Source organism: Streptomyces flavochromogenes, assembly GCF_000717595.1.
Taxonomy (GTDB): Bacteria; Actinomycetota; Actinomycetes; order Streptomycetales; family Streptomycetaceae; genus Streptomyces; species Streptomyces flavochromogenes.
Genome location: NZ_JNZO01000006.1, coordinates 225296 through 281536, shown reverse-complemented (window position 1 = coordinate 281536; position 56241 = coordinate 225296). Strand labels below are relative to the sequence as shown.

Below are 56241 nucleotides of genomic sequence, written 5' to 3'. Positions count from 1 at the left end.
CGTTACCCCATGATCACCGTTCGTGGTGCCGACGTGCGCGTCGGCGCCCGGCTCCTGCTGTCCGGCGTCTCCTTCCACGTCGCGCCCGGCGACCGGATCGGCCTCGTCGGCCGCAACGGCGCCGGCAAGACCACCCTCCTCGACACCCTCGCCGGGCTGCGCGCGCCCGCCGCCGGCACCGTCACCCGTACCGGCTCCGTCGGGCATCTCGCCCAGGACTCGCGGGCCGCCGACCCCACCGCGACCGTCACCGACCGGATCCTCTCCGCCCGTGGCCTCGACCTGGCCGTCCGGCGGCTCGCGGAGGCCGCCCGCCGGCTCGGAGAGGCACTCGACGCGCGGACGCTCGCCGCGTACGACCGCGCCGAGTCCGCCTTCGAGGCGGGCGGCGGCTATGCGGCCGAGGCGGAGGCCGCCCGGGTCGCCGCCGGACTCGGCCTGCCCGCCGAGGTCATGGACCGGCCCGTCGGCCGGCTGTCCGGCGGCCAGAAGCGCCGGGTCGAGCTGGCCAGGATCCTCTTCGCCGGTCACGGCAGGGAGGACACACTCCTGCTCGACGAACCGACCAACCATCTGGACGCCGACTCGATCGGCTGGCTGCGCGGCCACCTCGCCGCCCACCGGGGCGGCCTGGTGCTGATCAGCCATGACGTACGGCTCCTCGCCGACACCGTCAACCGGGTCTTCCACCTCGACCCGGGGCGCGCCGCGCTCGACGTCCACAACACCGGCTGGGAGGTGTACCTCGCCCAGCGGGAGGCCGAGGAGCGGCGGCGGGTGCGCGAGCGCGCCAACGCCGAGCGCAAGGCGGCGGCGCTGCACGCGCAGGCGGACCGCATGAAGTCCCGGGTGGCGACGGCGACGACGGCCCGCAGTATGGCGCGCCGGGCCGACCGGATGCTCGCCGGGCTCGACCCGGCACGGCAGGCCGAACGGGTCGCCCGCATCCGGCTCCCCGAGCCCGCGCCCTGCGGCCGGATGCCGCTGGGCGCGGTCGCGCTCACCAAGGCCTACGGGGTGCGCCCGGTGCTCGACGGGGTGGACCTCGCCGTGGACCGGGGCAGCCGGCTCGTCATCCTCGGCCTCAACGGGGCCGGGAAGACGACCCTGTTGCGGATCCTCGCCGGTCGAGAGACCCCCGACGCCGGGAGGGTCGTGCGCGGGCACGGGCTGCGGCTCGGCTACTTCGCCCAGGAGCACGACACGCTCGATCCGGGCCGTACGGTCCGGGAGAACCTCGCCGACGCGGCTCCGCGGCTGACGGACGGTGAGGTACGGGCGGTCCTGGGCGCGTTCCTGTTCCGGGGCGACGACGCGGACAAGCCGGCCGGGGTGCTCTCCGGCGGCGAGAAGACCCGTCTCGCGCTTGCCGCACTCGTCCACTCGGGGGCGAACGTCCTGCTCCTCGACGAGCCCACGAACAACCTGGACCCCGCCTCCCGCGACGAGGTCCTGGCCGCCGTGGGCACGTACCCGGGCGCGATCGTGATGGTCACGCACGACGAGGAGGCACTCGACGCCCTGCGCCCCGAACGGGTCCTGCTGCTGCCGGACGCGGACGAGGACCTGTGGAGCGAGGAGTACCGGGAGCTGGTGGGTCGGGCCTGACGGCAGGCGGGCGGTCTGCCCGACGGGAGGGCGGGCCGTGCCGGGGTTCACCCGGTGAGGCGTCGCCTAGTCTGACGACATGATCATCGATGCGCGGACCCACGTACGGGTCGCCCGCCCTTCGCGGGATCTGGCCGCCGCCGAGCGGTTCTACGTCGACGGGCTCGGTCTCCAGGTGCAGTGGCGGACCACCGGGCGGGTGCCCGGGAAGCACGACCTGCTCATGGTCGGCCCCAAGGGCGGCGGCTGGCACTTCGAGCTGACCCGTGATCCCGAGCACCCCGTGGAGCCGGCCCCGACGGTCGAGGATCTGTTCGTGGTCTATCTCGGGGCGCCCGTCGAGGAGGAACAGGTGGAGCGGCTGCTCGCCGCCGGCGGCAGGCGGGTGGCCGCGCACAACCCGTACTGGGACGAGTACGGCGTGACCGTCGAGGATCCCGACGGCTATCAGCTCGTCCTGTGCTCGCGCACCTGGGGCGCATGACGAAGGGGCGCGGCCGGAAGGCCGCGCCCCGGTGGCGGGTTCCGTCGGGGGCCGGGCCTTCCGGCCCTGCCCCGGCGGTCGCTCCCTAGGCCTGTCGCACCGCGCGCAGGACGACGAACTTGGAGTCGCTCGCGACCAGTTCACTGTTGCCGAAGATCCGGCGGAGGGTGACGTGGTAGCCGAGGTGACGGTTGCCGATGACCCACAGTTCGCCGCCCGGCCGCAGCGCGCGCCGCGCGTCGGTGAACATCCGGCGAGCCGTGCGGTCGGTGGTGGCCTGGTGGGTGTGGAACGGCGGGTTGTTGAGGACGAGGTCCACCGAGCCGTCGGGCACGTCGGCGAGTCCGTCGCCGACGAGGAACTCGGCCTTGCGCCCGTCGCCCACGTGCGTACGGAAGTTCTCCTCCGCCGAGGCGACCGCCTGGTACGACTCGTCGGTGAAGATCAGTTCCGCGTCGGGTTCGTGCAGCGCGATGGCGAGGCCGACCACGCCGTTGCCGCAGCCGAGGTCGGCGACGCGGACCCGGCCGATGCCGCCGGGCAGGTTCGCGAGGAGGAAGCGGGTGCCGATGTCGAGGCGGTCGGCGCAGAAGACCCCGGCCTGGTTGGTGACGGTCAGACCCGGCAGCCCGGGCGCGGGGGTGTCGGCCGGGAGGTCGTAGCGGTGCGGCCAGGGGTTCGGGCGCGGGGTGACGGCCGGGTCGGGCGTGGTGTGGATCAGCCGCGCCTTCTTCACCGCGAGCGAGGTACGGGTGGTCCCGAGGATCCGCTCGAAGAGCCGCAGCGTGGAGGTGTGGATCTCCTTGACCATGCCCGTGCCGACGACCACGGTGCCCTCGTGCACGGCGGGTGCGAGCCGGTGCAGCTGGTCCTCCAGGAGCGCGAGGCTCTTGGGGACGCGGACGAGGAGGACGTCGATCCGCTCGGGCGGCGGGTCCTGGGTGGTGAGGAGCCGGACGGCGTCCGGGGCGGCACCGGCGCGCGCGAGGTTGGCCCGCGTGGCCTGCCGGCCGAGGTACGAGTCGGAGATCTGGACGAGCTCCCCGGGACCGGCGGCCTGGAGTGCGGTGACGAGGGCTCCCCAGCGGTCGCCGAGGACGGCGACGGTGCCGGACAGATCGGTGCCGTCCTCGGCCAGTCGGCCCAGGAGGTACTCGTCGGACGCGTCCCAGGCGCGCAGCTGATCGCGCGGGTCCTCGGGATAGCGGGTCAGCGTGAAGGCGCCCCATGACGTGGTCAAACGGTTCATCGTGCTCTCAGGCTAGCCGGTCGCGGGCGGACTCTCCCCCCGCCACGTGCGCATCGGTGGCTCCGAGGAGCCGGACCCGTTCGGTCGATGCCGGTCGGCGCCGGGCCGCGCCCCTCGGCGCGGGCCGGGGCCCGCTCAGCGCAGGGCCGCGTCGAGCTGGAGGTGCCAGAGGCCGGGGCGGCCGGTGAGGGTGACGGTGGAGAGGGGGCGGACGTCGACGTTCCAGTACGTGGCGGGGGGTGCCTTCAGGGCGTACACGAGGGCGGCCCGTACGACGGAGGGTTCGGCGACGGCGACGATCTCGCCGTCCTCGGCCGGGCGGGTGTCGAGCCAGTTCCCTATCCGGGTGATGAAGGCGAGGAGGGGTTCGCCGCCGTGCGGGGCGGTACGGGCGTCGGTGAGCCAGGCGTCGACGGCGGCCGGTTCGAGGGCGGCGACCTCGGCGAGGGTCAGGCCGCGCCAGCGGCCCATGTCGCAGTCGCGGAGCGCCGGCTGGGCGAGGGGGGCGAAGCCGAGGGCGGTTCCGGTGGCGCGGCTGCGCGGGGTCGGGGAGCAGTAGCGCAGTTCGGCCGCGCCGAGCGGGATGAGCGCGGGCGCGGCCTGCTGCACCTCGTACCAGCCGGCCTCGTCGAGCGGCCGGTCGTCGTCGAAGCGTTCGGCGAGCAGGGAGGAGCTGCGTGCCGCCGTGACGAGCGTCACCCGAAGACCCATGGGCGCGATCGTGAGGCCGAAGGCTCCGCAGGTCAAGGGGTCATTCCCCGGGGCCGGAGGGGCTCCGGTTCACTGCTGCCCGAGAGCCATCCACTTGTCCGGATTCTGGAGTGGCGTGAAACCGACCTTCTCGTACACACCGTGCGCGTCGGCCGTGGCGAGCATGATGCGGCGCAGTCCGTACGGCGCGAGGTGGTCGCGGACGGCGGCGACGAGCGCCGTGCCGAGGCCGGTGCCGCGGGCCGGGCGGTCGACGTAGACGTCGCAGAGCCAGGCGAAGGTGGCGTAGTCGGTGACGACGCGCGCGTAGGCGGCCATCTCGCCGGTCTCCCGGTCGTAGGCACCGAGGTTGAGCGAGCCCGCGATGGCCCGGTCCTGCTTCTCCCGAGGTCGGCCGTGGGCCCAGTAGGCGTCCGTGGACAGCCAGTGGTGCACCCGGGCCGCGTCGATCCGCGTCGGGTCGGCTGAGATCTCGTACGCCCCGTGCATGACGGGGGTGTCCGTGGCGGCGCTGTCGCTCATGGCCGAAGCGTTCCAGTGACACCGGGGCTTGTCAGGTGAATTTGCCCGGGCCGGGGGGCGCCGGGGTCGCGCGTGCGACCGCCGGCTCCCCCGCGCGGCCCGCCGCCGGTGCTCAGGCGGCGAGCTCGTCGACCGCGGCCCGCAGGCGGCGCACGCCCTCCACGATCTCCGTGGGGCCCGCGACACCCGCGAAACTCAGCCGGATGTGCCCGGCGGGGGGCTCGGCGCAGAAGTACGGGCGGCCCGGGGCCACGGCGACTCCGGCCCGCAGGGCGGCGGCGACCAGGGCCGTCTCCGGAACGTCGTCGGGGAGCCGCAGCCAGAGGTGGTGGCCGCCGTACGGAACGTGCGGCAGGGCGAACGCGGGCAGCTGGTGGGCGAGGGCACCGCTCAGCAGGCCCCGCCGGCCCTTGAGCTCCTGGGCGACGGCCCGCAGATGGCGGTGCCAGGAGGGCGAGCCGACGAGTTCGAGCGCGGCCTCCTGGAACGGCCGGGGGACGAAGAAGCTGTCGACGACCTGGATGGCGCGGAGGCGTTCCAGGACGGGGCCGCGGGCGGCGAGGGCGCCGACCCGCAGGCTCGGCGAGGTGACCTTGGTGAGGGAGCAGACATGGACGACGACACCGTCGGGATCCTCGGCGGCGAGCGGTGCGGGGAGCGGGGGCGCGTCCTCGTGGACGAGCCGGCGGGCGAAGTCGTCCTCGACGACGAAGGCTCCGGCGGCGCGGGCGATACGCAGCACCTTGCGGCGCCGCTCGGGGCCGAGCACCGCCCCGGTGGGGTTCTGGAAGAGCGGCTGGCAGACGAAGACACGGGCGCCGGTGGCGCGGAAGGCCCGTTCGAGGAGTTCGGGGCGGACCCCTTCGGCATCGGCGGGCACGGGAACGGGGCGCAGTCCGGCCGCGCGGGCGACGGCGAGCATGCCCGGGTAGGTCGGCGACTCGACGAGGACGGGGGTACCGGGCGGGGCGAGGGCGCGCAGGGCGGTGGTGATGGCGGACTGGCCGCCGGCGGTGATCAGGAGGTCGGCGGCGGTGACGCTGCCGCCGATCTCGCGGGCGAACCACTCGCGCAGCTCGGGCAGGCCGTCGGTGGGCGGCCTGCCCCAGGCTCCGGGACGGCGTCCGGCGCGGGCGAGGGCGGCGGCGAGGGCCCGCTCCGGCTGGAGGGAGGGGTGGAGGTAGCCGCCGTTGAACTCGACCACTCCGGGAGGCGGGGCGGCCAGGGTGACGAGGACGCCCGAGGCGTCGACGGCACGGGGGACGAGCTCGGTGGCGGTGTCGGCACTGAGGGCGACCTCCTGCCACGAGGTGTCGCCGGTGTCGGGGGTGGCGGCACGCGGCTCGGCACGGAAGGCGCCGGCGCCGGGGCGGGTGACGACGAGCCCCTCGGCGGCGAGCTGCGCGAGGGCGCGGGTGACGGTCACCGGGGAGACCCGATAGCGCTCCACGAGGGCGCGACTCGACGGCAGCTTTCCACCAGGTGAGTAGCGGTTCAGCTCCTCCCTCAAGGAATGTGCCAGTTCCGCGACACTGCTACGCTCACTCATGAGAGCAAAGAATAGCGCTACTGCCGCCCCGACGATAGCGGTCACCGGTGCGGACCGCACCGGCGGCACCGTCAGCGCGGGAAGCACGGTCAGCGCGGGAAGCGTCGGCGGCGCGGGAAGCCCCGGCGCCCCGGTGGCGGCGGACCTCGCCACCGCCACGAGCGGGCGCCTCACCGACCCTCTCCCCCGCGGCACCGTGCTCGCCGCCCTCGGCGTGCTCTCCTTCTCGCTCACGTTCCCGTCGACCGTCTGGGGCCTGGAGAGCTTCGGCCCCTGGTCGCTCGTGGCGGTGCGCTCCACGCTCGCCGCCCTCATCGCGGGCGCGTTCCTCCTCGCCGGCCGGGTGCCGCTGCCGGAACGGCGCCACTGGGCGGGCCTCGCCGTGGTCGCCGGCGGAGTCGTCATCGGCTTCCCGCTCCTGACGACCCTGGCCCTGCGGACCTCCACCACCTCGCACGCCGCCGTCGTCGTCGGCCTGCTGCCGCTCACCACGGCCGCCTTCGCCGCACTGCGGACCAAGCGCCGGCCGTCGCGTACCTTCTGGTTCGCCGCGGTGGCGGGCGCGGTCGTGGTGCTCGCCTTCACGGTCCAGCAGAGCGGCGGGGCCGTGTCGCAGGGCGACCTGTACCTGTTCGGCGCGCTCCTCGTGTGCGCGGCCGGTTACACCGAGGGCGGCCGTCTCGCGCGGCTCATGCCGGGCTGGCACGTCATCGGCTGGGCCCTGATCCTCTGCCTGCCGCTGATGGCCGTCGGCTCGGCCGTGGCGCTGTCCGTGGAGCCGGTCCGTCTCAACGCCCACGGAGTCATCGGCCTGGTCTGGGTCGCGGCCGGGTCCACCTTCTTCGGCCTGTACGTCTGGTACCGGGGCATGGCGTCGATCGGCATCCCCAAGGCGAGCCAGCTGCAGCTCGCCCAGCCGCTCCTCACCCTGGTCTGGTCGGTCGTGCTGCTCGGCGAGACCCTGCCGCTCGCCGCCCCGCTCGCGGCGGTCGCGGTGCTCGTCTGCATCGCGGTGACCCAGCGGGCGAGGAGCTGACGCCGGCCGCCGGCCGACGGAACGCGGGCGACAGTACGGGACCGACGGGACGGCGGTCGGCGCGGCGGATCGGGGCGATCCGGGACACAATGGCAGACATAAGCCCCGAACAGCACGAGCCCGGTCGCGAGGAGGTCACCCCGATGCAGGCGAACGTGGGCGACAAACTGTTGGTGCACGGCCGGACCGTCGGTCACCACGACCGTACGGCCCAGGTCCTTCAGGTACTGGGGGAGAACGGCACGCCCCCGTACCGCGTCAGGTTCGACGACGACGGTCACGAGGCCCTGATGTCTCCCGGCCCCGACACCGTCGTACGCCATCGCCCCGAGGCAGGCGCGAGCTGACCCCTCCGGGTCAGCCCCCTCCCGGCGCCCGGACCCTGGTCGGGTAGTGATCCGCCACCACGGTGGCCATCGCCCCGATCGGGTCCTTCGCGACGTCCAGAGCGGCGAAGAAGCAGTGGCCGCCGACCGCCGGACATGCGGCGGCCAGTTCCAGGTGCCGTGACAGTTCCCCGGGGTCCTGCCAGGCGGCGGGCTGGGCGGGGTCACCCGCCTTGTAGAGCGCCTCGCCGATGTAGAGGCCGACGCCGGTGCCCCGTACCACCTCGTCCCACCAGGGCAACAGCGTGGCGTAGTCGGCGGCGGGCAGACCGACGTGCCAGTACAGCTGAGGTACGACGTAGTCGATCCAGCCCTCCCGGATCCACTTCCGGGTGTCGGCGTAGAGGTCGTCGTAGGTGGCGACGCCTGCCCGGGTGTCCGAGCCCTCCGGATCCTCGGCGATGTTCCGCCAGACCCCGAAGGGGCTGACGCCGAAGGCCACGTGCGGCTTGACGGCCTTGATCCGGACCGCCATCTCGGAGACCAGCAGATCGGTGTTGTTCCGGCGCCAGGACGCCCTGTCGGGGAAGTCGGCGCCGTACCGCGCGTACGTCTCGTCGTCGGCGAACTCCTCCCCGGCCACCGGGTACGGATAGAAGTAGTCGTCCCAGTGGACGGCGTCGATGTCGTAGCGCCGCACAGCGTCCAGCATCGCGTCCTGGGTGAACCGCCGGACCTCGGGCAGCCCGGGGTCGTAGTAGAGCTTCCCGCCGTACGGCAGCACCCACTCGGGGTGGAGCCGGGCCGGATGGCCGGCGACGAGCCGGGTCGGGTCCGTGTGATTCGCCACGCGGTACGGGTTGAACCAGGCGTGGAGTTCGAGCCCCCGCGCATGGGCCTCCTCGACGGCCGTGCCCAGCGGGTCCCAGCCGGGGTCGCGGCCCTGCGTCCCGGTGAGGAACTCCGTCCACGGTTCGTACGGTGAGGGCCAGAGCGCGTCGGCGGCCGGCCTGACCTGGAGGACCACCGCGTTGAGCCGGCACTCGACGGCGGTGTCCAGGTGGGCGAGAAGCTCGGCCCGCTGGGCATCGGCGGTCAGACCGGTACGGGAGGGCCAGTCGCGGTTGAGGACCGTGGCGATCCACACACCCCGGAACCCGGACCGGGCGGCCGGGCTCGCGGGCTCCTCCGGCGCGGTTCCGGCAGCCGTCCCGGCACCCGCCCGCAGCCCCGTGCCCTCACCCGTTCCCGCTTCCGCGCCCGCCACCGCCCCCGCACCCGTCACGGCCAGCGCCGCCCTGGCGGCCGCCCCCGCCACGAAGCCTCTTCTGCCGATAGGCCGCACTTGTACCCCTCTTGTGTCGGATACGTCACACCTACCCGGACAGCATGCCCGCCCCGGACGATCGATCATCGGTTAATGAGCGGTAACGTCGTGGGGTCGAGGCGGACGCACCGGAATCACACGGGCCCCCGCCGCCAGAGAAGAGCGAAAGGCACGAGGTGACGGACTCCATGGCCGACATTGAGCGCGTCGGAGTGGTGGGCTGCGGCCAGATGGGCGCGGGCATCGCAGAGGTGTGTGCCCGGAGCGGCCTTGAGGTGAAGGTCGCCGAGACCACCGGCGAGGCGCTGGAGATCGGCCGCACACGGCTCTACAACTCGCTGTCGAAGGCCGCCGAACGCGGCAAGATCAGCGAGGAGGAGCGGGACGCGACGCTCGCCCGCCTCAGCTTCACCACCGACCTGGGCGAGTTCGCCGACCGCGACCTCGTCATCGAGGCGGTCGTGGAGAACGAGCAGGTCAAGACCGAGATCTTCCAGGTCCTCGACCAGGTGATGACCCGGCCGGACGCCATCCTGGCCTCGAACACCTCCTCGATCCCGCTGGTGAAGCTGGCCGTGGCGACCTCCCGCCCCGACCAGGTCATCGGCATCCACTTCTTCAACCCGGCCCCGGTGCAGAAGCTCGTCGAGCTGATCCCGGCCCTCACCACCTCCGAGGGCACGATCAGCCGGGCCCAGGCCTTCGCGGAGAAGACCCTCGGCAAGCACGCGATCCGCGCGCAGGACCGCTCCGGCTTCGTGGTCAACGCGCTGCTCGTGCCGTACCTGCTCTCCGCGATCCGGATGTTCGAGTCGGGCATCGCGAGCCGCGACGACATCGACAACGGCATGGAGTTCGGCTGCGCCCACCCGATGGGCCCGCTGAAGCTCTCGGACCTGATCGGTCTCGACACGATCGCGTCCATCGCCGACTCGATGTACGCCGAGTTCAAGGAGCCGCTGTACGCCGCTCCCCCGCTGCTCCAGCGCATGGTGGACGCGGGCCGGCTCGGCCGGAAGACGGGCTCGGGCTTCTACCCGTACGCCTGATCTCCCCAGGACACCGGACGGCCCGTACACACGCACAGGTACGGGCCGTCCGGCCTTGCGCGGGTTCCTCGGCCCGACCGCGCCGGCTCAGGCAGGTCGGGCCGGGGCGCATCGGCCCGGCCGCCTCAGCCCAGGCGCAGGTGGTGGAGCATCAGCAGCCCCGCGGCCATGTTCGCGGCCGGGATCTCGCCCCGGGCGATCATGTCGGGGACCTGTTTCAGCGGCACCCAGGCCCGCCGTGAGGACTCGAAGGCGTCCTCGGGCGGTCCGGTGTAGGTGGCCGTCTCCGCCCAGTAGAGGTGGTGGCGGGCGTCGGTGAGGCCGTTGGACGGCTCGACGGTGAGGAGATGGCGCAGCGGCCCCGGCCGCCAGCCGGTCTCCTCCTCCATCTCGCGAGCGGCGGCGGCTTCGATCTCCTCGCCGTCCTCGACGACTCCGGCGGCCAGTTCCCAGCCCCAGCTGTCGGTGATGAAACGATGGCGCCAGAGCATCAGGACTTCGTCGGCCTCGTTGACGGCCGTCGCGACGGCGACCGGGCGAAGCCGGATCAGATAGTGGTCGAGGTGGCGGCCGTCCGGGAGTTCGACGTCCGCGAGGTTCACCTGGAACCAGCGATTCTCATAGACAGAGCGTTCGCTCAGTTTCGTCCACTGCACGTTCTTGCCACCTTCCGACTGGTCGGTGCTTGTTTGGTGGCAATATCGCAGCAGTTAGCGGCTCACAGGGGAACGCGCAGCGCCCCGTCAATGAGCGCCGCCGCCTCCCGGGCATCGCCTCCGCCGCTGGCCAGGAGGTGCTCCCGCACCTGCCGCAGCCGGTCGCGCAGCCGCCGCGACTCCATCCCCCGCGCCCGCTCGGTCATCTCGACGGCCGTCCGCGCCGCCGCGTCGGCCTCCCCCTGGCGCAGCTCGATCTGACACAGCATGGCGAGCCGGTGCACCCGGCCCCGGTCGTGCGACGGCACCCCGACGGCCATCGACGCGTGCTCATGGGCCGCCGTGAGATCACCCAGACTGAGCAGGGCCTCGGCGACCTGGACGTTGACGAGCCCCGGCTGGACATAGCCCGTCTCGGCCGGCTCGTCCCCCGGACTGATCCGATCGGCCGCGGCCTCGGCCCGCCGGATGCAGGCCAGCGCGGCTGCCCCGTCGCCCAGATGCGCGTACGCCTTCGCCTGCATCGCCGTCAGATCGGCGGCGAGCGCCGGGGTGATCTGCCGCCCCGCCGTCCGCAGCGCCGCCTCAGCGAACGCCACCGCCTGCCGGTACTCCCCCATGAACAACGACTGGTTGACGAGGAGCGCGATCACATAGGCGCCGAGCCCCCGGTCCCCGCTCGCCTTCGCGAGCCGCAGCGCCTGGTGGAAGTAGCGCTGGGCGAGACCGTGCGCGTCGGCGTCGTACGCGCAGATGCCGGCCACCGCCACGAGTCCACCGGTGGCGCGGTGCAGTCGCCGACCGAGGGCGTCGCTGTACGAGCCCCGCAGCAGCGGCGCCGTCTCGGCGGTGAGGAAGCCGACGATCCGGGCGCGGGTCGCGATGCCCCCGGTTCTGCGGTACATCTGCTCGTAGTGGGAACGGGCCGCGCTCAGCACCGTGATGTCGGCGGGTGAGACCGACGTCCGGCCGATCCGGGAGACGTCCACGTCCTCCGGCGGGTTCTCCCACTCCCACACGGGCATCACGGCCGGTGTGCCGGTCACGGCGGGTGCGGCGACCACGTGTGGTCGCTGCTGCTCGTCGGACCGCCACAGCGCGGCCGCGCGCTCCACGAACCCGGAGAGCGGTGAACCGACCGCGAGCACGGGCCCGTCGGGCACGCCGAAGCCGATGTCGTCCAGGGTCACCTGCCGGTGCAGCCGGGCGGCGAGCACCTCGCAGATCAGGTCCGGCACCTGGCCGCGCGGCCGCTGGCCCTTCAACCAGCGTGCCACAGCGGTGTGTTCGTAGCGCAGGGTGAGGCCCCTGGCCCGGCCTGCCCGGTTCACATGGGCAGCGAGGCCGGCGTTCGAGACGCCCGCTTCGTCGAGAAGGGCGTCGAGCAAGGTGTTGGGCTGCATGACCGCTCCGGTCGCTCCGGTCCGCTCAGGCCGCTCGGCCGGAGCGCGGTGAACTCAGCGTAGCGGTGGCCGAATTCGTACGGACCGAACCACTGCGGAGAACCTCTTCGAGTCACCCCTCCTTCACGACTACGGGAGGATTTCGCACGGGGTGTGAATGAAGTACTCGTTCTTCCGGTGCGCGTACTCTGCCGCGCTCGTCCCCGTACCGCTTGACTGTGCTTCTCGCCGCAAGGCGATGACCGGGCCGCCGGCTCCCCCCTCAAACAGTGCGGCCGCCCGGTCCGTGTCGCCCGCTCCGCTGATCTGCCCGACACTCCGTGGCGGGGCGGGCGACACCGGTCCCGGCCCCCTCCTCTCAACAGTGGGAGGAGGGGGCGGGCCGGGGGCGGCGCAGCCCGGGTTCGGCGGGCTGCGCCGGCACCCGGACCCGGTCGTTGCGTACGACGAGCAGGGCGACGTCGTCGGTGAGCCGCCCGCCCGTGTGATGCAGCAGGGCGGTGTGGACCTCGCGGACGAGCGCCTCGGGCGCCACGCCGCACATCCCGGCGAGCACGGTGTCGAGCGCGAAGAACCGGCCCCGATGGTCACGGGCCTCCTCGGCGCCGTCGGTGTACAGGACGAGCGTCTCGCCGGGCCTCAACCGGGCCGCGGTGTACGGCGCGAGGGCGGCCGGCAGCGGCAGGACCCCGAGCGGGGGCAGCGGGTCGCCGACGGGAAGCCGCTCCACCGTGCGCCCGAGGCGATACGGGCCGGGGTGGCCGCAGTTGAGCACGGAGAGCCGTCCGTCGGACCGGACCTCCAGGAGCAGCAGGGTCACGAACTCCTCCGCCGCCGGATGCTCGGGCGCCGTCCCGGTCCGCGCCGGGTGCTCGTCCCGGGCCCGCTCCCGAAGATGCCGCTCCAGGGCCCGCTCAAGCCGCCGCAGCACCCCGCCGAGCTCGGCCTCGTCATGCGCGGCCTCACGAAAGCTCCCGAGCACGGCGACCACGGCGCCCAGTGCCGCGAGACCATGACCCCGTACGTCCCCGATGACGATCCGCACCCCGTACGGGGTGGCCACCGCCTCGTACAGATCCCCGCCGACGCACGCGCCCCGGGAGGCGGACAACTGCCCTGCGGCAAGGGCGAGTCCGTCGAGACGGGCGGGCGGCGGACGCAGCAGCACCTGTTGGGTGGCGACGGCGACGGCCCGCACCAGCGCCAGCTCCCGGGCGAGCCCGCGCCGCAGCCCGAGCACGAGCCCGATGCCGACGGTCAGGAAGACGACACTGGTGGCGATCCTCATCGGCAGCCCGGGCTGCCGGGCCAGCGGGCAGCCGAACTTCCACGCCACGGCCACCGCACCCCATGCGGTGGGAAGAGCGAGCGGGGCCAGCCGGCGGAGCCGGGAGCCATCGGAGACCAACGACCTCGTACGGATCATGCACGGCCCTTCCCGAGCCCCGACAGCGCCCGAAGGCCCTGCGGCCCACAGGTCCGCCCCTGCGGCCGCGTCGATTCTGCCGACCGCACGGCCCACCGGGGAACACCCCCCGACGATCTCACCCGAAGGAGTGAGCACCCACGGCGCGCCGTCCTCCGCCAGGCCTCCGCCACGCACACGCCTGAACGAACACCGAATCCACGTACGACACTTCGGAGACCGCACACGCCGGAGGGCCGCACCGGGGAATCCCGGGGCGGCCCTCCTCGTGGTCCGGTGCTACGGCGCTCAGGCGCCGCGCAGCACCGCGCCCGTGCGTTCGGACGCCAGGGCGACCGCCGCGTCGCGGGCCGCGGTGGCCTCTTCGACCGTGAGCGTGCGGTCCGGGGCGCGGAACTTCAGCGCGTACGCCAGGGACTTGGTGCCCTCGCCGAGCTGGTCGCCGGTGTAGACGTCGAACAGCCGGATGGACTCCAGGAGTTCACCCGCGCCCTCGGTGAGGGCGGCCTCGACCTCGGCGGCCGGGACGCCGCCCGCGACGACCAGGGCGACGTCCTGGGTGGCGACCGGGAAGGAGGAGATCCGAGGAGCCTTCACCGGGCCCTCGTTCGCCTTCTCCAGGCGGTCCAGGTCGATCTCCATCGCGCAGGTGCGGGCCGGCAGGCCGAAGGCCTTGACCACGCGCGGGTGGAGCTCGCCGGCGTGGCCGACGAGGACCTTCTCGCCGTCCACCTCGACGTGGAAGGCGGCGCAGCGGCCCGGGTGCCACGGGGCGTGCTGGTCGGCGCTGATGATCAGCTCGACCCCCGCCTCGGCGGCCACGGTCCGGCCGGCCTCGACCGCGTCCGCCCAGTCGGACGGACGGCCCTTGCCCCACCAGCCGGCCTGCTCGCGCGCACCGGCGAGGACGACGGCGGCGCGGCGCGGCTGCGCGGGCAGCACGGCGTTGACCGAGGCGATCTCCTCGTCGGTGGGACGGCGGTCGACGGGCAGCCGGACGGCGACGCCCGGCTGTCCCTCCGGCCGGAAGACCAGACCGGTCTCGAAGAGCGCCAGGTCGTGGCTGCCGCGGCTGTCGTTCCGGCGCAGCGCGCCGAGCAGGCCCGGCAGCAGCGTCGTACGGAGCGCGGGCTCCTCGTCCGAGAGCGGGTTGACCAGCTTCACGAGCCGACGCCGGGCGTCGTCCGCGTCGAGGCCGAGGTTGTCGAGGGCCTGCTCCCCGATGAACGGGTAGTTCAGCGCCTCGACGTAGCCGGCGCCGGCCAGGGCGCGGCCCACGCGGCGGTGGACGCGCTGGCGCTCGGTGAGCCCGCGGCCGGCCGGCGGCTTCGGCAGCGTGGAGGGCAGGTTCTCGTAGCCCTCCAGCCGGATGACCTCTTCGGCGAGGTCGTTCGGCTCGTTGAGGTCGGGGCGCCACGTCGGCACGGTGACGACGAGCTCGTCCTGGCCGTAGACGTCGCAGCCGACCTCCTGGAGGCGGCGGACGACGGTCTCGCGGCCGTAGCCGACGCCCGCGACCTTGTCCGGGTGGTTCGCCGGCATGGTGATCGTGCGCGGCGCGGACGGGGCACTGATCTCGGTGACGCCGGCCTCGGCCGTACCGCCCGCGAGCAGCACGAGCAGGTCGACGCAGCGCTGGGCCGCGGCGGCCGCGGCCTGCGGGTCGACACCGCGCTCGAAGCGCTTGGACGCCTCGGAGGCCAGCTTGTGGCGGCGCGCCGTGCGGGCGATCGAGATCGCGTCGAAGTGCGCGGCCTCGATGACGATCTCGGAGGTGCCGGTGACGACCCCGGTCTCCGGGTCCGTCTCCGGGTCGGCGATCTCCGTGTTGGCGCCGCCCATGACACCGGCGATGCCGATCGGACCGCGGTCGTCGGTGATGACCAGGTCCGCCGCGTCCAGGACGCGGACGGTGCCGTCGAGCGTGGTGATCTTCTCGCCGGCCTCGGCGCGGCGCACTCCGACAGGGCCGTCGAGCCGGCTCCGGTCGTAGGCGTGCAGCGGCTGGCCGAGCTCGAGCATCACGTAGTTCGTGACGTCGACCGCGAGCGAGATCGGACGCATGCCGGCCTTCTGGAGGCGGCGGCGCAGCCAGATCGGGGACCGGGCCTCGGGCTGCAGACCGACGACGGTGCGCGCGGTGAAGCGGTCGCAGCCGATCGGGTCGGTGACCCGGACCGGGTAGCCGTACGAGTTGGGCGCGGGCACGTCGAGCAGCGCCGGGTCGCGCAGCGGCAGGCCGTACGCGATGGCGGTCTCGCGGGCGACGCCGCGCATCGAGAGGCAGTAGCCGCGGTCCGGGGTGACGGCGATGTCGAGGACCTCGTCGTACAGCTCCAGGAGCTTGGTGGCGTCGATGCCGATCTCGAGCTCCGGCGGCAGCACGATGATGCCGTGGGTGCCGTCGTCGCCCATGCCGAGCTCGTCGCCGGAGCAGATCATGCCCCGGGAGACCCGGCCGTACGTCTTGCGCTCGGCGATCCGGAAGTCACCGGGGAGCACGGCGCCGGGCAGGGCCACGACGACCTTGTCGCCGGCGGCGAAGTTCCGGGCGCCACAGATGATCTCCTGGGGCTCGCCGGTGCCGTTGGCCTGGCCGACGTCGACGGTGCAGAAGCGGATGGGCTTCTTGAACTCCGTCAGCTCCTCGATGGTGAGGACCTTGCCGACCACCAGCGGGCCGGTCAGGCCGGCGCCGAGCTGCTCGACGGTCTCGACCTCGAGGCCTGCCGAAATGAGCTTGGCCTGGACGTCGCGGCCGGTCTCCGTCGCCGGCAGGTCGACGTACTCCCGCAGCCAAGAAAGCGGGACCCGCATCAGATCTCCATCCCGAACGGCCGGGTGAACCGGACGTCACCCTCGACCATGTTTCGCATGTCGTCGACGTTGTGGCGGAACATCAGCATCCGCTCGATGCCGAACCCGAAGGCGAATCCGCTGTACTTCTCGGGGTCCACACCGCAGGCGACGAGCACCTTCGGGTTGACCATGCCGCAGCCGCCCAGCTCGATCCAGCCCTCACTGCCGCAGGTGCGGCAGGGACGGTCCGGGTTGCCGACGGACTCGCCGCGGCAGACGTAGCAGAGCATGTCCATCTCGGCGGACGGCTCGGTGAAGGGGAAGAAGTTCGGACGCAGCCGGGTCTTCATGTCCGGGCCGAAGAGCGCCTGGACCATGTGGTCCAGGGTGCCCTTGAGGTCGGCCATGGTCAGGCCCTCGTCGACGGCGAGCAGCTCGATCTGGTGGAAGACCGGGGTGTGCGTGGCGTCGAGCTCGTCGGTGCGGTAGACGCGGCCGGGGCACACGACGTAGACCGGGGGCTCCCGGTCGATGAGCGTGCGGGCCTGGACCGGCGAGGTGTGGGTGCGCAGCACGACACCGGACTCGTCGCCCGTGGTGCCTTCCGGCCCCTCGACGAAGAAGGTGTCCTGCATCTGGCGCGCCGGGTGGTCCGGTACGAAGTTGAGGGCGTCGAAGTTGAACCACTCCGCCTCGACCTCGGGCCCCTCGGCGACCTCGTACCCCATGGAGACGAACACGTCGGAGACGCGCTCCATGAGCGTGGTCAGCGGGTGGCGGGCACCGGCCGGGACGCGGTCGTACGGCAGGGTGACGTCGACGGCCTCCTCGACGAGGACGCGCGCGTCGCGCTCGGCCTCCAGCTCCGTCTGGCGGGCGGCGAGCGCCTTGGAGACGATGCCGCGGGCCTGGCCCACGAGCTTTCCGGCGGCGGCCTTGGCCTGCGGGGGCAGGGCACCGATCTCCCGGTTGGCGAGCGCCAGCGGCGAGGTGCCGCCGGTGTGCGCCGTCTTCGCGTGCGCGAGCGCGTCGAGGTCGCCCGCGGCGGCGAAGGCGGCGAGCGCCTCGTCCCGCATGCGCTCGATCTCTTCCGGTTTCAGTGCCTCGACCTCAACCGGGTCGTACGACTTATTGGGTGCGGACATCTCTTCCCGTGCTTCCGTTGGCTTGGCTGGGCGGCCCCGCTCGACGTCAAGGGCGCAAACGTGCCAAAGGACGAGTCTAACGGGGTGGGGGGATGCGAATGAGCCCGTGGGCGGCCCGGGCGGCTTTCGATCTCGTCCGATCCTGTCCGATCCGGTCGGACTTCGTGCTGGATCTCGTCAGGCGAGATGGGCCGGGGTGCCGACGGGCAGCATAAATCGGAACTCGGCCCCGCCCCGGGGGGCCCTGCCGACGGTGATGGTTCCGCCGTGGGCCTCGACGACGCCCTTGACGATGTAGAGGCCGAGCCCGGTGCCGCCGCGCTTGCTGCCCCGCCAGAAGCGGGTGAAGACGCGGCTCATCGACTCCTCGGGGATGCCGGGGCCCTCGTCGCTCACGGTGACCTCCGTCCCCTCTTCTCCGTCGGCGCACTTCCTGGCGGGTGCCACCTCGATGGTGACCGTTCCCTCGCCGTGGCGCACCGCATTTTCGAGGAGGTTCCCGAGGATCTGGTCGATCTTGTCGGGGTCGGCCCAGAGCGCGGGCAGTCCGGGCATGATCCGGACGAAGAACCGGTCCGGCGACTGGCCGCCGGTGGTGTGCACGTGGACGTGCCGGCCGATGGCGGCGGCGATGTCCACGGGCTGGCGCCGCACTTCGAGCCGGCCGGAATCGATCCGGGAGATGTCGAGGAGTTCGGCGATGAGCCGCTTGATGCGGCCCGCGTCGGCGTCGACGGTCTCCAGCATGAGCCGCTTCTGATCGTCGTTGAACCGCTCCCACTTGGTGAGGAGGGTGGCGGTGAAGCCCTTGACGGAGGTCAGCGGGGAGCGCAGTTCGTGGGCGACCGTGGCGATGAGCTCGGCGTGGCTGCGCTCGGTGCGGCGGCGCGCCTCGGTGCCGCGCAGACAGATCACGACCCGGCGGACCGGTCCGGTGGGGTGCTCGCGGATGTACCGGGCGGAGACGAGGACCTCTCGGCCTCCGGGGAGCAGCAGATTGCGCTCGGGCTGGCCGCGGCGGGTGGCGAGGCCGCCGTACGGGTCGGTCAGGGCCCACCAGCGGCGTCCCTTGAGGTCTTCGAGCGGCAGCGCCTGGTCGAGGGGGAGGCCGAGGGCCTTGTCGCCGGGGACGGCGGTGATGCGGCTGGCGGCGGTGTTGAAGGTGACGACCCGGCCGGTCTCGTCGGCGACGACGAGTCCGTCGGGCAGGTCGTCGGGAAGCACACCGGCGAACCCGGCGGGGCCGGCCTGGTCCCGGGCGTCCGGCGCGGGCTCCTCGCCCGGCGGCTCCTGGGCGTGCGGCTCGGCGCTCCGTGCCTGTGCGGGACTGTCCGTGCCGACCGTCATCCCCGTTCCCCACCCCTCCGTGTAGCGCAGTGGGCCCCCGAGTGCGTCACTCTACTGGGCGGGGAGGGCGGAATGGACCCCTCAGGCGGAGGTTCGGGGCCGCTGCGCGCGGGCGGAGGCGTACAGGCAGACCGCGGCGGCCGTCGCGAGGTTGAGGCTCTCGGCCTTGCCGTGGATCGGGACGCGGACGACGGCGTCGGCGAGGGCCCGGGTCTCCTCGGGCAGCCCCCAGGCCTCGTTGCCGAAGATCCAGGCGGTGGGCCCGCCCATGGTGCCGGCGTCCAGCTCGGCGTCGAGGTCGTCCTGACCGGCCCCGTCCGCGGCGAGGATCCGTACGCCCGCGCTCTTCAGCCCGGCGACGGCCTGCTCGACGGGGACACCGACGGCGACCGGCAGGTGGAAGAGCGAACCGACCGAGGCCCGGACGGACTTGGGGTTGTACAGGTCGACGGAGGCGTCGGTGAGGACGACCGCGTCGGCGCCGGCGGCGTCGGCGCAGCGCAGTACCGTGCCGGCGTTGCCGGGATCACGTACGTGGGCGAGGACGGCGACCAGCTTGGGGCGGGCCGCGACAATCTCCTCGAACGGCGAGTCGAGGAACCGGCAGACACCGACGAGCCCCTGCGGGGTGACGGTCTGGGAGACCTCGGCGAGGACGGCGTCGGAGGCGTGGTGGACGCGTGCCCCGGCGGCGAGAGCGGCCTCGATGATGGCGCTGTAGCGCTCGGCGGCCTCGACGGTGGTGAAGAGCTCGACGAGCGTGGGCTCTCCGGTGGAGCCGCGGTGCTCGACCGCCTCACGGACGGCCTGCGGGCCCTCGGCGATGAAGAGGCGGTCCTTGCCCCGGAAGTTGCGCTTGGCGAGCCGCCGGGCGGCGACGACGCGCGGGGAACGCGGGGAGATCAGCTCGGGGGTGACCATGAGGTGCGGCGGTTCTCTCTTCGGTGCCGGGTGGCTTCGGGATCCGGGGCTTCGGGGTCCGGGGCTCCGGTGACCGGTCGTGACCTTCGGGGTCCGGTCTCGGGGCCCGGGGTCGGTGGCGCTGCGGGCCTGGGCGGCCCCCTCCACCGAACACCCTTCAGGGGGCAGACGCACCCGGACCCGCAGACGCGTGCGCGCCTGCGGGTCCGGGCAGAGGTACTGCGGCCTGGAAGATCAGGCGGCGGCCTTCGGGGCGTTGACGTCGGCCGGCAGAGCCTTCTGCGCGACCTCGACCAGCGCGGCGAACGCGTTGGCGTCGTTGACGGCCAGCTCGGCGAGGATCTTGCGGTCCACCTCGATGTTGGCGGCCTTCAGACCCTGGATGAGGCGGTTGTACGTCATGCCGTTCAGACGGGCAGCCGCGTTGATGCGCTGGATCCACAGCTGACGGAAGTCGCCCTTGCGCTTCTTGCGGTCGTTGTAGTTGTAGACCAGCGAGTGGGTGACCTGCTCCTTGGCCTTGCGGTACAGGCGCGAGCGCTGACCGCGGTAGCCGGAGGCCGCCTCGAGGATCGCCCGGCGCTTCTTGTGGGCGTTGACTGCCCGCTTGACGCGTGCCACTTGTTAACTCCTTGTAGCGGGGTCGTGGTGGTCCTCACACGACCCGAAAAACGGATGGTTCCCGGTCTTGGCCGGAAGCTCTCGTCGCCGAGAGCGGGAGATCAAACTCAGATGCCCAGCATCTTCTTGATCTTGGCGGCGTCACCCGGGGCCATCTCGGCGTTGCCGGTGAGGCGACGCGTCAGCTTGGACGACTTGTGCTCGAGCAGGTGGCGCTTGCCGGCGCGCTCGCGCAGGATCTTGCCGGTGCCGGTGACCTTGAAGCGCTTCTTGGCACCGGAGTGCGTCTTGTTCTTCGGCATCGCGCCGTATCTCCTCGTCAGTGGCGCTCCCCACCGGTGCGGGCACCGGAGATCCGGGAGCGTCAATTCTTCGTTTGGTGGTTCCGGGCGGGGCCCGGGGCTGCCTGGTTGGCAGCCCCGCGGGTCACGCCTCGGGGTTCTCGGCCGGGGCTTCCGCCTCGGCCTCGACGACCGGAGCCTCAGCAGCCTCGGTCTCGGCGGCCGGAGCCTCGGACGTCTCCTCGGAGGTGACGCCCTGGCGCTCGGCCTTGCGTGCGGCCTGGGCCTCACGCGCCTCGGCCATGGCCTCGGTCTTCTTCTTGTGCGGGCCGAGAACCATGATCATGTTCCGGCCGTCCTGCTTCGGGTTGGACTCGATGAAGCCAAGCTCCTCGACGTCCGACGCCAGCCGCTGCAGCAGCCGGAAACCAAGCTCGGGACGGGACTGCTCACGACCACGGAACATGATCGTGATCTTGACCTTGTCACCCTGCTTGAGGAACCGGACGACGTGACCCTTCTTGGTGTCGTAGTCGTGCGGGTCGATCTTCGGCCGGAGCTTCATCTCCTTGATGACCGTGTGCGCCTGGTTCTTGCGCGCCTCACGGGCCTTCATGGCCGACTCGTACTTGAACTTCCCGTAGTCCATGAGCTTGCACACGGGCGGACGGGCGTTCGCCGCGACCTCGACCAGGTCGAGGTCGTACTCCTGTGCGAGCTCCAGGGCCTTGGCAAGCGGAACAATCCCGACCTGCTCGCCGCTGGGTCCGACAAGTCGCACCTCGGGAACGCGAATCCTGTCGTTGATGCGGGGCTCGGCGCTGATGGATCCTCCTCGGTAGCACCACGCGACCGCCTGGCGGACGGACGCGCATGTCTGTTTCTGTGAGACCAACCGAGCCGGTACATGAAAAATGCCCCGGACGGGACACAGGCGGGGCTCCACAGAAATACCGGAGCACCGCCGCGTTCAACCGCGGGGCGCACATCGGGCGGCTCCATCGTCCGTACGGAACGATGGGCGCCACCTGACCGGTGACCCGCCACCCGCGAGGGTGGTCAGGTGGGAGTACGGGAGCCTCCACTTGTGGGCCGGGCACACACGTGTCCGGCCGGTCGTTACACAAGGTTAGCAGGACCCGGCGGTCTCCGCTAACCGAGGACCGGCATATCGTATGAGGCATGAGCGAGACGCCCCAGAACGAGTCCCCGGACTCCCCCGACACCGCCGATTCCCCCGACTTCGACGCCATGACCCGCGACATCGCGGAGGTCCCCGCGGTCGAGGTGATCGTGACCGTCGCCGTCAACCTGATGAGCGCCGCCGCGGTGAAGCTCGGGCTCACCGAGGAGGGCGACAAGTACAAGGACCTCGACGAGGCCCGCAAGCTGGTGCACGCGCTCGCGGGCCTGCTCGACGCCGGCGCGACGGAGGTCTCGTCCTTCCACGCGGCTCCCCTGCGGGACGGTCTGAAGTCCCTCCAGCTCGCCTTCCGCGAGGCGTCCCTGATCCCGGACGAGCCGGGCCAGGGCCCGGGCGAGAAGTACACCGGGCCGGTGTACGGCTAGCCCTCGTCGCTTACCGCTTGACGTAGAAGGGCTCGCCCGGAGGCGTGGCCGAGGCCGGCAGGAGTGCCAGGTCGAGGCCCCGCACCAGGCGGGCCCTCAGTGTTTCGTCGGCGGCCAGGGCGCGGGCCACGCGCTGGGCGGCCTCCGCCGGGGAGCCGCCCTCGGCGAGGACCAGGGCGAGGGTGCCGTCGGCGGCGCCGGGTCCCAGGTGGGCGCGGAGCACCGCGGGCTCGGCGGCGACGGCGGCCCGTACCGCTTCCCGTACGGCGGGGTCGTCGAGCGGGTCGGCGCTGGTGCGGCCCTCGGCGAGGGCGAGCAGGGCCGGGCCGGTCAGCTGGTACGGCACCGGGCCCGCGAGGTCGAGGACGACCGTGTCGGCCTTCTCGTGCGCGGCGGCCTGGAGCGCCTGGTGGAGCGGGACGGCGACGGGCCGGGCCTCCGGGTCCCACAGGGCGAGCGAGGCGATCGAGGTGAACGCGGGCAGGGCACGCCGGTCGCCGGCCGTCAGCGTGGGGACCGCCATGTCGCTGGTCTTCTCGCGCCGCAGGCCGTTCTCGTCGGTCTCGACCTCGCCGAGGACGGCGACGACGGGGACGAGCAGCCGGGCCTCCCTCAGCGCGTCGAGGACGGGGCCGTGGGCGGTTCTGTCCTCCGCCCAGGCCGCGAGGGCCGCGGCGAGCCGCGGGTCGGCCGTGCCGTCGTCGTCGGAGAAACCGGGGTCCGGAATGTTCTTGAGCGCCACGCACCGAGCCTAACCGCCGGGCGGGGGCGACCGGTCCGCCGGGCTCCCAGGGGGTGTCTCGTCGATCAGGGCGAGCCCGGCCCGATCGGCACGACACCCCCTACGAGCGGTGGGCGCGGCGGAGGATGACGGCGGTGAGGAGGAGCAGGGCGCCGAGGCCGCCGGTGAGCGGGGCGAGCAGGCCGATGGGGCTGCTCTCCTCGGGGGCGGGGAGCGGTCCGGGGCCGAAGTAGCGGCCCTGGTAGCCGGTGGCCGTGGCCTTGGGGTCACCGCCCTTGAGCTTCGCGCCGGCCTCGATCGCGGCGGCCGGGTCGACCGTTCCGTACCCCTTGGCGTCGCTGCGGCCGCCCTGGGGGCGGCTGCGGGCGGTGTCGATGAGGAGCCGCTTGACCTGGGCCGGGGTGAGGTCGGGGTGCGCGGAGCGGACGAGGGCGACGGCTCCGGAGGCGAACGCGGCGGCGGCGCTCGTTCCCCAGCCCTCGTAGTAGCGGCGGTCGGGGTCGGCGATGGCGATGTCGACACCGGGGGCGCTGACGGTGGCGTACCAGCGGCGGGTGGAGAAGGAGGCGTGGGTGCCGTAGCGGTCGACCGCGGTGACGGCGATGACGCCGGGGTAGGCGGCGGGGTACGAGATGTGGTCGCCCTTCTCGCCGCCGTTGCCGGCGGAGGCGACGACGGAGACGCCCTTCGCGAGCGCGTACTGGACGGCGGCGTCCTCCCCGGCGTCCGGGTGGGCGGACTTGGAGTCGTCGCCCAGGGACATGTTGATGACGTCGGCGCCGTGGTCGGCGGCCCACCGGATGCCTTCGGCCAGCGCGGTTCCCCGGGTCTTGCGGGCCTTGTCGCGGGACTTGTCGGTGCCTTCGAGGATGACCCGGACGGGCAGGATCCTGGCGTCGGGGGCGATGCCGAGGACGCCGTCGCCGCCGTCGGGGCCGTGGCCGTGCCCGGCGATGATCCCGGCCATGGCCGTGCCGTGCCGGGCCCAGGCGCGGTCGCCCCGGGAGGCGCCGAAGCCGACGAGGTCGCGGCCGGTGAGGACCGAACCCTCGAGGTCGGGATGCTGGGCGTCGACGCCGGTGTCGAGGACGGCGACGGTGATGCCCTCGCCCTTGGTGGTCCGCCAGGCCTCCGTCGTGTGGAGGGCCTGGAGGCCCCACTGCCGGGCCCTGATGGTGTCGGCGTACGCGGGTGTGGTGGTGGCGGGGAGGACGGCGAAGGCGGTGGCGAGGAGGACGGCCGCGGGGGTACGGAGGCGGGTCACCGGGCGTCCTTCCGCTTGTCCTTCTCCGGCGGGGCGACGGCCGTGCGCAGCAGCTGCTCGAAGCGGAGGGTGATGTTCTTGGCCTCGTGGCCGAGGCCGGACTGCGCGGTGGCGTCGGTACGGCCCGCGGTCATGGCGCGGTCGGCGGGCTGCGGGGCGTCGACGGCACGGCCGTCGGCGAAGCCGGAGACGGCGGTGACGACGACGGGCAGGTCGGTGGGGGCGTTCAGCCACCACCCGGCCCGCTGCTGCGCGCCGAAGCGGGCTGCGACGGTGCCGGGGCCGGAGAGCGCCGGCGGGACGTCCTGGCCGAGGCGGGTGGTGAGGCCCTGGCCGAGGGTTCGCTGCGTGGCGGCCTCGGCACGGGTGAAGACGAGACCGACGGTGATCACGCTGCTGGCGGTGGCGTCGGTGTACGTGGCGCGCAGGACGCGCTCGCAGCCGAGCGGCTGGAGGGTGGCGAGCAGGCCCTTGGCCAGGACGGCCGGCGAGCACGCGGCGTCGGGGGCGACGACGATCCGGGTCCAGGTACGGGCGGCGCCGCCCGGTCCCGCGGCGGGCCCCGCGAGGGTGCGGGGGAAGAGGGTGTCGACGGGGGCGTTGTGCCAGAGGTCCTTGGCCTGGGTGTACCCGGCGGGTTCGGCGGGCTCCCCGGGCTCGGCGGCGGCCAGCCACACGCCGGCGAGGGCCCCGCCGATGAGCCCGATCCCCAGCACGGCGCAGACGCCGACGGCGATGGCCCGCCCCGTCCGCCGCTCGCGCACGGGCCGGAGCCGCGTGGTGGTCTCGGCGGGGGTCTCGGGCGGCAGCGCGGCGGTGGCGGCCCGGTGGGTGCCGTGGCCCTGGAGGTGGCCGAACGGGGTGGCGTGGGGCCGGGCGTGGTGGGGCACGGCGTGCGGGAGCGGACCTGCGGTGCCGGAGGCGCCCGTGTACGCGGTGGCGACCGGAGCGGGGCCTGATGCGGCGGGCGCGGGGTTCGTCCGGCGGGGCGTCGGCCGGGCGGGCGCGGGGGCCGTCGGCGCGGGCTGCGACCCGGGGGCGGTGGTGCCTGTGCCCGGCCGCGGAGGGGTGGCGGGCGCGGTCTGCCAGGGGGTGCCGGGCGCCGGAGCGACGGGCCCGGGCATCGGCCGGCTCGGAGGGGCCGCCGTCGAACCCGTGGCGGAGGCGGAGGTCACGGCGGAGACCGGCGAAGCCGGAGGAACCGCCGGGCGGGAGGGTGTCGCCGGGGCGCTCGTCGGGCGGGGCGGTGTCGCCTCTGCCGAACCCACGGGGCCGGTCGTCGGGCGGGGCGCAGCGGCGGACGGGGGCGCGGAACCCGTCGCCGGAGGCATCGGCTGCGAAGCCGCCGAGTTCGCCCGCGGCGGAGTCGCCGGAGGGGGCACCGGACGGGACCCGGACGGGGGTGAGGCTGCCGGACCGGACGCCGGAGCGGTCGAACCCGGACGCGGGGACGTGCCCGCGGGAGGGGCTGCCGGGCCGGACGTCGCAGATGCGGGGCGGCTTGGAGCCGTACGCCCGGGCGGGCTTGACGGAGCAGTCGGCGCGGTCGTGGGGCGGGGCGGGGTCCCGGCCGTCGAGGCCGTCGACCCGGTCGCCGGGCGGGGAGCGCGCTCAGCCGGCCTCGGGAGGGCCGCCGGGGCCGTCGCGGCCACCGATCCGGCTCCCGGCGTCGGCGGCGTGTCCCCCGGCCTGATCGGCCGCAGCCGCGTCGTCATCTCCATCTCGGACGGGGCCGGTGCCGGGTCCGGTCGGAGGAGGGCGTCCGTGATGCGGGAGGTCGTGCCGGGGCGCTGTTCGCCGGTCATCCCCGTCCCCCCGCTCGTGTCGACAATGCCCGTCACTCTACGGGCTGTTCCCCCTGGTACGGGAACCCAGGGGCTACCCACCCGTAAACCTGTCTGGCAAGCTCGGGCCATGACTCCCCGTGCCGCCGACCGGGCCCGATACGACCGGGCCACCGCTCATCTCGACGCGCCCGTGGCGATCGTCGATCTGGAGGCCTTCGACGCCAACGCGGACGACCTCGTGCGCCGGGCCGGCGGCAAGCCCGTCCGGGTCGCGAGCAAGTCCGTGCGGTGCCGGGCGCTCCTGGAGCGGGTGCTGGCGCGGGAGGGCTTCGCCGGGATCATGTCGTTCACGCTCGACGAGTCGCTGTGGCTGGCCCGTGCCGGGTTCGATGACGTCCTCCTCGCCTATCCGTCGGCGGACCGCACCGGGTTCGGTGAGCTGGCGCGTGATCCGAAGCTGGCCGCCGCGGTGACGGTGATGGTCGACGACGTGGCGCAGCTGGATCTGATCGACGCTTCCCGCGCGGGCGGGACGGAGGAGGTCCGGGTCTGTCTGGAGCTGGACACGGCGCTCAGCCTCCTCGGCGGCCGGATCCGAGTCGGCGCCCGTCGCTCCCCGCTGCGCGAGCCCGCGCAACTCGCGGAGCTGGCCCGATCGGTGGTGCGGCGCCCCGGGTTCCGGCTGGTCGGGATCATGGCGTACGAGGGGCATGTCGCGGGTGTCGGGGACTCCCTCGCGGGCCGGCCGCTGCGGTCGCGGGTGATCCGGCTCATGCAGGCGGCGGCCCGCCGGGAGCTGGCCGAGCGCAGGGCGGCCGTGGTGCGTGCCGTACGGGCCGTGGCGCCGGACCTGGAGTTCGTGAACGGCGGCGGCACCGGCAGCGTCCAGCACACGGCCGCCGAGGACGCGGTGACGGAGATCGCCGCGGGTTCGGGGCTCTTCGTGCCGCGGCTCTTCGACAACTACACCTCGTTCAGCGGCCGGCCCGCGGCTCTCTTCGCGCAGCCCGTCGTCCGCCGGCCGGGGGTCGGGGTGGTGACCGTGCTCGGCGGCGGCTATCCGGCGTCCGGGGCTGCGGGGCCCGACCGGCTGCCCGTGCCGTATCTGCCCGAGGGGCTCGCGTACGACCCCCAGGAGGGTCCGGGCGAGGTGCAGACCCCGCTGATCGGCTCGCCCGCCGACGATCTGCGGATCGGCGACAAGGTGTGGTTCCGGCATGCGAAGGCGGGCGAGCTGTGTGAGCGGTTCGCGAGTCTGCAGCTGATCGAGGGGGATCGGATCACCGCCGCCGTGCCCACGTACCGGGGCGAGGGCCGGACCTTCCTCTAGGCCTTCCCTCTGACGCCTTTCCTCCGAAGCCTTTCCTCCGAAGCCTTTCCTCCGAAGCCTTTCCTCCGAAGCCTCCTCGCTCTGGGCCCTTCGGCCCTCCGGGGGCCTTCAGAAGACCTTGTCCGGCTGGTCCGGGATCATGCTTCCGTCGGACCGCCGGACCGGCTCCGCCGTGCCGTCGCCCGCCGTGTAGCCGGTGCTCGCGCAGGGGTACGGGGTGGCCTTCCGCTGCTTCGGCTCGATGAACATGGGGTTGACGATCCAGCGGCCGTCGCCGTTCTCGTACGCCCGGCACATGAGTTCGTTCTTGTTGCGGTTGAGGACCAGCCGCAGGCCGGTGGCGTCCCGCAGGAACGAGACGTCCGTGTCGGAGTCGCCCGCGGCGAACACCTGGCGCCGGGAGGCGGGCTGCACACGCTCGGCGGCGGGGCCCCGGACTCCGAAGATCTCCTGGTTGATCCAGCAGCGCTTGCCGTCGATGTAGGTGATCATCGTGTCTTCGCCGTCCCGTACCGACCCGCAGCCCTTGAGGTGCGCGGTGAGCCGGCCGCGGTCGGTGGTGTTGCGGATGCCGATGGCGTGGGAAGGTGCGACGCCGACGCCCTTCGCCCAGACGTCGACGACGGGTTCGGGCGAGGCGGAGACGATCCAGACGTCGAAGCCGGCGTCCCGCAGGGTGCGGACCAGGTCGCGCTGCTGCGGGTAGTAGCGGACCCAGCCGGTGACCCGGGTGGTGCCGACGAGCTGGGTGGCGCCCTGCGGGGCGGCGAGGTTCTCGGCGCGGGCGGCGGCGGCGAACGACTCGACCTGGCGGGTGGTCCAGCCGTGCAGGAGCTGGGCGAGCCAGGCGTACTGGGGCTCCATCCGACGGCGGTCGTGGCCTTCGAAGGCGGTCTTCCCGGTCGTGGTGGCGCCCGAGGCGTAGACGGAGAGGAGCTCGTCGGCGCAGCGGGTGTCGGTGGCCGTGGGCAGGACGCGTACTCCGGTGGGACAGGCCTCGCCGAGGGCGGTGGCCGCCTCCGGGGTGAGATGGCGGCTGGTGGTGGACCAGTCACCCTGCCGGGGCGGGCGCACACGGTCGTTGCGGAGCAGCCAGTGGAAGGTGGCGTCGCCGACGTCGTTCTTGATGACGGTGTTGTCCCAGTCGAAGACCGCGACGGGCTTCCCTCCCTTGGCTCCCTTGTCCTGGCAGTGGTCCGCGATCAGTCGGTCGATGCGCGCCTTGTTCTCTCCGTACCAGCCGTCGGAGATCCGCAGGGTCGGGCACGCGCTCGGCGCTGCCTCGGCGGTCCGGGCGCCGGAGACGAGGGTGGTCGCGGCGAGGGCGAGGGCCGCGGTGGCCGCGGACGTGCGGAGTCGGTGGTTCATGATCACGCTCCTGTCGGGACTGTCGGGACTGTCTGGCCGTCGGGGCTGCTCGGGCTGTCCGGGCTGTCCGGGCTGTCCGGGCTCCCGGACACCAAGCAGCCGGGCGCCTTGCGACGCCCGGCTGCCGGGTGGGGATGTGGGGGGTGTGGGGGGTGTGGCGGCGGTCTAGAGGGGCGTCACGTACGCGCCCGCGATGCCTCCGTCGACCAGGAAGTCGCTGGCGTTGACGAAGGACGAGTCGTCGCTCGCGAGGAAGGCGACCGCCGCCGCGATCTCCTCGGCCTCGGCGAAGCGGCCGACCGGGATGTGGACCAGGCGGCGCGCGGCCCGCTCGGGGTCCTTGGCGAACAGCTCCTGGAGGAGTGGGGTGTTCACCGGTCCGGGGCACAGGGCGTTGACGCGGATGCCCTCGCGGGCGAACTGCACGCCCAGCTCGCGGGACATCGCGAGCACGCCGCCCTTGGAGGCGGTGTACGAGATCTGGCTGGTGGCCGCGCCCATGATCGCGACGAAGGAGGCGGTGTTGATGATGGAGCCCTTGCCCTGGCGGCGCATGTACGGCAGGGCGGCCTTGCAGCACAGGTAGACCGAGGTGAGGTTGACGTCCTGGACGCGCTTCCAGGCCTCGAGACCGGTCTCCAGGATGGAGTCGTCGTCGGGCGGCGAGATGCCGGCGTTGTTGAAGGCGATGTCGACGGAGCCGTAGGTGTCGAAGGCGGTCTTGAACAGCGCCTCGACCTGCTCGGGGTCGGTGACGTCGACCTTGACGAAGGTTCCGCCGACCTCCTCGGCGGCGGCCTTGCCGGCGGTCTCGTCGATGTCGCCGCAGACGACGTTGGCGCCCTCGGAGGCGAGGCGGCGGGCGGTGGCGAGGCCGATCCCGCTGCCGGCTCCGGTGATGACGGCGGTGCGGCCGACGAGCCGGCGGCAGACGATCTCTTCGGTGCTGGTGCTGGTGCTGGTCATGTCTGCTCAGGCCTCCGTGCTGATGAAGACGTTCTTGGTTTCGGTGAAGGCGGTCAGTGCGTCGGGGCCGAGTTCGCGGCCGAGGCCGGACTGCTGGTAGCCGCCGAACGGAGTCCAGTAGCGGACGCTGGAGTGGGAGTTGACGGAGAGGTTGCCGGCCCGGACGGCGCGCGAGGCGCGCAGCGCGCGGCCGACGTCCCGGGTCCAGATCGAGCCGGACAGGCCGTACTCGGTGGCGTTGGCGAGGCGGATCGCGTCGGCCTCGTCCTCGAAGGGGAGGACGACGGCGACGGGCCCGAAGACCTCCTCGACGGCGCAGGGGGCGTCCTCGGAGACGCCGGTGAGGACGGTCGGCGGGAACCAGAAGCCGGGGCCCTCGGGAGCCTTGCCGCGGATTCCGGGGAGGTCGTCCGGCACGTAGGAGCGGACGCGGTCGAGCTGGGCGCGGGAGATGAGCGGACCCATCTGGGTGCGCTCGTCGGCGGGGTCGCCGACGACGATCTCCTCGATCGCGGGGGTGAGCAGCTCCATGAAGCGGTCGTACGCGCTCCGCTGGACGAGGATGCGCGTTCGGGCGCAGCAGTCCTGGCCGCTGTTGTCGAGGAAGGACATGGGCGCGGCCGCGGCGGCGGCTTCGAGGTCCGCGTCGGCGAACACGATGTTGGGGCTCTTGCCGCCGAGTTCGAGGGTGACCCGCTTCACCTGGCCGGCACACTTCGCCATGATCGACTTGCCGACCCTGGTGGAACCCGTGAAGACGATCTTGGCGACGCCGGGGTGTCCGACGAGGGCGTCGCCCGCGACCGGGCCGGTGCCGGGGAGGACCTGGAAGAGGCCTTCGGGCAGGCCCGCCTCCAGGGCGAGTTCGGCGAGCCGGAGCGCGGTGAGGGGGGTGGTCTCGGCGGGCTTGAGGAGGACGGCGTTGCCGGCGGCGAGGGCGGGCGCGGTCGCCCAGGCGGCGATCGGCATGGGGAAGTTCCAGGGGGCGATGACGCCGACGACCCCGAGCGGTTCGAGGATCGTGATGTCCAGGCCGCCGGCCACCGGGATCTGGCGCCCGTTGAGGCGCTCCACTCCCCCGGCGGAGAAGTCGAGGAGGTCGCGGACGTTGCCGGCCTCCCAGCGGGCGTTGCCGATGGTGTGGCCCGCCTCGGTGACTTCGAGGCGTGCCAGTTCCTCGACGTGGTCGTCGACGACGGCGGCGAAGCGGCGCAGCAGCCGGGCGCGGTCGGCGGGCGCGGCGGCGGCCCAGCCGCGCTGGGCGGCGGCGGCCCGTGCGACGGCGGCGTCCACGTCGGCCGGGGTGGCTGCGGGGACGGTGGCGACCGTCTCCTCGGTCGCCGGGTTCAGTACCTGGAGCAACTCGTTCCTCTCGGCGGTGTTCGTGTCGACGGCGTTCGCGTCAGTGGCGTTCGAAGGAGCGGCGCAGCTCCCAGTCCGTCACGGCCGCGTCGAAGGCGTCGAGTTCGACGCGGGCCATGTTGCGGTAGTGGGCGACCACCTCGTCCCCGAAGGCGGCCTTGGCGATCTCGCTGGTCTCCCAGAGTTCGGCGGCCTCGCGCAGGGTGGTGGGCACGTGCGCGTACTCGGCGGTGTAGGCGTTCCCGGTGCAGGGCTCGGGGAGTTCGAGCTTCTGCTCGATGCCGTACAGACCGGCGGCGACCAGGCCCGCGACGGCCAGGTACGGATTGACGTCGCCGCCCGGGAGGCGGTTCTCGAAGCGGGTGGAGCGGCCGTGGCCGACGACCCGGAGCGAGCACGTGCGGTTGTCGTGGCCCCAGGCGACGGCGGTGGGCGCGAAGGAGCCGGGCTGGAACCGCTTGTAGGAGTTGATGTTGGGGGCGTAGAGGAGGGAGAAGTCACGGAGGGCGGCGAGCTGTCCGGCGAGGAAGTGTCGCATGGTCGCGGACATGCCGTGGGCGTCGTCCCCGGCCATCACGTTCGTCCCTTCGGCATCCTGAAGGGAGAGGTGGATGTGGCAGGAGTTGCCCTCGCGCTCGTTGTACTTCGCCATGAAGGTGAGCGAGTAGCCCTCCTGGGCGGCGATCTCCTTGGCGCCCGTCTTGTAGACGGCGTGTCCGTCGCAGGTGACGAGGGCCTCGTCGTACTTGAAGGCGATCTCGTGCTGGCCGGGGTTGCACTCGCCCTTGGCGGACTCGACGGTGAGTCCGGCGCCGGTCATCTCGTTGCGGATGCGGCGCAGGAGGGGTTCGATGCGTCCGGTGCCGAGGACGGAGTAGTCGATGTTGTACTGGTTGGCGGGGGTGAGGCCGCGGTAGTTCGCGTCCCAGGCCTGCTCGTAGCTGTCCTTGAAGACGATGAACTCGAGCTCGGTGCCGACGTGGGCGGTGAAGCCGTGCTCCGCGAGACGCTCCAGCTGGCGCCGGAGGATCTGGCGGGGCGCCGCGACGACGGGGGTGCCGTCGCCCCACGCGAGGTCCGCCGTCACCATGGCGGTGGCCTCGTTCCAGGGGAGCCGGCGGAGGGTGGTGAGGTCGGGGTGCATCGCGAAGTCGCCGTAGCCGCGGTCCCAGGAGGACATCTCGAAGCCGTCGACGGTGTTCATCTCGGTGTCGACGGCCAGGAGATAGTTGCACCCCTCGGTGCCGTGGCCGAGGACCTCGTCCAGGAAGAACGGGGCGGCGAACCGCTTGCCCTGGAGCCGCCCCTGCATGTCGGGGAAGGCCAGGACGACGGTGTCGATCTCGCCGCTCGCGACGAGGGCACGGAGCTCCTCGACGGTGAGCGGGGGTTTGCGGTCTGCCACGGGATTGCTCCTCCTTCGGCCTGCCGGAAGCCATAAGGTATTGCGGAAGACCATTGCTTGGGAAGTGCTGACGAGAGGGAATCGACAACGTGGCCAGTACGAGTGAATCGGCGGACCGGCTGACGCCCGTGCTGCGGCCGGTCCGGGCGGGCAACGGCTTCGAGGAGGCCCTGGAGCAGATCCTCCAGGTCGTACGGCTCGGACTCGTGCCCGACGGGGAGCGGCTGCCCGCCGAGCGGGAGCTGGCCGACCGGATGGGGATCAGCCGGGTGACCCTGCGCGAGGTCCTCAAGGTCCTCCAGGAACAGGGCCTCGTGGAGAGCCGGCGCGGCCGCTACGGCGGAACGTTCGTACTCCCCCGCGTCCAGACCGCCGACGAGGACGAGCTGCGCCGCCGGATCGCCACCGTCGACATGGAGGACACCCTGCGCTTCCGGGAGGTCCTGGAGGTCGGGGCCGCCGGGCTCTGTGCGGCCCACGGTCTCGACGCGGCGGGCGCCGAGCGGCTGCGGACGGCCGTGGCGGCCACCCATGACGCCCCGCTGGCCGACTACCGCCGTCAGGACACCCTGCTCCACCTCACCCTGGCCGAGCTCTCCGGCTCGCCGTCGCTCACCGCGCAGTACGCCGCCGTCCGGGCGACCGTGAACGACCTGCTCGACTGCATCCCGCTGCTCGTGCGCAACCTGGAGCACTCCCAGCACCAGCACACCGCCCTGGTGGAGGCGGTCCTGGACGGGGACGCGGACGCGGCGCGCGAGGTGATGCGGGAGCACTGCTCCGGGACGGCGGCGCTGCTGCGGGGGTTCCTGACATGAGACGGGCGTCCCCGGGTACGTAACCCGAAAGTAACGCACGGGGGTTGCGCTCTCCCGTCAGCACCGCAAAGGTATGGCTCCAATCCATTGGGCCTGTTGCGGGGAGCTGACGCTGCCATGACGCTCGAAGAAACCACCGGGAGCTCCGGAGGCACCACCCCACCGCAGGACGACTATCTGGAGCGCCGCGCACTGCGCCGCGGCAGCGCCGGGTGGCTGCTGCTCACCGGGCTCGGCGTCGCCTACGTCGTCTCCGGGGACTTCTCCGGCTGGAACATCGGCCTCTCCAAGGGCGGCTTCGGCGGACTCGCCATCGCCACGGTCCTGATGGGCGCGATGTACGCCTGTCTGGTCTTCGCCCTCGCCGAACTCTCCGCCATCCTGCCCACCGCGGGCGGCGGTTACGGCTTCGCCCGCCGGGCCCTCGGCACCTGGGGCGGGTTCCTCACCGGCACCGCGATCCTCATCGAGTACATCCTCGCGCCCGCCGCGATCTCCATCTTCATCGGCGACTACGTCGAGTCCCTCGGCCTCTTCGGCCTGGAGTCGGGCTGGCCCGTCTATCTGGTCTGCTTCGCGCTCTTCATCGGGATCCACCTGTGGGGCGTGGGCGAGGCCCTGCGCTTCAGCCTGATCGTGACGGCCATCGCGGTCGCGGCCCTCGTCGTCTTCGCGCTCGGCGCCCTCACCGACTTCCACGTCGACGGACTGAACGACATCCCGGTCGACGGCGAGGCCTTCGGGGCCAACTCCTGGCTGCCGTTCGGTCTGCTGGGGATCTGGGCGGCGTTCCCCTTCGGCATGTGGTTCTTCCTCGGCGTGGAGGGTGTGCCGCTCGCCGCCGAGGAGGCGAAGGACCCGGTGCGGTCGATGCCGAAGGCGCTCGCGATCTCCATGGGCATCCTGGTGCTGCTCGCCGTGATGACCTTCTTCGCCGCGACCGGGGCGCGCGGCGCGGCCGCCGTACAGGAGGCGGGAAACCCGCTGGTCGTGGCGCTCCAGGGCGACGGGGAGCCGACCGCGCTCAGCCGTTTCGTGAACTACGCGGGCCTCGCCGGCCTGGTCGCCTCCTTCTTCTCCCTCATCTACGCCGGCTCGCGCCAGCTGTTCGCCCTCTCCCGGGCGGGCTACCTGCCCCGCTTCCTCTCCCTCACCAGCCGCCGCAAGTCGCCGTACCTGGGACTCCTGATCCCGGGCGCGATCGGCTTCGCGCTCGCCGCCGGGACCGGGGACGGGGCCCGGATGCTCAACATCGCCGTGTTCGGCGCCACCATCTCGTACGCCCTGATGGCGCTCTCCCACATCGTGCTGCGGCGCCGCGAACCGGGCCTGCACCGGCCGTACCGCACGCCCGGCGGAATCGTCACCTCGTCGGTGGCGTTCGTCCTGGCCCTTTCGGCCCTCGTCGCGACGTTCCTGGTGGACCGGACGGCGGCGTTCATGGCACTCGGGGTGTACGCGATCGCCCTCGCCTACTTCGCGTTCTACAGTCGACACCATCTGGTGGCCAGGGCGCCCGAGGAGGAGTTCGCCGCGCTCGCGGCCGCCGAGGCCGAGCTCGCGCGCGACTGACCGTCCGCACCCGGTCCCCCACACTCCCCGCACCCCCGTCCCGTTCACCCGCTCCCGTACACCGCTCTCCCGGAGGACGTTCCGTGTCCAAGCCGCTCATCGGCGTGACCACCTATCTGGACCAGGCCCGCTGGGGCGTGTGGGACATGCGGGCCGCGCTGCTCCCCGCGCCGTACCCCCGGCTCGTCCAGGAGAGCGGGGGGATCGCGGTGATGCTGCCGCCGGACGCGCCGGAGGCCGCCGCGGCGGTCGTGGCCCGGCTCGACGGACTGGTGATCGCCGGCGGGGCGGACGTGGAGCCCGTACGGTACGGGGCCGAGCCCGACTCCCGCAGCGGCCCGCCGGCCCGGGAGCGGGACGGCTGGGAGCTGGCCCTGATCGACGCGGCCATCGCCTCGGGGACCCCGCTGCTCGGCATCTGCCGGGGCATGCAGCTCCTGAACGTGGCCCGGGGCGGGACCCTGATCCAGCACCTGGACGGGCACGTCGAGGCGGTCGGGGTGATCGGCCGGCACGCGGTGAAGCCGGTGCCGGGGAGCCGGTACGCCTCCCTCGTGCCCGAGCTCACCGAGGTGCCGACCTACCACCACCAGGCCGTGGACCGGCTGGGCGCGGGGCTCGCTGTCTCCGCCCACGCGGAGGACGGCACGGTGGAGGCGGTCGAGCTGGCCGACCCGGCCTGGGCCCTGGGGGTCCAGTGGCATCCGGAGATGGGCGAGGACCTGCGGGTGATGCGGGGCCTGGTCGAGGCGGCGGGAGCACGCCGGGGCTGAAGGTCCCCGCGCGCCACCGGTTCCCGGTGGCGGGGCGCCCCGCCTCAGCGCCGGGGCGCGGTCAGCGCGGTCCAGGTCTCCGGTCCCGCCGAGCAGGGGCCTCCGTCGTGCACCGTCAGGCACCGCTCGGCCGGGTCGACGGCCACGGTGGCGAGGGTCGCCCACCGGCTGCCGAGGCTGCCTTCGGCCGGGGCGTGGCAGCACACCTCGGCACCGTCGTCCCGATGGGCGGTGAGGAGGCGGACGAGCGTGTCCGGGCCGAGCGCAACGGCGTCGGACGCGTCGGTGCCGCGGCCGCCGTCGTGCGTGAGCACGCGTGCCGTGAGGAGCCGGTGGCGGTCGTACGTCTCCGGCTCCCGGCGGCCGCGCAGTTCCCCCGCGGCCAGGGCCGGGGCGAGGAAGTGGTTGGTGCGCACCAGCCAGCCCCGGTCGTCCGGGGCGACCACGGCCGAGCCGGCCGGGGCGAGTTCCACGGACGCGGCCCGGTCCCCGGTCACCACGGTGATGACCGTGGAGGCCGAGACGGGGGCGCCGGTCAGCATGCCGACCGCCTCGGCGAACGATCCGGCGGTGCCGAGCACCTGACGGGCGACCAGATGGACGGGCACGCCGGTCGCGGCGTCGTCCGCGTGGCCGAGGATGTTGAAGAGCACGCCCACACCGGCTTCGTTGACGCCGATCTTCGCGAGGATGCCGTGCTCGGTGATCCCGGCGAAGCCCTGGGCGTCCCCGGCCACGGTCTGGAGGTGCCAGGCGTCGGCGAGTTCCCGGTGCCAGTCCCAGCACTGACCGCCGGTGGTCCGGGGGCCGCCGCGGACGAGAGTCGAGCACTCGCCCGCGCGGGGCGCGCCGGCCTCGGCGAGGATCTCGGTGCGGGCGTTGAGCGCGGCGATCGTCCAGAACGGCACTCCGGCGCCCTCGGCGACTCCCTCCATCTCCGCGACGAGCTCCGGCGCCCAGGCCCGGGCCGCCCGGACGGTGCGGAGGGCGAGGGCGGGTACGTCGAGCGAACGGGCGTTTCCGGCGGCGACGGTCGCGAAGAGCTCCTCGTACACCTGCCACGCGCGCGTGATGCCGGCGCGTGCCTGCCGGCCGCGGTCCTCTCCGCGCCGGCGGGGCGTGTCCCCGGTGATCCGGAGGGTCGAACGGCGGGGGCTGCTCACGCCTCCGCCCGGGCGGCGAGCAGGGTGCGGTCCTTGCGCATCAGGAGGGCGTAGAGCGCGGCGGCGACGACCATGCCGACGGGGAGGGAGAGGTCGACGCCGCCGAGGGCGGCGGCGATCGGGCCCGTGTAGAGGGTGTTGACGCAGAGGGCCGCCGCGGTGACGCCGACGACGAGCGCGAGGGCACCGGCCGGGTTGACGCCGGCGGTGTACCAGAAGGGGCTGCCGGGGGTCTCGTCCGAGAGCGCGAGGCCGTCGTAGCGGCAGCGGCGGAGCAGGACGTCGGTGGCGTAGACCGCCATCAGGGGGCCGATCAGGACGGTGATCACCTGGAGGGCGTTGCTGACGGTGTCGAGGAAGTTGGAGACGAGCAGCCCGTAGAGGGTGAGGGCGACGGCGACGGCCCCGTCGAAGAGGACGCTGACGGATCGCCGGACGCGGAGGCCGACGGCCTGGAGCGCGAGTCCGGCGCTGTACGCGGTCAGGGCGTTGATGGAGATGGTGCCGAGGACCAGGGCGAGCAGGAAGACCGGGACGAACCAGCCGGGCAGGAGCTCCTGGAGCGCGGTCTGCGGGTCGGTCATGTCGACGGCGGTGGCGGCGAAGGCGCCGAGCGAGCAGACGACGACGCTGGGCAGGAAGGCCCCGAGCGCGTTCCAGCCGATGATCGCCTTCTTCGAGGCGGTGCGGGGCAGGTAGCGGGAGAAGTCGGCGCTCGTGGTGTACGAGAGCGGGCCCGAGGCGATCATCGTGGTGCCGGCGAGGAGCAGGGCCCAGAGTTCGACTCCGCCGGGCTGCTCGGCGGGGGCGTACGAGAAGTCGGCGTGCCGCAGGACGGCGAACGCGACGACGGTGAAGGCCCCGGCGAGGACCAGGGTGATCGGCAGGTACAGCCTGATGATCAGGCCGTGCCCGTAAACGCTGATGATCAGCGTGAGCGCGGCGATGACCACGATGACGGCCACCTTGACGGGGGTGTCGGCCGTGATGCCCGCCTTCTCGACGAGCGCGAAGGCGGCGGTGGCCGCGGCGGCCAGGTTGAGCGCGAAGTAGCAGACGGAGACCAGCCAGCCGCCGACCGCGTTGTTCACGCGGTTGCCGAGGACGCCGTAGACGGCCCGGGTGATCACCTCGCTGGGCGCGCCGGCGGCCGGTCCCGAGGTGGCGAGGAGGCCGGGGAGCAGCCAGAAAAGGTTGCCCACGACGGTCACGGCGACGGCCTGCCAGAGGTTCAGGCCCATCAGGACGAGGGCTCCGCCGATGACCAGGCTGAGGTAGTTGACGTTCGCCGCCGCCCATACGGAGAAGAGCTCACGGGGGTGGCCGTGGCGCTCGGACTCGGGGATGTGGTCGATGCCGTGCGCCTCGATACGGCCCGGCCGATCGGTGTCCTGCAAGGCGGCCTGCGCGCCCTGAGGGCCGGGGAGCGGGTCGGGGATCGTGGAAGCCATGCGGCCCTCCGGATGCGTGTGGTGCCCACCTGGTTGCTTATTGGTCGCACACTCAATAGCATCACGGTTATGTCGTCAAGCGTCCAGCGCAAGAGAGTTCGGAAAACACCCGAAGCCCGGCGGGCGGAGATCGTGGAGACCGCCGCACGCGTGGCCCTGACCGAGGGGCTCGAGTGCGTCACCCTGCGGCGGATCGCCGAGGAGCTCGCCGTACGACCCGGTCTGATCAGCCACTACTTCCCCTCGGCGGAGGACCTGGTGGGCGAGGCGTTCAGCGTGGCCGCCACCGGCGAGCTCGACGCGCTGCTGCCCGCGGAGCGCCCGCACGGGACCCCCACGCAGTGGCTCGCCCGCTACTTCGCCCTCTCGGCGGGCGAGGCGTACGACGACATCAGCCGCCTCTGGATCAACGCCCGGCACCTCAGCCGCTACCGGCCCGTGTTGCGCGACCGGGTCACCGAACAGGAGCTCGCCTCCGACGACCGCCTGGAACAGCTCATCCACGAGGGCGTCGCACGCGGCGAGTTCCGCACGGACGACCCGCGCGCCACCGCCATCCAGATCCTGGTGGTGCTCGACGGCCTCGGCGCCCACGCCAACTCCGACCGGACCGACCGGCCGGAGGCCGTGACCCGGATGGCCCTGACCACGGCGGAACGCGAACTCGGACTGCCGCACGGCGCGCTGACCGACGTACCGCCGCCGGCCGAGCCCGCCTGACCGCCCTTCACCCAGGCCACCGCGGGCCACCTGACCCACCCCCTCGCCGAGGCCACCCGCGGGCCTCCGCACCCGTCCCTTCCTGGAGCCCTGGAGCCACCCGTGCGCACCCGACTCGTCCTGCTCTCCGCCCGTCTGCTCGACCCCGGCACGGGGGCGTTCCTGCCCGAGACCGCACTCGCCGTCTCCGACGACGGCCGGATCGCCGCGCTGGGCGACGACCGCGAGATCCGCGCGCTCGCCGGGCCCGCCACCACCGTCGTGGACCTGAAGGGCGCCGTCGTCACCCCCGGCCTCGTCGACGGGCACCTGCACCCGGTGTCCGGCGCCGAACTCACCCACGGCCTCGACCTGTCGTACTGCGCGGACCTCGACGACGTGCGCGAGGCCCTCGCCCGCGAGGTCCGCGACCTCGGCCGGGGCGACTGGCTCTTCGGCTGGGGACTCGATCCCAACGTCTTCGGCGACCGCCCCGTCGGCATCGCCCCCTTCGACCCGGTCCTCGACGGGATCCCGGCGTTCCTGCTGCTCTTCGACGCCCACTCGGCGCTGGCCAGCCGGCGCGCGCTCGAACTCACCGGGGTCGACGGGCCCCGCACCTTCGACCAGGCCTCCGCCGAGGTCGTCTGCGACGCCGACGGGCGCCCGACCGGACTCCTCCAGGAGGACGCCGCCTGCGAACTCGTCGAGCGGGTCGCCCCGCGCCCGACGCCCGAGGAGAGCCGGGAGCGGCTCGCGACGGCGCTGCGGTCCATGGCGGCGGCCGGACTCACCGGCGGTCACGCCATGGACGCGAACGGCGAGAGCCTCGCACTGTACGGGGAGCTCGACGCGGCCGGTGAGCTGGCGCTGCGGCTCCGGGTGGCGCCCTGGTGCCAGCCCGGCACGGACGCGGACGGCGTACGGGACCTCATCGCGCGGCAGGGCACGGGCGGCGCCCTGTGGCAGGTCGCGGGCGTGAAGCTCTTCATGGACGGGACCATCGACAACGGCACCGCGTGGCTGGAGCGACCCGACTGCCACGGCGAGTCCACGCACGCGTTCTGGCCGGACCCGGACGCGTACACCCACATCATCGGGGAACTGCACCGGGCCGGGATCGCGACCGCGACGCACGCCATCGGCGACGCGGCCGTGCGGCACGTGCTCGACGCGGTCCAGAAGGCGCGCGCGGGCGGCGGGAGCGAGGTCCGGCACCGGGTCGAGCACATCGAGACGGTCCCCGACGACACGCTGCGCCGCTTCGCGGAGCTGGGCGTGCTCGCCTCCATGCAGCCCACGCACTGCTGCGACTTCACCCGGGCCGACCACACCGACAACTGGTCGCGCCGCCTGGGCGAGGAGCGCGCCTCGCGCGCGTGGCGCTGCCGCGACCTGGCGGACTCCGGGGCCACCGTGGTCCTCGGCTCCGACTGGCCGATCGCGCCGTTCCCGCCGCTCGGCGTGATGGCCGGCGCACGGCACCGTCGCCCGAGCCGCGACCTCGGGCAGGCGCCGCACGGCCCCGAGCAGGCGCTGACGGCGCTGGAGGCGCTGCGGGGCATGACGACGGCGGCGGCGTACGCGGCGGGCGAGGAACACGAGGCGGGCCGTCTCGCGCCGGGCTTCCGCGCCGACCTGACCGCCTTCGGGAACAACCCGCTCACCACACCGGCGAAGGACCTGCCGGACCTGCCGGTCCTGCTGACGGTCCTGGACGGACGGATCACCCACCGGGCGGCGGGGGTCTGAGCCACACCTGCCGTTCGGTCCGCCGACGGGCCCGACCGAGAGGCCCGACGATCAGTCCGCCGAGAGGCGAGACGAAGGGCCTGCAGATCAGTCCGTCGAGGGCCCGACGAAAGGCCCGGCGGCCACCGAGGGCCCGACGAAAGGCCCGCCGATCAGGCCTCCGAGCGGCCGACGAAAGGCCCGCCGATCAGGCCACCGACCCGCCCGTCGAGTGCCCGCCGTTCAGCCCTCCGACCCGCCCGCCGAGTGCCCGCCGTTCAGCCCGCCGGGCGGGCGCGGGTCAGGGAGAGCAGGTCGCGGGCCGGGCCGGTCGGGCGGTGGCCGGTGGGCCAGACCGCGCGGAGGTCGCGGCGCAGCTCGACCCCCTCGACGGGGATGGCCACCAGCCGCCGCGAGGCCAGTTCCTCGGCGATCGCCAGTTCGCTGAGAACGGCCGGCCCGGCCCCGCTGACCGCGGCGGCCTTCACCGCCGTCGTGGAGGCGAGTTCGAGGAGGGGCCGCGCGAGCCCGCCGTGGTCCGCGAGCGCCGCGTCCAGGACCTGCCGGGTGCCCGAGCCCCGTTCGCGCAGGACCAGCGGGGTCGCCGCCAGCTCCGCCAGGCCCAGCGGACCCCGGCGGCGGGCCCACGGGTGCGAGGGCGCCGCGACGATCATGAGCCGGTCGTGCGCGACGACCACGCCGTCGAGGCCGTCCGGCACCGCGAGGCCCTCCACGAAACCCATGTCCGCCTCGTTCGCGAGGAGCCGTTCCGCGACGACCGCCGAGTTTCCGGCCTGGAGCGACACCGCGGTGTCGGGGCGTTCCGCGCGCAACGCGATCAGCCAGCCGGGCAGCAGGTACTCGGCGATCGTCATCGACGCGGCCACCCGCAGCCGGGAGTCCCTGCGCCCGCGCAGCGCCTGGGCGCCCGCGTCGAAGGCCTCGGCCGCCTCGACGATCCGCCGCGCCCAGTCGGTGACGAGCGCGCCCGCGTCGGTGAGCCGTGAGCCGCGCGGCGAACGGTCCACCAGGGCCACGCCGAGCTGCCGCTCCATCGAGCGGATCCGGCTGCTGGCGGCGGGCTGGGTGATGCCCACCTCGCGGGCGGCGGCGCCGAGGCTCCCGTGCCGGGCGACGGCGAGGAGCAGTTCGAGCGCCCCGAGATCCGGGACCCGGTGATGGAGCTGGGCCCTGACGTCGGAGCCGTACGCCTCGGCCCGGCGCCCACCCGCCTGCTGCTCCTCGTGCCACTCCCCGCGATGCTCCCCGTTGCTGCTCATAAGGCCAGCTTATGACGTCATAGCCGCAAGATCCCTGGTGGGGGCCGGGGAATCGGACGACGGTGGTGCCATGGCAAGCCTCGCACCTCCCCTTCCGGCCGTCCCCGCCACCACCCCCGGCGCCCGGCCGGCCGTCTCACCGGCCCGCTCCGTCCGTCACCTCGGACCCAACTGGTACGCCTCCGTGATGGGCACCGCCATCGTGGCCAACGCCGGCGCCGGGCTCCCGCTCGGCCTCCCCGGCCTCCGCCCCGCCTGCGCCGCGGTCTGGACGCTCTCCCTCGCGATGCTGCTCGTCCTGCTCGCCGCCCGCACCGCCCACTGGATCCACCATCGCGACCAGGCCCGCGCCCACCTCCTGGACCCCGCCATGGCGCCGTTCTACGGCTGTCTCTCGATGGCGCTGCTCGCGGTCGGCGGCGGCGCCATGATCGTGGGCCGGGACTGGATCGGACTCCCCGCCGCCGCCGCGCTCGACGCCGTCCTGTTCACCGTCGGCACGGTCGTCGGTCTGGCGGCCGCGGTCGGTGTCCCGTACCTCATGATCGTGCACCACAAGATCGAGAACGCGTCCCCGGTGTGGCTGCTGCCGGTCGTCGCCCCCATGGTCTCCGCCGCGCTCGGCCCGCTGCTCGTGCCCCATCTGCCCGCCGGGCAGGCCCAGGAGACCCTGCTCCTCGCCTGCTGGGCGATGTTCGGCGTCAGCCTCCTCGCGACCCTCGTCATGCTGCCGCTGGTCTTCGGCCGGCTCGTGACCGGCGGCCCGCTGCCCCTCGCGCTCACCCCCACCCTGTTCCTCGTGCTCGGCCCCCTCGGCCAGTCGACGACCGCCGCGAACAAGTTCGCCGACGTCGCCCCGGGCGTGCTCCCCGCCCCGTACGCCGACGGCTTCGCCTCCTTCGCCGTCCTCTACGGCGTGCCCGTCATGGGCTTCGCCCTGCTGTGGCTGGTCCTCGCCGGGGCGATGGTGCTGCGGGCTCGACGGCAGGGCATGGGCTTCGCGATGACGTTCTGGGCGTTCACGTTCCCCGTCGGGACGTGCGTGACCGGCGCCGAGGGGCTCGCCCAGCACACCGGTCTCGCCGCCTTCCGGTGGCTCGCGATCGGCCTGTACGCGGTCCTCGTCGCGGCCTGGCTGGTGGCCGGGTCCCACACCGTCCGCGGCCTGTTCAGCGGTGCGCTGCTCGCAGGGCCCGCGCCAGCACCCGCGGCGCCTCGACGAGAGACGGCCCGTACCAGGTGAGGTGACGCCCGTCGACGAGCGCGGCGGCGGTCCCGGGGAACGCCTCGGGGCCGTCGTCGCGCGTGAAGCGGTACGGCTCGTCGGGCAGGACGACGAGATCGGGCGCCGCGGCGCGGAGCTCGTCGAGCGGCAGCCGCGGATAGCGGTCCGGGTGGCCGGCGTACAGGTTGCGGACCCCGAGGCGGGCCAGCAGATCACCGGCGAAGGTGTCACGGCCCACGACCATCCAGGGGCGCCGCCAGATCGGCACGACGGCCGTGTACTCCCCCTCCGGGACGATCGCCGCCCACGCCGCCTCGGCCTCGTCGAGCCAGCGGGGCCGCCGGGGCGCGCCGCACGCGGCGAGGACCCGCTCCAGCTCGCGCAGGCCCTGGTCGAGGGTGCGGATCTCGGTGACGAGGACGTCGAGCCCGGCGGCCCGCAGCTCGGCGAGGTCGGCGGCGCGGTTCTCCTCCTCGTTGGCGAGGACGAGGTCGGGACGGAGCGCGGTGATCGCGCGGACATCGGGGTTCTTGGTGCCGCCGATCCGTGCGACGTCGAGATCGACCGGGTGAGCGCACCAGTCCGTGGCCCCGACGAGCAGGCCGGGCGCGGTGACGGCGACGGCCTCCGTCAGCGACGGCACGAGCGAGACGACCCTCCTGACCGTGCCCCTCCCGGCGCTCATTCCTCCTCGGCCTCGACGTGCTCGGCGACCGCGACGACGAGCAGCCGGGTGCCCGCCTCGGTGGCGCGCCAGCGGTGGCGCACCCCGCCGGAGAGATAGAGCGTGTCACCACGGCCCAGCCGGTACGCGCGTCCCTCGGCCTCGACCTCGGCGGCCCCGTCGGCCACGTACAGCAGCTCGTCGTTCCGGTGCTGGAACTCCCGGCCGGCGTCCTGCTCCCCGGTGAACTCCAGGGCGTGCAGCTGGTGGCGGCCGCGGACGATCGCCCGTACGCCCGGGGGCAGGGCCGGGGAGGCCTCGTCGGCCCGTACGACATCGACGGTACGGGAGGCCTCGGCGGCGGCCAGGAGGTCGGCGGCCGTGGTCTCCAGGGCGTCGGCGACGAGTTCGAGGGAGCGGGGACTGGGGCGCGCGCGGTCGTTCTCGACCTGGCTGAGGAAGGGCACGGAGAGACCGCTGCGCGAGGAGACGACGGCCAGGGTGAGCTGGAGCGCTCTGCGTCGCCTCTTGACGGCCGCGCCCACGCGTGGTGATTCCTTCTCGTCCATGTCGGCCCCCTCCCTCGTGCCTCGTGCGTACCCGTACCGGGCGGTTACCTGAACCTTACGCAGCTTTGGGGCAGGGTTTCGCGTCGTGACGAAAAGGGGCGGCCGCCGAACACGTTCGGCGACCACCCCTTTTCGGACAGGAACCGTTCACCGGTCGCTGTCGGTAGCCCGGAGGCCACTGCCGGGCTATTGCGGCGCGAGCTTCTCCGCGAGGCCCGGATTGCCGTCCAGCCAGGTGCGGACGGCCTCCTGCTCCTTGCCCTTGCCGGTCTTCTGGATGACGGCTTCGAGATCCGTGAGCTGCTTCTCGGTCAGCTCGAAGTTCTTCAGCCAGGCACCGACCTCGGGGTTCTCGGCGGCGAAACCCTTACGGGCCAGGGTGTGGACGCCGTCGCCCTTGCCCCAGGAGCCCTTGGGGTCGGCGAGCTTCTTCAGGTCGTGCGCGGAGTAGGCCCAGTGCGGAGACCAGAGGGTCACGACGACCGGTTCCTTGCGCTCGTAGGCGCGCTTCAGCTCGGCGAGCATGCCGGGCGTGGAGCCGTCGACGACCTCGTACTCGCCCTCCAGGCCGTACTCCTTGAGGACCTTGTCCTTCAGGATGCCCATCATGCCGGCGCTGGGCTCGATGCCGACGATCCGGCCCTTGAACTGCCCGGCCTTGCCCTTGAGGTCGGCGAGCGAGTCGACGCCCTTCACGTACGAGGGGACGGACAGCTCCAGGGAGGTGGGGCCGTACCAGGAGCCGAGGTCCTCCAGCTTGTTCTTGTACTTCTCCCAGTACTGGGCGTGGGTGACGGGCAGCCAGGAGTCGGTCTGGAAGTCGAGCTGGCCGCCGGCCAGGCCGGTGTAGAGCGCACCGGCCTCCAGCTGCCTCGTGTCGACCTCGTACCCCCGGCGCTCCAGGAGTTCCTTCCACAGGTACGTGGAGGCGATGCCCTCGTCCCAGGGGATGTAGCCGATGCTGATCTTCTTGCCGTGACCGCCGCCGGAGCCCGAGGCGGTGGTGGAGCTCGTACCGGAACCGCCGAGGAAACCCGTACCGCCCGCGACGAGGGCGAGTACGACGACACCGACGAGGGCGGTGACGGGCTGCGGGCGGTGGGCCCACAGCTTCGCCCCGGGACGCTTGGCGCTCAGCGCGGCGCGGGCCTTGGCGGCGGCGCGTCGACCGAGCGGGGAGACCTGGCGGCCGAGGGCGCCGGTCATCCGGTCCAGGTACATGGCGAGGACGACGATGGAGACGCCGGCCTCGAAGCCGAGGCCGATGTCGACGTTGCCGATGGCGCGGTAGACGGCGCCTCCGAGCCCGCCGCCGCCGACCATGCCGGCGATGACGACCATGGACAGGCCGAGCATGATCACCTGGTTGACGCCGGCCATGATCGTCGGCAGGGCCAGCGGGAGCTGCACGCGCAGCAGCGTGTTGCGCGGGGTGGTGCCGAACGCCTCGGCGGCCTCGACGAGTTCACCGTCGACCTGCCGGATGCCCAGCTCGGTCATGCGGACGCCCGGGGGCAGCGCGAAGACGATGGTGGCGATGATGCCCGGGACGACACCGACACCGAAGAAGATGATGCCCGGGATGAGGTAGACCATCGCCGGCATGGTCTGCATGAAGTCGAGGACCGGCCGGAGAACGGCACTGACGGTCTTCGAGCGGGCCGCCCAGATGCCGAGCGGTACGGCGATCACCAGCGTCACCAGCGTGGCGACGAGAACCAGCGACAGGGTCGCCATGGCCTCGTCCCACAGCTGGACCGAGTCGACGAGCGCGAACCCGGCGAAGGCGAGCACACCGGGGGCGAGCCCGCGCAGCCACCAGGCGACGACGGCGAGGATGCCGGCGAAGAGCAGCGGCTGGGGTGCGGACAGGACGGCGTCGATGCCGTCGTAGAGGCCCGTCACGCCGGTGCTGACGGCATCGAAGAGCCAGGAGAACTGGGCCTGGAGCCAGTCGACGGAGCTGTCGACCCACTCGCCGAGGGGAAGCCTAGGCACGGGCGGTCAGCTCCTTCTTCGGCTGGGCGGCTGCCAGGGAGTCGGCCTTGCCGCCGGTCTCCGGGCCGGCCTTGCCGCCGGTCTCGGTGCCGGTCTTCGCGTCGGCCGGGTCACCGGCGTCCCTCGCGCCGAGTCCGCCCATGACGGCGAGCAGGCGCTCCGTCGGTACGACTCCGAGGACGGAGCCGTCGGAGTCCTGGACGGTGACGGGGTGCGGGGCGCGCGCGGCGACGGCGCACAGGTCGGCGACGAGGGTGTCCGGCCCGACCGGTCGGCAGCCGCAGCCGGCGGGGCAGTCCGCCGGGGTGGCGCCGCCCGTCATGACGGCGGAGGCGGTGAGCACCCGGGAGCGGTCCACGTCCTGGATGAAGGAGGCGACGTAGTCGTCGGCGGGGCGGACCAGGATGTCCTCGGCGGTGCCGAGCTGCACGATCCTGCCGTCGCGCATGACGGCGATCCGGTCGCCGAGGCGCATGGCCTCGTTGAGGTCGTGGGTGATGAAGACGATGGTCTTCTTCAGCCGCTGCTGGAGGACGAGCAGCTGGTCCTGCATGTCGCGGCGGATCAGCGGGTCCAGCGCGCTGAAGGACTCGTCCATGAGGAGCAGATCGGCGTCGGTCGCGAGCGCGCGGGCCAGGCCGACGCGCTGCTGCATGCCGCCGGACAGCTCGTCGGGCCAGGACTTCTCCCAGCCGGAGAGCCCGCACAGTTCGAGGGCCTCGGCGGCACGGGTCTCACGCTCGGCGCGCGGGACGCCCTGGACCTCCAGGCCGTAGGCGGCGTTCTCCAGAACGTTCCGGTGCGGGAACAGCGCGAAGTGCTGGAAGACCATGCTGATCTTGGTGGAGCGGACCGTGCGCAGATCGCGGGGGGACAGCGCCGTGAGGTCACGGCCGTCGAAGAGGACCCGGCCGGCGGTGGGTTCGAGCAGGCCGTTGAGCATACGGAGAAGGGTCGACTTGCCGGACCCGGAGAGCCCCATCACGACGAAGATCTGTCCGGGCTCGACGGTGAAACCGGCGTCCACGACGGCTGCTGTCGTCCCCTCGGCGCGCAGCTCCTCGCGGTCGGTCTCGCCGGCGGCGAGCCTGCGGACCGCTTCGTCGGGTCGTCTGCCGAACACCTTGAACAGGTGGTCTGCCTGGAGCCTGGACACATGAACCTCACGGGTAGCAACGAAAACGGCCCCCGCCACCCCCGCGTGGTTGGGCCGTGGAGCGGGCGGGATCGGCCCGCGGGCCCGTCGTGTACGGGGATCCTTTTGTTGAATCCCGTACCGGGTTCCGCTCCGGGCTCGCGCCTGCCCGGCTTCACAGGGTGCAAACGCAGAGGTGACGGGGGTCACGTACGAGGGGCCGGAACCACAGACACGGCGAACGCGTCCCCGGACGCCGGAGCCGCACGGCCGGTGCGTGCGGAGCCGCACGGCGGGTGCGGAGGGCGACCCTCGGTGAACGCGTGCGGCGCTGGCTCGGTGAACGCGTACGGCGGTGCTCCTGCGAACGCGTGCGGCGGCGCCCTGCGGGCGTGCACGGCGCCCCTCGGCGGGCACTCGGCGGGACGCGTCCCCCGGCCACGGAGGCACCCCGAGCCCTAAAATCAAGCAGGTGACTCGACGCCTCATGCTCCTCGACACCGCCAGCCTCTACTTCCGCGCCTACTTCGGCGTACCGGACTCGGTACGGGCCCCCGACGGCTCGCCCGTGAACGCCGTGCGCGGACTGCTCGACTTCATCTCCCGACTCGTCCAGGACCACCGCCCGGACGACCTCGTGGCCTGCTGGGACAACGACTGGCGGCCGCAGTGGCGGGTCGACCTGATCCCCTCGTACAAGGCGCACCGGGTGGCCGTGGAGACGGAGACCGGCCCGGACGAGGAGGAGATCCCGGACACCCTGTCCCCGCAGGTGCCGGTGATCGAGGACGTCCTGGCGGCACTCGGCATCGCCCGGATCGGGGCGGCCGGCTACGAGGCGGACGACGTGATCGGCACCCTCGCCGGGCGCGCGGCGGGGCCGGTGGACATCGTCACGGGCGACCGGGACCTCTTCCAGCTGGTGGACGACGCACGGGGCGTCCGCGTGCTGTACCCGCGCAAGGGCGTCGGCGACTGCGACCTGGTGGACGCGGAGCTGATCCACACCAAGTACGGCGTGCGCCCCGACCAGTACGCGGACTTCGCGGCGCTGCGCGGCGACGCCAGCGACGGCCTCCCCGGGGTGAAGGGCATCGGCGAGAAGACGGCCGCGCAGCTGATCACGGAGTACGGGGACCTGGCGGGCGTCCGGGCGGCGGCCGAGGACCGCACGTCGAAGCTGACGCCGGCCAAGCGGCGCGGAATCGTGGAGGCGGCGGCATACCTGGACGTCGCGCCGACGGTGGTGCGCGTCGCCGGAGACGTACCGCTGGCGGAGTTCGACGCGACCCTGCCGAAGGCTCCCCGCGACCCGGCGGCCCTCGACGCCCTCGCGAAGCGCTGGGGCCTCGGCGGGGCCGTGGGCCGTCTGCTGCCGGTCCTGCAACGCTGACGAAATCCGGCCACACTGGGTCGACCGCACGTCGGGGTGCTAGCTTAGGCATACCTAAGTACCCGGTACGTCGAGTTACGTCGAGTCAGGAGAACCACTCGTGGCGGAGCAGCCCCGCAAGGCACCGAAGGCCACCGAAGCGCGTGTGGTGCGCACCGAGCGCATCACCCCGCACATGGTGCGGGTCGTCCTGGGCGGCCCCGGCCTCGACGCCTTCGAGGTCGGCACGTACACCGACCACTACGTGAAGCTGCTCTTCGCCCCCGAGGGCGTCGCCTATCCGGAGCCGTTCGACATGGACCGGATCCGGGCGGAGTTCCCCCGGGAGCAGTGGCCGACGACGCGGACGTACACCGTACGGGCCTGGGACCCGGTCCACCGCGAGCTGACCATCGACTTCGTGGTCCACGGCGACGAGGGTCTCGCGGGACCGTGGGCGGCGCGGGCACAGGCGGGCGAGACGGTGCGCTTCCTCGGCCCCGGCGGCGGCTACACGCCGGACCCGGCGGCGGACTGGCACCTGCTCGCGGGCGACGAGAGCGCGCTGCCGGCGATCGCGGTGGCCCTGGAACGGCTGCCCGAGGGGGCGCGGGTGCACGCGTTCGTGGAGATCTCGGACGCCGCCGAGGAGCAGAAGTTCGCGACGGAGCACGGCATCCACGTCACCTGGCTGCACCGGGGCGACCGCCCGGCGGGCGAGGCGCTCGTCGAGGCCGTGCAGAACCTGGAGTTCCCGGCGGGCGACGCGCACGCCTTCGTCCACGGCGAGGCGGGCTTCGTGAAGGACCTCCGCCGCCACCTGCGACTGGACCGCGAGATCCCGCGCGAGCGGCTGTCGATCTCGGGCTACTGGCGCCAGGGCAAGTCGGACGAGGCGTGGCGCGCGATCAAGCGCGAGTGGAACGACCAGGTGGAGCGCGAGCAGGAGAACTGAGACACGGAGCCGGGCCGTCGGCTCACGGCGCGGGGCCCGGGGGCTGACCCCCCCGGGCCCCGCGCCGCTTGCGAGCGCGACGCAGGCCGGGGGGCCGTCCACCTCGGGCCCCGCACCGCTCCTCCAGGTGATGCCGGCCCTGGGCTGCCCGGATCCGCCCATGATCAGCCGGGCAGGCCCTCGACCTGCCCGGCGAGGAGATGCCGTCACGTCTCGGCGCGGCGGAACTCACGGTTTGCGGGTCACCCAGAGCAGTTCGGCCGGCCAGCGGTGTGCCCAGTCGGGTGGGTCGGTCTCGTTGTAGCCGTTGGGCGTTCCCCGTTCGGGCCGCGGCTCGATGAGGTCGTCGATGATGAGACCCGCGCCGCGCAGGACCTTGACCCAGGCGCCATAGGTGAGCTGATAGCTGGTCGCACCGTCGCCCTCGGCGATGGCGCTCAGCCCGAAGTAGTCCTGCTGCAGCGTCGTGGTCACACGGCCGGCGGCCTCGTCGTAGCAGGCTTCGAACCATGGGCTGGCGACGTTGAACACCAGGCGCCCGCCTCGGCCCAGGACGCGTGCGGCCTGCGGGACGGCCAAGTGCGGGGACGCCCAGCTGAGCCCGCCGAAGTCGCAGAACACCAGGTCGAAGCTTTCGGCGGCGAAGGGGAGTCGTTCGGCGGCCCCTTGCACCAGCGGATAGCGGGCCGCTCCCATCGCGCGGGCCGCTGCGCCGAGTTGGGCTTCGGACACGTCGAGCCCGACCACGGTGGCGCCCTCGGCGGCGAGCGCCCTGGACCACTGACCGGCGCCGCAGCCGAGTTCGAGGACACGCTTGCCGGTGACGTCGCCCAGGGCGCGCAGGTGCGCATCGGGGATGGAGTACATGCCCCACAGCCGGGGTGTGGCGCCGATTCGCGGGTCGTGCCTGTCCTGGTAGGCGCTGCTGATCTGGTTCCAGAGCCGCCGGTTGGCGGGGATGCTGTCCACGTGCCGACTCCAGCACTGCTTGCCTCAGGCGGTCAACACATAGGGCACTGGCCGGCCCTCGCCTCGGCCCATGATCCGCAGCCGCGCCCCAGAGGTGTCTTGCCGATCGCGCCGCGAGCCCGGGCCGATCGGTACGACGCCCTCTGACGCCCTCTAGGTCGCCTGCCCGTACATACGGTCCGACGTGTCCGTCTGGGCCATCCGCCGCAGCGCCGAGAAGATCGCGTCGCCGATGACCGTGCCGACGACCACGCTCTCGACCAGTTCCTCGCGCGCCAGATTGTGCGCCACCCAACCCAGGTCCGCCCGCGCCACCCGCTCGGCGGCGTCCGCGTAGGCCTCCAGGACCCCGGCGAACGAACCGTGCCCGGCCTCGTCGACCGCCGCGAGGGCCACGGCGAGCGCCTCCGAGGCCGGGTTGCCCGGCTGCACCCGCCAGCCGCGCGCGGCGATCAGCGCCGCGACCTGCTTCCTCGCGTCCTCCATCCCGGCGTTCGGCTCGCGGTCATAGCGCGGCACCAGCCCGGAGGCGACGGTGCCCAGCAGCTTGTGCACCGACCGGTCGGGGTCGTCGATCGCGAGGATCACCTCACGGACAGCCGCCACCGACAGGCCGCCCACATCGAGGAGCGCCCGGATCAGGCGGAGGCGCTGCTCATGCGTCTCCCCGTACGAGGCCTGGTTCGGGCTCGTCAGTTCCCCGGCCGGCAGCAGCCCTTCCCGTACGTAGAACTTGATCGTCGGGATGGACACCCCGGTCCTGCGACTCAACTCTCCGATGCGCACCGCGTGTTCACCTTTCCGGCCTCGCTTCGGCCTTGCCGACCGACATCCCCATCATAGATAGTGGCGCTATCAGATAGTGGCTAGTCCCACTATCCATACCTTCCCACGGGGGATCCGCATGTCTTCGTCGCACAAGAACCCACTCCTGCGGCTCCATCGACCGCTGGTCTTATTCGCGGTCTCCATGGGCGTTCTCGCCCTGATCTCCGCCGTCGGCATCGTCGTCGACGACCGGATCCTGGTCGGCGTGCCGATCTGGAGCAAGCCCTTCAAGTTCTCGGTCTCGTTCCTCGCGTACGCACTCTCGCTCGCCTGGATGCTCTCGCTGCTGCCTCGCGGCCGCCGTCTCGGCTGGTGGGCCGGAACCGTGGTCGCCGTCGCCAGCGCCGGTGAGATGGTGCTCATCACCCTCCAGGTGATCCGCGGCAAGCGGAGTCACTTCAACAACGCCACTCCCTTCGACGACACCGTCTTCCAAGTCATGGGCGCCACCGTCGTGCTGCTCTGGCTGGGCGCGCTCGTCATCGCGGTCCTCCTGCTGCGCGCCAAGATCCTCGACCGGGCGATGGCCTGGGCCGTCCGGCTGTCCTCACTCATCGCCCTGGCGGGCGCCGCGGTGGGCTTCCTGATGGTCCGTCCGACCCCGGAGCAGCTGGAGGTCGAGGAATCGCCGATCACCGGCGCCCATGCCGTCGGCGTCCCGGACGGCGGCCCCTCGATGCCGCTGACCGGCTGGGCGAGCAACGGCGGCGACCTGCGCATACCGCACTTCTTCGGCATGCACGCCCTGCAGCTGCTCCCGCTGCTTCTGCTCGTCCTGGCCGCGCTCGCCCCGCGCTTCGCCCGCCTCGCGGACGAACACGTGCGCCTCCGGCTCACCCTCACGGCCTCGGCCGCGTACACCGCGACCTTCGCCCTGCTGACCTGGCAGGCCCTGCGCGGCCAGGCCCTGTTCGCACCGGACGGCGCGACACTGGCGGGGGCGGGGGCAATCGCCCTGCTGGGCGGGGCGTCCGCGGCCCTCTCCTTCCGGGAGGCCTCCCCCTCCCCCTCCCCCTCCCCTCCTTCCCCGTCCCCCTCCACCCCAGCCCCCTTCGAGGAAGAGGTCACCTCATGACGGGCTTCCTCTTCGAGCTGACGTTCCTTCTCGCCGCGCCGGTGTGGCTCTTGATGATCTTCGCGCCGGCGTGGCGGATCACCGAACGCGTCGCGGCCTCGCCCCTGACCGTGCTGCCGCTCCTGGTGGTCTGGGCGGTCCTCGCAGCCCCGGTGGCGCCGGAGCTGTGGACGGCGGTCAGCAGTCCCGACATCGACACCTTCCGCGATCTCGTGGCACTCGCGAACGGAGCCGGTGCGATCTGGGCCCAGGTCATCGCCTGGGACCTGCTGCTCGGTCAGTGGATGTACCGCGAGGCCCGTCGCCTCGCCGTGCCGCCGCTGCTGATGGGTCCTCTGCTGATCCTGACGATCCTTCTCTCCCCTCTGGGGCTGCCCCTGTTCCTGGTGGTCCGCGCGGTGTGGTCGTCCAGGGCGCCGCGGCGGCGGACCGAGCCCGCACTACCCTGACCGGATGCGAGCCACCGAACGTTCCGTGGGCGCCGTCCTCGGCTCCGCCGTGGGCGACGCTCTCGGCGCCCCCTTCGAGTTCAGGCTCCCGGGAGTCTTCCGGGAGCACTTCCCCGACGGCGTCGGGGAGTTGTGCGGGGGTGGCGGCTGGGACCCCGGCGAGGCGACCGACGACACGCAGATGGCCGTCCTCGTCGGTGAGTCGCTCCTCGAACGGGGTGGCCTCGACCTGCCGGACATCTTCGACCGGTTCCGCCGCTGGGCCGCGGCCGACCCCAAGGACATCGGCCTCCAGACCGAGCAGGTCCTGCTCGGTGGGGACCCCTGGGACCTGGCCGCCTCGATGCACTTCCAGATCAACGCGCGGGCCGCGGGCAACGGTTCGCTGATGCGGGCCTCGGCCTCCGCCGTGTACTTCGCGGCCCGGGGGCGGGCGGAGACGATGGACGCCGCCCGCCGGATCAGCGCCCTGACGCATGGCGACGGCGCGGCCGGGGAGGGCACGGCGATCCTCCACGAGCTGATCCGTGTCACCCTCCTTGGCGGGGACCCGTTCGCCGCGCTGCCCGCGACCCTCGCCGAGGTGGCCCCGCAGCACCGGGATCGCTGGGCCACGGTCCTGTCGCCCGGCTGGCATCCGGACGACGCCACCGAGTTCAACGGCGCGGTGTGGCCCTGTCTCGGTTCGGCCGTGTGGGCGCTGCGTACGACCGGCTCGTTCGAGGAGGCCGTGGCCGCGGCGGTCGACCTGGGCGGGGACACCGACACGGTCGCGGCCGTGACCGGGATGCTCGCCGGCGCCGTGCACGGCGCCGGTGGGATCCCCGCCCGCTGGACGGCCACCCTCCATGTCCCCCTGCCCGGCTTCGGCGAGCGGGTCCTGGATGCCGATGACCTCCGGGACCTGGCGACGGCCCTGGCGTCGTCCGCGTGACCGCCCGCCTGACCGGGCGGGCGCCCGGCTGAGCGGTGGCGGCCTCGGCCTGCCTCCGCCGCCCCCGGCCGCGTTTCCGGTCGGGCCGCGTCAGCCCCGTGCTCGTACCGTCGCCAGGACGTCGCGGTCCGGCTGGAGCGTGAGGCTCGGGACGGGGAGGATCTCCCCGGTGGTGACGTCCAGGTGGTAGCGGCGGGCCAGGACCGCGAGGATCAGGACCGCCTCCACGAGGGCGAACCGCGTGCCGAGGCAGACACGGGGGCCGCCGCCGAAGGGGAACCAGGCGTACTCGGGTATCTCCTCGGCGGGTTCGCCGTCCCGTTCGATCCAGCGCTCGGGGCGGAAGGCTTCCGCGTCGCCGTACCAGCGGGGGTCGCGGTGGGTGGCCCACTGGCTGGACCAGACACGGGTGCCGGCCGGGACGGGCGCGCCGCCGAGCGTGGCGCCCTCCTTGGCGAGACCGGTGATCAGCCAGATCGTGGGGTAGAGGCGGAGGGTCTCCTTGATGACCGCCTGGGTGTAGGTGAGGGAGGCGTAGTCGTCGTAGCCGGGTTCGTGGTCGGCGAGGACCCGGTCGAGTTCCTCGGCGAGGGCGTCGCGAACCCCCGGGTTGCGGGAGAGGAGGTACCAGGCCCAGACGAGCGTGGAGCTTGTGGTTTCGTGGCCGCCGATGTAGAGGGTGACGGTCTCGTCGCGTATCTCCTGGTCGGAGAGGGGCGCGCCGGTTTCGTCGCGGGCGGCGAGGAGGCGGCTGAGGAGGTCGGGGCGTTCGGTGTCGCCGTCGCGGTGGCGGGAGACGACGCGGGAGACCTCGGCGTCGATGACGGCGGTGGCCCGCTTGATGCGGGCGCGTCCGGGGGTCGGCAGCCAGTCGGGCAGTACTGCTCCGATGCCGCTGAACTCGGCGCCGATCTCTTTCTGTGCGACGTCCATCGCCTGTCCGATGGCTTCGGCGTCGGCGGCGGTGTCGACGCCGAAGATGGTGCGGACGGCGACGAGTTGGGTGAGGGCTGCCATCTCCTTCTTGATGTCGATGTGCTGCCCGTCGGTCCATCGGTCGGCGAGGGCGACGGCGCATTCGGACATGGACGCCGCGTAGGAGCGGACTTGTTTCGGCCGGACGGAGGGCTGGACGAGGGAGCGCTTGCGTCGCCAGTCGGCGCCCTTGGAGACGATGACGCCGTTGCCGAGGAGGGTGCGGAAGGCGATGCCGAGGTCGGGCTGGTCGAAGGTGCGCTCGACCTCGGTGAGGAGTTCGCCGACGGTGTCGGGGTGGGCGATGAAGAGGGAGGGTTTGCGGCCGAAGCGCCAGCGGACGATGTCGCCGCGGTCGCGGAGTTGTTCGAAGAAGGCCAGCGGGTTCTTTCCGAAGGCGGGCAGGCTGCCGAGGAGGGGCACGCCTCGCGGCCCGTCGACGACAACCGGAACCGCGGTCCGGACTGCTGCCGGAGTGTCTGGCGGTGTCTCCGCCGGTTGCCCCTCGTGGTGCTGCGCGGCGTGGGCTTGCCCTTCGTCCTGCGCCCCCGCGTGCGAATGACCGGCTTGCGTGGTCATGGTTGTCCCCTCCCCAACTGGCCTTCCCTGCTTGTGAGTCCATGCAATCGGAAGGGCCCCGCGCGCGCCACCCCTGTGGACGACGGCCTGTGGACAACGAATGCGACCACGACCTGAGTACGACAATCGGACGTTCGAAAAAGGCCGAGTGCCCGTGGCGTGATCACCACGGGCACTCGGCCCCGCACGGGAAGGGAGGGACTGTCAGCCCACCGAGCTGTAGGCGACGACCCCTCGCAGCAGCGCGTCCACGGCCTTTCGGGCGTTCTTGGCGACGGTGCTGTTCTCCTTGGGCGCCGCCGCGGCGATCTGTCCGAGGACGTCGATGACCTGCTTGCACCAGCGGACGAAGTCGCCGGCCGGCATCTCGGCCTCGCGCAGGACTTCGTCGAGGCTCTTGTCGGAGGCCCACTGGTAGGCGGCCCAGGCGAATCCGAGGTCGGGTTCGCGCTGGCCGACCCCCTCCGCCTGGTTGATCTTGAATTCCTCTTCGAGGGCGTCGAGCCGGCCCCAGATCCTGACCATCTCGCCGAGCGCCGCCTTGGCGTTGCCCGCGGGCAGTTTGGGCGCGACGGCGTCGTCGGACTGACGCGCCTCGAACACCAGCGCCGAGACGCAGGCGGCCAGTTCGGCCGGGGTCAGGCCCTCCCAGACACCGTCGCGGAGGCATTCGCTGGCCAGCAGGTCGAGTTCGCCGTAGAGCCGGGCGAGTCGCTTGCCGTTCTCCGTGACCTCGTTGCCGCGCAGGTAGTCGAGCTCGGTGAGGAGCGCGAC

The 56241-nt window shown here is 72.9% G+C and carries 51 protein-coding genes (1 of these 51 running past the window's edge); 18 read left to right on the top strand and 33 right to left on the bottom strand.

Going from position 1 to position 56241, the window contains the following annotated elements:
* Positions 1-9: 9 nt before the first annotated feature.
* Positions 10-1608: an ABC-F family ATP-binding cassette domain-containing protein gene (locus IF00_RS0108995; protein WP_030316132.1), complete on the top strand. Its 1599-nt coding sequence runs from the start codon at positions 10-12 to the stop codon at positions 1606-1608.
* A gap of 79 nt (positions 1609-1687) precedes the next feature.
* On the top strand, positions 1688-2092 hold the full coding sequence (locus tag IF00_RS0108990) for a VOC family protein (RefSeq protein ID WP_030316130.1): 405 nt from the start codon (positions 1688-1690) through the stop codon (positions 2090-2092).
* Positions 2093-2177: 85 nt separating this feature from the next.
* Here the strand turns inward: IF00_RS0108990 and IF00_RS0108985 are convergent, their stop codons facing one another.
* The 4 genes from IF00_RS0108985 to IF00_RS0108970 form a co-directional block, all read right to left on the bottom strand.
* A complete protein-coding gene (locus tag IF00_RS0108985) occupies positions 2178-3341 on the bottom strand; it encodes a methyltransferase (RefSeq protein ID WP_030316129.1) in 1164 nt (387 codons plus the stop codon).
* 135 nt (positions 3342-3476) lie between these two features.
* Positions 3477-4052, bottom strand: coding sequence for a histidine phosphatase family protein (locus IF00_RS0108980; RefSeq protein WP_030316127.1), 576 nt, complete (start codon positions 4050-4052; stop codon positions 3477-3479).
* A 69-nt stretch (positions 4053-4121) separates the two neighbouring features.
* On the bottom strand, positions 4122-4574 hold the full coding sequence (locus tag IF00_RS0108975; RefSeq protein ID WP_030316125.1) for a GNAT family N-acetyltransferase: 453 nt from the start codon (positions 4572-4574) through the stop codon (positions 4122-4124).
* A 112-nt stretch (positions 4575-4686) separates the two neighbouring features.
* Positions 4687-6123 (bottom strand): aminotransferase-like domain-containing protein, encoded by a 1437-nt coding sequence (locus IF00_RS0108970; protein WP_030316123.1) that lies wholly within the window; start codon positions 6121-6123, stop codon positions 4687-4689.
* On the opposite strand from IF00_RS0108970, the gene IF00_RS0108965 reads away from it, so the two are divergent.
* Both IF00_RS0108965 and IF00_RS0108960 read left to right on the top strand, forming a co-directional pair.
* The gene (locus IF00_RS0108965; protein ID WP_209439742.1) at positions 6122-7159 is read left to right on the top strand and encodes a DMT family transporter; all 1038 of its coding nucleotides are present in this window, start codon (positions 6122-6124) and stop codon (positions 7157-7159) included. The two genes, IF00_RS0108970 and IF00_RS0108965, sit on opposite strands and share 2 nt — an antisense overlap.
* A gap of 143 nt (positions 7160-7302) precedes the next feature.
* Positions 7303-7506 (top strand): DUF1918 domain-containing protein, encoded by a 204-nt coding sequence (locus IF00_RS0108960; protein ID WP_030316118.1) that lies wholly within the window; start codon positions 7303-7305, stop codon positions 7504-7506.
* Positions 7507-7516: 10 nt separating this feature from the next.
* On the opposite strand, the gene IF00_RS0108955 is transcribed toward IF00_RS0108960, so the two are convergent.
* A complete protein-coding gene (locus tag IF00_RS0108955; protein ID WP_209439741.1) occupies positions 7517-8803 on the bottom strand; it encodes a glycoside hydrolase family 10-like protein in 1287 nt (428 codons plus the stop codon).
* Positions 8804-9000: 197 nt separating this feature from the next.
* Between IF00_RS0108955 and IF00_RS0108950 the strand changes: the two genes are divergently transcribed.
* Positions 9001-9861 (top strand): 3-hydroxybutyryl-CoA dehydrogenase, encoded by an 861-nt coding sequence (locus IF00_RS0108950; protein ID WP_030316113.1) that lies wholly within the window; start codon positions 9001-9003, stop codon positions 9859-9861.
* 125 nt (positions 9862-9986) lie between these two features.
* On the opposite strand, the gene IF00_RS0108945 is transcribed toward IF00_RS0108950, so the two are convergent.
* The 10 genes from IF00_RS0108945 to infC form a co-directional block, all read right to left on the bottom strand.
* Positions 9987-10517: an NUDIX domain-containing protein gene (locus tag IF00_RS0108945; RefSeq protein ID WP_030316110.1), complete on the bottom strand. Its 531-nt coding sequence runs from the start codon at positions 10515-10517 to the stop codon at positions 9987-9989.
* Positions 10518-10579: 62 nt separating this feature from the next.
* Positions 10580-11920 (bottom strand): NsdA family TPR-like regulatory protein, encoded by a 1341-nt coding sequence (locus IF00_RS0108940; protein WP_030316108.1) that lies wholly within the window; start codon positions 11918-11920, stop codon positions 10580-10582.
* Positions 11921-12278: 358 nt separating this feature from the next.
* Positions 12279-13346 (bottom strand): PP2C family protein-serine/threonine phosphatase, encoded by a 1068-nt coding sequence (locus IF00_RS0108935; RefSeq protein WP_030316097.1) that lies wholly within the window; start codon positions 13344-13346, stop codon positions 12279-12281.
* 288 nt (positions 13347-13634) lie between these two features.
* Positions 13635-16163: a phenylalanine--tRNA ligase subunit beta gene (pheT, locus tag IF00_RS0108930; protein ID WP_030316095.1), complete on the bottom strand. Its 2529-nt coding sequence runs from the start codon at positions 16161-16163 to the stop codon at positions 13635-13637.
* Entirely contained in the window at positions 16163-17290 is a 1128-nt protein-coding gene (gene pheS / locus IF00_RS0108925; protein WP_030316093.1) for a phenylalanine--tRNA ligase subunit alpha, read from the bottom strand. Before pheS ends, pheT begins: the two co-directional genes overlap by 1 nt.
* Positions 17291-17467: 177 nt before the next feature.
* Entirely contained in the window at positions 17468-18637 is a 1170-nt protein-coding gene (locus IF00_RS0108920) for a sensor histidine kinase (RefSeq protein ID WP_030316092.1), read from the bottom strand.
* A gap of 81 nt (positions 18638-18718) precedes the next feature.
* Positions 18719-19558, bottom strand: a complete 840-nt coding sequence (locus tag IF00_RS0108915) for a TrmH family RNA methyltransferase (protein ID WP_030316091.1) — start codon at positions 19556-19558, stop codon at positions 18719-18721.
* A gap of 234 nt (positions 19559-19792) precedes the next feature.
* A complete protein-coding gene (gene rplT, locus IF00_RS0108910) occupies positions 19793-20179 on the bottom strand; it encodes a 50S ribosomal protein L20 (RefSeq protein WP_015032398.1) in 387 nt (128 codons plus the stop codon).
* A 107-nt stretch (positions 20180-20286) separates the two neighbouring features.
* Positions 20287-20481, bottom strand: a complete 195-nt coding sequence (gene rpmI / locus IF00_RS0108905; protein WP_030316087.1) for a 50S ribosomal protein L35 — start codon at positions 20479-20481, stop codon at positions 20287-20289.
* A 124-nt stretch (positions 20482-20605) separates the two neighbouring features.
* Complete coding sequence (gene infC / locus IF00_RS0108900; protein ID WP_078944590.1) at positions 20606-21355, bottom strand: translation initiation factor IF-3; 750 nt, start codon at positions 21353-21355, stop codon at positions 20606-20608.
* A 287-nt stretch (positions 21356-21642) separates the two neighbouring features.
* Between infC and IF00_RS0108895 the strand changes: the two genes are divergently transcribed.
* The gene (locus IF00_RS0108895; protein ID WP_030316083.1) at positions 21643-22029 is read left to right on the top strand and encodes a DUF1844 domain-containing protein; all 387 of its coding nucleotides are present in this window, start codon (positions 21643-21645) and stop codon (positions 22027-22029) included.
* Positions 22030-22039: 10 nt separating this feature from the next.
* Here IF00_RS0108895 and IF00_RS0108890 read toward each other — a convergent pair whose 3' ends face one another.
* From IF00_RS0108890 to IF00_RS0108880, 3 genes are all read right to left on the bottom strand, one after another.
* Positions 22040-22771, bottom strand: a complete 732-nt coding sequence (locus IF00_RS0108890; protein WP_030316081.1) for an SseB family protein — start codon at positions 22769-22771, stop codon at positions 22040-22042.
* Positions 22772-22871: 100 nt separating this feature from the next.
* Complete coding sequence (gene mycP, locus IF00_RS0108885; RefSeq protein WP_030316079.1) at positions 22872-24035, bottom strand: type VII secretion-associated serine protease mycosin; 1164 nt, start codon at positions 24033-24035, stop codon at positions 22872-22874.
* Positions 24032-25159, bottom strand: a complete 1128-nt coding sequence (locus IF00_RS0108880) for a hypothetical protein (RefSeq protein ID WP_030316076.1) — start codon at positions 25157-25159, stop codon at positions 24032-24034. The genes mycP and IF00_RS0108880 overlap by 4 nt, the downstream gene beginning before the upstream one ends.
* Before the next feature lie 790 nt (positions 25160-25949).
* Between IF00_RS0108880 and IF00_RS0108875 the strand changes: the two genes are divergently transcribed.
* The gene (locus tag IF00_RS0108875) at positions 25950-27152 is read left to right on the top strand and encodes an amino acid deaminase/aldolase (RefSeq protein ID WP_030316074.1); all 1203 of its coding nucleotides are present in this window, start codon (positions 25950-25952) and stop codon (positions 27150-27152) included.
* 108 nt (positions 27153-27260) lie between these two features.
* Here the strand turns inward: IF00_RS0108875 and IF00_RS0108870 are convergent, their stop codons facing one another.
* From IF00_RS0108870 to IF00_RS0108855, 4 genes are all read right to left on the bottom strand, one after another.
* Positions 27261-28520: an HAD family hydrolase gene (locus IF00_RS0108870; protein WP_030316073.1), complete on the bottom strand. Its 1260-nt coding sequence runs from the start codon at positions 28518-28520 to the stop codon at positions 27261-27263.
* A 165-nt stretch (positions 28521-28685) separates the two neighbouring features.
* Positions 28686-29486: a 3-oxoacyl-ACP reductase gene (locus IF00_RS0108865; RefSeq protein WP_030316070.1), complete on the bottom strand. Its 801-nt coding sequence runs from the start codon at positions 29484-29486 to the stop codon at positions 28686-28688.
* 6 nt (positions 29487-29492) lie between these two features.
* Positions 29493-30848, bottom strand: coding sequence for an aldehyde dehydrogenase family protein (locus tag IF00_RS0108860; protein ID WP_030316068.1), 1356 nt, complete (start codon positions 30846-30848; stop codon positions 29493-29495).
* Between the two features lie 40 nt (positions 30849-30888).
* Positions 30889-32253, bottom strand: coding sequence for a glutamine synthetase family protein (locus IF00_RS0108855; protein WP_030316067.1), 1365 nt, complete (start codon positions 32251-32253; stop codon positions 30889-30891).
* An 89-nt stretch (positions 32254-32342) separates the two neighbouring features.
* Here IF00_RS0108855 and IF00_RS0108850 point away from each other — a divergent pair, with 89 nt between their 5' ends.
* The 3 genes from IF00_RS0108850 to IF00_RS0108840 all read left to right on the top strand — a co-directional run bounded on the left by IF00_RS0108850 (position 32343) and on the right by IF00_RS0108840 (position 35416).
* Positions 32343-33071, top strand: coding sequence for a FadR/GntR family transcriptional regulator (locus IF00_RS0108850; RefSeq protein WP_030316064.1), 729 nt, complete (start codon positions 32343-32345; stop codon positions 33069-33071).
* A 117-nt stretch (positions 33072-33188) separates the two neighbouring features.
* Positions 33189-34643 carry an ethanolamine permease gene (gene eat, locus IF00_RS0108845; RefSeq protein WP_030316063.1) on the top strand — a complete coding sequence of 485 codons (1455 nt, stop codon included), beginning with the start codon at positions 33189-33191 and terminating at the stop codon, positions 34641-34643.
* 83 nt (positions 34644-34726) lie between these two features.
* Entirely contained in the window at positions 34727-35416 is a 690-nt protein-coding gene (locus IF00_RS0108840) for a gamma-glutamyl-gamma-aminobutyrate hydrolase family protein (protein ID WP_030316061.1), read from the top strand.
* A gap of 44 nt (positions 35417-35460) precedes the next feature.
* Here the strand turns inward: IF00_RS0108840 and IF00_RS0108835 are convergent, their stop codons facing one another.
* Together IF00_RS0108835 and IF00_RS0108830 are read right to left on the bottom strand one after the other, a co-directional pair.
* Positions 35461-36579 carry a C45 family autoproteolytic acyltransferase/hydrolase gene (locus tag IF00_RS0108835; RefSeq protein WP_051820001.1) on the bottom strand — a complete coding sequence of 373 codons (1119 nt, stop codon included), beginning with the start codon at positions 36577-36579 and terminating at the stop codon, positions 35461-35463.
* Complete coding sequence (locus IF00_RS0108830) at positions 36576-38030, bottom strand: purine-cytosine permease family protein (protein ID WP_030316057.1); 1455 nt, start codon at positions 38028-38030, stop codon at positions 36576-36578. Before IF00_RS0108830 ends, IF00_RS0108835 begins: the two co-directional genes overlap by 4 nt.
* A gap of 69 nt (positions 38031-38099) precedes the next feature.
* Between IF00_RS0108830 and IF00_RS0108825 the strand changes: the two genes are divergently transcribed.
* Positions 38100-38750 carry a TetR/AcrR family transcriptional regulator gene (locus IF00_RS0108825; RefSeq protein WP_030316055.1) on the top strand — a complete coding sequence of 217 codons (651 nt, stop codon included), beginning with the start codon at positions 38100-38102 and terminating at the stop codon, positions 38748-38750.
* Between the two features lie 102 nt (positions 38751-38852).
* Complete coding sequence (locus tag IF00_RS0108820) at positions 38853-40481, top strand: amidohydrolase (RefSeq protein ID WP_030316053.1); 1629 nt, start codon at positions 38853-38855, stop codon at positions 40479-40481.
* A 257-nt stretch (positions 40482-40738) separates the two neighbouring features.
* Here IF00_RS0108820 and IF00_RS0108815 read toward each other — a convergent pair whose 3' ends face one another.
* Positions 40739-41740 carry a LysR family transcriptional regulator gene (locus tag IF00_RS0108815; protein ID WP_030316051.1) on the bottom strand — a complete coding sequence of 334 codons (1002 nt, stop codon included), beginning with the start codon at positions 41738-41740 and terminating at the stop codon, positions 40739-40741.
* A 70-nt stretch (positions 41741-41810) separates the two neighbouring features.
* On the opposite strand from IF00_RS0108815, the gene IF00_RS0108810 reads away from it, so the two are divergent.
* Positions 41811-42983: a TDT family transporter gene (locus IF00_RS0108810; protein WP_030316049.1), complete on the top strand. Its 1173-nt coding sequence runs from the start codon at positions 41811-41813 to the stop codon at positions 42981-42983.
* Here the strand turns inward: IF00_RS0108810 and IF00_RS0108805 are convergent.
* The 4 genes from IF00_RS0108805 to IF00_RS0108790 all read right to left on the bottom strand — a co-directional run bounded on the left by IF00_RS0108805 (position 42910) and on the right by IF00_RS0108790 (position 47352).
* Complete coding sequence (locus IF00_RS0108805; protein ID WP_030316048.1) at positions 42910-43650, bottom strand: helical backbone metal receptor; 741 nt, start codon at positions 43648-43650, stop codon at positions 42910-42912. The genes IF00_RS0108810 and IF00_RS0108805 overlap by 74 nt on opposite strands.
* Positions 43647-44198 (bottom strand): helix-turn-helix domain-containing protein, encoded by a 552-nt coding sequence (locus IF00_RS0108800; RefSeq protein WP_030316046.1) that lies wholly within the window; start codon positions 44196-44198, stop codon positions 43647-43649. Before IF00_RS0108800 ends, IF00_RS0108805 begins: the two co-directional genes overlap by 4 nt.
* A 186-nt stretch (positions 44199-44384) precedes the next feature.
* A complete protein-coding gene (locus IF00_RS0108795; RefSeq protein WP_030316043.1) occupies positions 44385-46196 on the bottom strand; it encodes an ABC transporter permease/substrate binding protein in 1812 nt (603 codons plus the stop codon).
* Positions 46189-47352, bottom strand: a complete 1164-nt coding sequence (locus IF00_RS0108790) for a quaternary amine ABC transporter ATP-binding protein (protein WP_245234464.1) — start codon at positions 47350-47352, stop codon at positions 46189-46191. The genes IF00_RS0108795 and IF00_RS0108790 overlap by 8 nt, the downstream gene beginning before the upstream one ends.
* Before the next feature lie 466 nt (positions 47353-47818).
* On the opposite strand from IF00_RS0108790, the gene IF00_RS0108785 reads away from it, so the two are divergent.
* Positions 47819-48724 carry a 5'-3' exonuclease gene (locus IF00_RS0108785; RefSeq protein ID WP_030316040.1) on the top strand — a complete coding sequence of 302 codons (906 nt, stop codon included), beginning with the start codon at positions 47819-47821 and terminating at the stop codon, positions 48722-48724.
* A 100-nt stretch (positions 48725-48824) separates the two neighbouring features.
* The gene (locus tag IF00_RS0108780; RefSeq protein WP_030316038.1) at positions 48825-49658 is read left to right on the top strand and encodes a siderophore-interacting protein; all 834 of its coding nucleotides are present in this window, start codon (positions 48825-48827) and stop codon (positions 49656-49658) included.
* 228 nt (positions 49659-49886) lie between these two features.
* Here the strand turns inward: IF00_RS0108780 and IF00_RS0108775 are convergent, their stop codons facing one another.
* Together IF00_RS0108775 and IF00_RS0108770 are read right to left on the bottom strand one after the other, a co-directional pair.
* Positions 49887-50627, bottom strand: coding sequence for a class I SAM-dependent methyltransferase (locus IF00_RS0108775; RefSeq protein WP_030316037.1), 741 nt, complete (start codon positions 50625-50627; stop codon positions 49887-49889).
* 153 nt (positions 50628-50780) lie between these two features.
* Positions 50781-51413 (bottom strand): MerR family transcriptional regulator, encoded by a 633-nt coding sequence (locus IF00_RS0108770; RefSeq protein ID WP_030316036.1) that lies wholly within the window; start codon positions 51411-51413, stop codon positions 50781-50783.
* Positions 51414-51597: 184 nt separating this feature from the next.
* Here IF00_RS0108770 and IF00_RS0108765 point away from each other — a divergent pair, with 184 nt between their 5' ends.
* Genes IF00_RS0108765 through IF00_RS0108755 form a run of 3 tightly spaced genes read left to right on the top strand, consistent with a single transcriptional unit; the run spans position 51598 to position 53913 of the window.
* A complete protein-coding gene (locus IF00_RS0108765) occupies positions 51598-52530 on the top strand; it encodes a hypothetical protein (protein ID WP_030316035.1) in 933 nt (310 codons plus the stop codon).
* A complete protein-coding gene (locus IF00_RS0108760; protein WP_030316034.1) occupies positions 52527-52979 on the top strand; it encodes an ABA4-like family protein in 453 nt (150 codons plus the stop codon). The genes IF00_RS0108765 and IF00_RS0108760 overlap by 4 nt, the downstream gene beginning before the upstream one ends.
* A gap of 4 nt (positions 52980-52983) precedes the next feature.
* On the top strand, positions 52984-53913 hold the full coding sequence (locus IF00_RS0108755) for an ADP-ribosylglycohydrolase family protein (protein ID WP_030316032.1): 930 nt from the start codon (positions 52984-52986) through the stop codon (positions 53911-53913).
* Positions 53914-54003: 90 nt separating this feature from the next.
* Here the strand turns inward: IF00_RS0108755 and IF00_RS0108750 are convergent, their stop codons facing one another.
* Both IF00_RS0108750 and IF00_RS0108745 read right to left on the bottom strand, forming a co-directional pair.
* On the bottom strand, positions 54004-55467 hold the full coding sequence (locus IF00_RS0108750) for a cytochrome P450 (protein WP_245234462.1): 1464 nt from the start codon (positions 55465-55467) through the stop codon (positions 54004-54006).
* Between the two features lie 204 nt (positions 55468-55671).
* A protein-coding gene (locus IF00_RS0108745) for a DEAD/DEAH box helicase (RefSeq protein WP_030316028.1) crosses the window boundary here: on the bottom strand, positions 55672-56241 show its 3' portion. 2259 nt of this gene lie beyond the right edge of the window; the window shows 570 of its 2829 coding nt (coding positions 2260-2829); its start codon lies beyond the right edge, outside the window; it ends in the stop codon at positions 55672-55674.

Coding starts and splice junctions, on each gene's coding strand:
- IF00_RS0108995 (WP_030316132.1), top strand. CDS start 10: ATGATCACCGTTCGTGGTGCCGACGTGCGCGTCGGCGCCCGGCTCCTG.
- IF00_RS0108990 (WP_030316130.1), top strand. CDS start 1,688: ATGATCATCGATGCGCGGACCCACGTACGGGTCGCCCGCCCTTCGCGG.
- IF00_RS0108985 (WP_030316129.1), bottom strand. CDS start 3,341: ATGAACCGTTTGACCACGTCATGGGGCGCCTTCACGCTGACCCGCTAT.
- IF00_RS0108980 (WP_030316127.1), bottom strand. CDS start 4,052: ATGGGTCTTCGGGTGACGCTCGTCACGGCGGCACGCAGCTCCTCCCTG.
- IF00_RS0108975 (WP_030316125.1), bottom strand. CDS start 4,574: ATGAGCGACAGCGCCGCCACGGACACCCCCGTCATGCACGGGGCGTAC.
- IF00_RS0108965 (WP_209439742.1), top strand. CDS start 6,122: ATGAGAGCAAAGAATAGCGCTACTGCCGCCCCGACGATAGCGGTCACC.
- IF00_RS0108970 (WP_030316123.1), bottom strand. CDS start 6,123: ATGAGTGAGCGTAGCAGTGTCGCGGAACTGGCACATTCCTTGAGGGAG.
- IF00_RS0108960 (WP_030316118.1), top strand. CDS start 7,303: ATGCAGGCGAACGTGGGCGACAAACTGTTGGTGCACGGCCGGACCGTC.
- IF00_RS0108950 (WP_030316113.1), top strand. CDS start 9,001: ATGGCCGACATTGAGCGCGTCGGAGTGGTGGGCTGCGGCCAGATGGGC.
- IF00_RS0108940 (WP_030316108.1), bottom strand. CDS start 11,920: ATGCAGCCCAACACCTTGCTCGACGCCCTTCTCGACGAAGCGGGCGTC.
- IF00_RS0108935 (WP_030316097.1), bottom strand. CDS start 13,346: ATGATCCGTACGAGGTCGTTGGTCTCCGATGGCTCCCGGCTCCGCCGG.
- pheT (WP_030316095.1), bottom strand. CDS start 16,163: ATGCGGGTCCCGCTTTCTTGGCTGCGGGAGTACGTCGACCTGCCGGCG.
- pheS (WP_030316093.1), bottom strand. CDS start 17,290: ATGTCCGCACCCAATAAGTCGTACGACCCGGTTGAGGTCGAGGCACTG.
- IF00_RS0108920 (WP_030316092.1), bottom strand. CDS start 18,637: ATGACGGTCGGCACGGACAGTCCCGCACAGGCACGGAGCGCCGAGCCG.
- IF00_RS0108915 (WP_030316091.1), bottom strand. CDS start 19,558: ATGGTCACCCCCGAGCTGATCTCCCCGCGTTCCCCGCGCGTCGTCGCC.
- rpmI (WP_030316087.1), bottom strand. CDS start 20,481: ATGCCGAAGAACAAGACGCACTCCGGTGCCAAGAAGCGCTTCAAGGTC.
- IF00_RS0108895 (WP_030316083.1), top strand. CDS start 21,643: ATGAGCGAGACGCCCCAGAACGAGTCCCCGGACTCCCCCGACACCGCC.
- IF00_RS0108880 (WP_030316076.1), bottom strand. CDS start 25,159: ATGCCCGGGCCCGTCGCTCCGGCGCCCGGCACCCCCTGGCAGACCGCG.
- IF00_RS0108875 (WP_030316074.1), top strand. CDS start 25,950: ATGACTCCCCGTGCCGCCGACCGGGCCCGATACGACCGGGCCACCGCT.
- IF00_RS0108870 (WP_030316073.1), bottom strand. CDS start 28,520: ATGAACCACCGACTCCGCACGTCCGCGGCCACCGCGGCCCTCGCCCTC.
- IF00_RS0108865 (WP_030316070.1), bottom strand. CDS start 29,486: ATGACCAGCACCAGCACCAGCACCGAAGAGATCGTCTGCCGCCGGCTC.
- eat (WP_030316063.1), top strand. CDS start 33,189: ATGACGCTCGAAGAAACCACCGGGAGCTCCGGAGGCACCACCCCACCG.
- IF00_RS0108830 (WP_030316057.1), bottom strand. CDS start 38,030: ATGGCTTCCACGATCCCCGACCCGCTCCCCGGCCCTCAGGGCGCGCAG.
- IF00_RS0108825 (WP_030316055.1), top strand. CDS start 38,100: ATGTCGTCAAGCGTCCAGCGCAAGAGAGTTCGGAAAACACCCGAAGCC.
- IF00_RS0108815 (WP_030316051.1), bottom strand. CDS start 41,740: ATGAGCAGCAACGGGGAGCATCGCGGGGAGTGGCACGAGGAGCAGCAG.
- IF00_RS0108810 (WP_030316049.1), top strand. CDS start 41,811: ATGGCAAGCCTCGCACCTCCCCTTCCGGCCGTCCCCGCCACCACCCCC.
- IF00_RS0108805 (WP_030316048.1), bottom strand. CDS start 43,650: ATGAGCGCCGGGAGGGGCACGGTCAGGAGGGTCGTCTCGCTCGTGCCG.
- IF00_RS0108800 (WP_030316046.1), bottom strand. CDS start 44,198: ATGGACGAGAAGGAATCACCACGCGTGGGCGCGGCCGTCAAGAGGCGA.
- IF00_RS0108785 (WP_030316040.1), top strand. CDS start 47,819: ATGCTCCTCGACACCGCCAGCCTCTACTTCCGCGCCTACTTCGGCGTA.
- IF00_RS0108765 (WP_030316035.1), top strand. CDS start 51,598: ATGGGCGTTCTCGCCCTGATCTCCGCCGTCGGCATCGTCGTCGACGAC.
- IF00_RS0108760 (WP_030316034.1), top strand. CDS start 52,527: ATGACGGGCTTCCTCTTCGAGCTGACGTTCCTTCTCGCCGCGCCGGTG.
- IF00_RS0108755 (WP_030316032.1), top strand. CDS start 52,984: ATGCGAGCCACCGAACGTTCCGTGGGCGCCGTCCTCGGCTCCGCCGTG.
- IF00_RS0108750 (WP_245234462.1), bottom strand. CDS start 55,467: ATGACCACGCAAGCCGGTCATTCGCACGCGGGGGCGCAGGACGAAGGG.